Source organism: Bacillus sp. FJAT-27231, from assembly GCF_001183975.1.
In the GTDB taxonomy this organism is placed as follows: Bacteria; Bacillota; Bacilli; order Bacillales; family Domibacillaceae; genus Pseudobacillus; species Pseudobacillus wudalianchiensis.
The window spans coordinates 2,050,032-2,107,702 of sequence record NZ_LFZU01000001.1; the positions used below are offsets into that span (position 1 = coordinate 2,050,032).

The window sequence follows — 57,671 nt, forward strand, 5'->3', positions numbered from 1 at the left end:
AGCGTGAAACGCAAAGAAAAACGCCTGCCTAGACAGTGGCAGGCGTTTTTCTTATCTTTTTGCCCCAAAAACATATAGCGTTGTCAAGGAGTTCCCTATACGCTGCATCCACAGCTCTCCATCTCACCGGATCTCAAAACCTTGACGCTTAAAATTTTGCTTGTCCCGCATTCACAAGCCACTCTCAAATGTGGAAGAACCTCTCCTTCCTCTGTGGCTGCCGAATAAGAAAATTCTATAACTGTCCATTTTCCAAATTTTTTTCCTGGGAACACTCCTGTTTTTTCTGCCAACAATCCCACCGCCTTTTTAACGTTTGTTCTGTTTATCATAACAAACTAAGACAGGGTTCGTCACTACATTTAACAGAAAAATTAGAATATTTTAATATTTTTTCATGTCAATATAAGAAAATGGCGGTTCTTCACTTAAACATCCCTTATCGGCATTAGAATAAGTGAGGCCTTGAAATAAAAATGGATCAAAAATCCAGTGTTGATGTGCAAGATTTTTGATCCATTCATCAATCAGCTTAAAATGTAATCATGAAGGGTGCGTCTGCATGCAGGTTGCTTTGCCTAAAAAGAGTCAAAACGGCTTTAGACCAAGGCGCCTTTCACTATTTATCAATAATCGTTAGAAGTTCACGGATATTCGTACGTGGCCGAGCAGCAGGTACATGGTCAGGATAGCCAATCATCAATGTTGCTACTATTTTCTCACCAGGTGCTACACCAATTGCTTTCCTGAACACTGGGTCGTAAACCCAATCATTTGTACGCCAAATCATACCGATTCCTCTTTCCCATGCCGCAAGTTGAAAGTTTTGAATAAAAGAGCAAACAGCTCCATAATCTTCATCCCACCTTCTTTGACGGGGATCTTCAGGCATAATGACGACAAGATGTACGGGAATATCTCGAAAGTACTGTGCTTTTCTCTTTACTTTTTCAGAAATGTTGCCATCGACTTTTGGTTGTGATTGAATGTACGCTTCTATAAATTTTTCCTTCCCGGCATCTACGTATAATTGAAAACGCCACGGTTCCGTTAACTTGTGATTGGGCGCCCACTTGGCCACATTCAGCAACTCAATAATTACTTCAGGACTAATAGGCTCCTTTTTAAAAGATTTAATCGTTCTGCGATTTATAATATTTTCTTCGATAGCATTGATTCCTTCTTGATGGCTCATTTTGAAAAACCTCCTTACATCGATTCTGTAAAATTGTATGTAATCTATAGTTCGATATGAAAACTATTATCAATTACATCATCTTTTAGTATAACATGTTTGTAAGCAATACTTTAGGGAATGCAATTAATAGATTTTATTTTTGAATTTTGCACAATTTGAATTTTTCTTTTTTATGATTTAAGGCGTTCTCTTCTTGCTAAGTGGTTCGTATTTTCAATTATCTTGAAATGACAAGGTATCATGCTGTGAAATAAAAAAGAGAAGAAAAAGATGAACCCTTTTTCTTCCCTCTCATGATCTCACTATTTTACTGCCTCATCCACCACTCTACCAAGCACTTTTGACGATCATTGGTGAATGTCTCGTTTTCAATGCCCTTTACAGTTCAGCAAGTCCTTTAAACAGTTCAACCGCTGTTTCAATAATATCATCCCGGAAGTCATACTCGTACGTATGCACTTGCGGATATTCCTCGCCGTTTCCGATATAGCACATGGCCCCTTTTGTCAGCTTTAAGTAGTGTCCATAATCTTCCGATCCGCGGAAAGCTTCTTGCATTTCTATCACTTGCATACCTTTTTGCACGCAAACTTGGCGTATTTTATCAGAGCTTTCTTTATCGTTCACCGTTTCGGGAAAGACATCGTTATAAGAGAAGTTGACCTTTAAGCCGTATTTTTCTGCTTGAACTTGAGCAGCCTCTTCTAAATTTTTTTGAAGTTTATCCAGCTCTTCTTCGTACAGGGCACGAATCGTTAAAAGCAAATTTCCTTTGCTTGCTGAGATCCCAAAGGCTTTTTCGCCAATGTCTACCTGGACGACTGTGCAAAGGACTAACCCTTTGTTGTTTTCAGGAGAAATGAATTCGGGAATGGCATCAATCACCTTTGCGATGGCAAAAGCCGGATTTACTCCGTCTTCCGGCTGGCTCGCATGGGCAGGTGATCCTTCCATATGAATGGTCATTCCTTTAGAAGCACAATGAGCGGTCCCATCAATCACATTAACAGAATGGAGAGCCATGCCGCTCATGTTATGGTAGGCAAAAATTTCTTCAATATGATGTTCCTTGATAAAAGAAGCACACTCTGCCGCGCCATCTCCCGTTTCCTCAGCATGTTGAAAAAGGAAAAAGATATTTTTATCGGCGCCCTTTTGATCAACTTCTAATGCAAATCCTGCCAGGCTCGCAGCATGACCGTCATGGCCGCATTTATGAGAGACGCCTGGAACTTGAGAAGCATGTGGAATATCGAGTCTTTCCTCCATAGGCAGTGCATCAAAGTCTGCACGAAACGCTATATTTTTTTTTCCTTCTCCTGCGCGGTAAATCGCATAAAACCAAAGACCCTTATCCACAACTTCTAATTTTGTGTGCGTTTTAATAAAATCGATTAAATGCTGCTTTGTCCAAACCTCATGGTTAGAGAGTTCGGGATGCTGGTGTAATTCATGACGCAGTTGTTTTGCTAATTCTAAATTTCTTGTCTCCAATTTAAGTATCTCCTTTAAGCAGTTCTTGTTAGTTGGCAGCGTTCTGGTTCAGCCAGCTGATTGCACTATGCACAACGACAGCTACACCCAGTGGAATAACTCCTTCATCCAAGACCAGATTTGGATTATGAAGCGGATAATTTTCATCTCCTAAGCCATTGGCACCTGCCCACATAAACATCGTCGGAACGAGATTGCTAATGTAAGAAAAATCTTCTGTGCCGGCTAATGGCTCTTCATTTACTTCTAAATTGTCTGCTCCAACTACTTCTCGAACATATGGAGCCACTTGTTCACATAATTCTTCATTATTATATAGAGAAGGGGTTGAGATCGTTTCAAGTTCATACGTTCCGCGCAGCATGTTCACTGTAGCATCAACAATTTCCTGAACTCTTTTGAACAAATGATCTCTTACTTCAGGATTGAAAGAACGTAAAGTTGCATCTAAGTGGGCCGTGTCAGGAATGATATTGGCGACCGTGCCTCCTCCCATCTTTCCAATGACAAGAACCGCTCTTTCTTGTGGGTCGATTTCCTTCCCAACTAATGCATTTAATTGACTATAGATTGAATTCACAATCATCAACGGATCAATCGCCTTTTGCGGTTCAGAGCTATGACCACCCTTCCCTTGCACTTTCAAGAAAAAGCCATCTAATGAGGAAGCCGCAATTCCCGGTTTATAACCGAACTTTCCGACTTCCAATGATGGGTCAACATGCAGGGCAAGAGCTGCATCTACTTTCGGGTTTTCCAATAAACCATTGGCTACCATATCTTTTGCCCCTTGACCAATCTCCTCAGCCGGCTGGAACATGATTTTGACCGTTCCGTCAATCTCTTTTTCTTTTTCCTTTAATAGCTTGGCCGCTCCAAGCATAAACGTTGTATGGATATCATGGCCGCATGCATGCATATAGTCATTTGTTGATTTAAATGGCAGATCTGTATGTTCAGCCATCGGAAGCGCATCCATGTCCCCTCTTAATAAAATGGTTTTGCCCTTTCCATTTCCAATGGTTACAACCAAACCTGCTTTTCCGACTCTTTTCGGCTCAATTCCCATGCTTTTCAATGTTTCTTCAACGTACGCTACTGTATGAGGCAACTCAAAGCCGATTTCCGGATTTTGATGAAGATGTCTGCGGTGTTTAATCAGTTCTTCCTTTACTTCCTGTGCACGTAATAAAGTATTATTTATTATAGTGTCATTCATTTTGAATCCCCCTTATAGCTTTTTGAATCCCATCTATTAGATAGGATTCATTCAAAACATTACAATGCTTCTATACTTTTCGCTTCCTCTGCAGGATGAAACTTTGGTTTTGTTTTACTTGCTATAAAGAATAAAACAAACTGAATAATGGCAAGTCCAATTAATACATCTAGAAGTAATGTATACGAATGGTTAATATTGAAAATTGCTCCTGATGCTACTGGAGTAATGGCAGCACCGAGTGAGATAAAGACGGAGACAACCCCGTATTTAGCACCGTATTCTTTTTCTCCGTAAAGAGCTCCCGTAAGATAGGCAGGCACAACCGTAACAGCAGTTGAACCGATTCCGGAAAAAATAGTATAGAGAATAGCCGGAGCCACTACGTTTGCTTTCATTAAAAATATGAAACTGATCAAACTTGATGCCGAAATAAGCAATAACGTTGTAATCAATCCAAGTTTGTCAAACAATCGTCCTACTAATAATTTTCCGATAATAACCATCGCTGATCCTAAAGATAGAAGCAAGGCAGCTGTTTTAGCCGTTGTACCGATGCTTGCTAAATATGGAGCAAGGTTGATCAGCATTGTATTCACAACAATACCGCCAATTAAGATCGCTGCACACAGAGCCCAAAATGACACTGATTTAAATGTTTCTCCTTGAGTAGTGCCTGCTAATACTTTATTTTGCACAGTATCTAATGTTGGTGCTTCTCCTAATGGCGCTAACCCTTTATCAGCAGGGTGTAGTCTAATAACAAAGACTGCTAATGGGATTAAGATCACAGCGATTAAGATTCCGATAATAAGGTAAGCTGTTCTCCAGTCATACGCCGAAATAAGCCAGTTTACAACAGGGCTCATGATGACACCGCCGAAACCGCTTCCGGCAAGAGCAATCCCTAAACACAAACCGCGTTTTTCATTAAACCAATTTGTAATCAGAACGGATCCCGGTATCATGGCACCTCCGGACATACCAGCACCCATGAGGATGGCAAATAAATAGAAATGAATCAGTTTTGTTGAGAAGGAAAATCCGATAAAAGCAAGAGCTGAAATTGAAATAAATAACGTTAAATACACTCTTACATCCATTTTTTTCATTAGTTTACCGGCAAACGGTCCAGTAACCATAGCAGCTAAGGCCATGATGGTGAAATATAACATGAACTGAGAGGCACTAAATCCAAGTTCCTTTGTAACAGGCAGGATAAATAGTGAAACTAAGTTTGCAATTGGAGCATAAATAAATGTCATAATCAAGAAGGCAGCTGCAACAATCCACCATCCGTAAAAAATTCCGCCTTTTTTATTCATATAAAAATATCCATCCTTTGCTATGTTTTTTACATTCATATGAATTAGCACCTTATAAAACAGATTAAGTAATCAACGCTTAGTATCTCCAGTTATGAGCTAACCAAGCTATTCCCTTTGAATATTCCTCCCTCTATCAAATCAACTGAGTATTATTTTAGAAAACCAATTGAAAACGCTTCCCTTGGTTTTATTTTAACATGCAATTTCCGTGCCAAAAACATATTTTTTTAAAAAAAAGCTTATTTTTTATGAGAATTAGTAATAACCTTATTAAATCAAGAACTTTCCTACTATTTTTATTGCTTAAAAACACTTATAAAAAGAAGAGTCCACTTTAAATTCCAAATTATTCAAAAATAATGATAGAGAGTAAAATAATTTTTACTAAACAAGTAAAAATTATTTTACAATAGGAGAATGGAAAGAGTCGCTTTTGAAGGGGATTGATTTATTTAATGAAAGTTAATTTTAAAAGCAGTAAGTAAATGGGCTCAAAGGAACACTTATCCATAAGTCCTTTACTATCCAACAGGAGGGTCTAAGTCTATTCAGCTTTTATTATTCGCCCTCCCCTTTTCCATGATAAATTCGCTTACTTCGCTTCCTAAAAATTCCTGCTTCTAAAAAATCCGGAATAAAATGAATGTGAAACAGACAACCTACAAGTGAAGCTTCCATCAGCGGGCAGCCGATTCGCTGATGGTTAGTTATGACAAACGGTTATAAATGCGAGGAGGTAAACGAGATGAAGAAAAGAATTGCTGTAGAACAATCATTAACAAACGTTACTCAGGCTCTTCGGGAAAAAGGCTATGATGTAGTAGATTTAAAAACAGTTGAGGATTTGAAAAACTGTTCAGCTTGCGTTATCACAGGAATTGATTCTAACATCATGGGCATGCAGGATACATTTACAGAGGCGCCTGTCATTGAAGCAAACGGCCTATCCGCTGATGAAGTTTGCCGCGAGATAGAGGAAAGAGCACATTAAAACCTTCTTGAAAACCAAAATCGGGCCTAGCGCAAATCCCAAGCCCGGTTCTGGTTTTTATTTATGTACTAACATTCATAGGAAGAAGACCTTCTAAGCACGAGATCCCCTGCTAGGAATATATTAATTAAAAGTTAGATCCTTCAAGCAGGAGTGATGGATATGAATATACATATCGTTCGAAAGGGCGATAGTTTGTGGGCGATTGCACGGCAGTACCGAACGAGTGTCAATCAAATAATTTCTGCTAATCAGTTAGATCAACCGGATGTGCTTGTGGTTGGGCAAGCACTCGTTATTCCCTCCCCTATGATGACTCATACAGTTAGTCAAGGAGAAACACTTGGAGGTATTGCCTCAAGATACGGTGTTACCGTTCAAGCATTGGTTACCGAAAATCAGTTAATCGATGCCTCTAGAATTTATCCAGGCCAACTATTAACCGTACCCATTACCCGCCACACAGTGCAGGCAGGCGAAACATTAGCAGAAATCGCCAGACGCTACGGAACAACCGTTCAAGCTCTTGCCCGTATAAATGGCATAACCAATCCTCAATATATAGCTATCGGACAAATTATTCGCATACCAGAAAGAATCAAACCCATTAAAGAAGTAAACGCCTTTATTACACGAATGGATCAACGAGCAATCGAAGAAGTGCGAGGCTTAGGAAAATACCTCACATATCTTTCTCCTTTCACCTATTCAGTTAGAACGGACGGGTCGCTTACCCAGTTGCAGGAAAGTTCTTTGCTGGAAGCCGCCAGAGAACAAAGGATTACACCTCTTCTTGTTCTTACTAATTTTTCTGAGGGAAACTTTAGTTCTGATGCTGCCGCTGCTATACTCCGCAACCCGACGTTGCAGGACCAAGTAATTACTAACATACTTCGTGTTAGTAGAGAAAAAGGATATGCAGGGCTAAATATTGACTTTGAATATATTTATTCCGAAGACCGAGAAAATTATAATGCATTTTTACGGCGGATCGTTGCCCGTCTTCGTCCGCTTGGATTGTTAGTCTCTACTTCCCTAGCTCCCAAGGTTAGTGCAGAGCAAAAAGGCATTTTGTATGAGGCCCATGACTATGAAGCACATGGTAAAATTGTCGATTTCGTCGTGCTCATGACGTATGAATGGGGATGGGCTGGCGGTCGTCCTTTGGCCATCGCTCCCATTAATCAAGTAAGACGCGTTTTAGACTATGCCGTAACCGTGATCCCTCGTAATAAAATTATGATGGGGGCACCGCTTTACGGACGTGATTGGAACATACCATGGGTACAAGGAACAAGAGCGAGAACAGTTAGCCCGAGAAGAGCGATTCAATTAGCCGCTAAATACAGAACCGCTATCCAATACCAAGAAACATATCAGGCACCATTTTTCCGCTATACAGATGAAAATGGCCAGGAGCATGAAGTATGGTTTGAAGATGCGCGAAGTGCTCAGGCAAAGTTTGATACAGTAAAACAATATGGCCTGCGCGGGATCAGCTATTGGGTACTAGGAAGTCCATTTCCGGAAAATTGGCCTGTTCAGGATTGGAATTTTACAGCTAGAAAAAGGATTTAAGCTTCATCTTCTAGCGTCTAATAAACAAGCGCCAGCCTTTCATAATGCTTAAGGCTGACGCTTATCTCACTATGTGTTCCTCTTACATTAAACCAGTAATATTGCCTTCTGCATCAATATCCATATTTAATGCTGCCGGCTGTTTAGGGAGGCCTGGCATTGTCATAATATCCCCGGTCAAACAGACGAGGAATCCTGCCCCTAATTTAGGGATAATCTCTCTAACTGTAATAGCAAAACCTTCTGGCCGGCCTGTTAGTTTCGGTTCGTCTGTAAAGGAGTATTGAGTTTTCGCCATACATATAGGCAATGTATCCCAGCCGTTCTGCTCAATATCCACTAATTGCTTGAGTGCTTTATCGGTAAGCTGTACATCTTCCCCGCCATACACTTCTCTTACAATCGTTCTAATTTTATTGACTACTTTATCTTTGACATCGTACAGGGGAGCGAATTGATTCGGCTTGTTTAGCTGCTTTATCACAAGTTCAGCAAGTTCAAGCCCGCCTTGCCCGCCTTTTTCCCATACTTCTGTTACAGCCGCTGCCACACCGTGCGCTTGACACCAGTGAAGAATTTCGTTAATTTCTTCCAGCGTGTCAGAGATAAAACGATTTACCGCAATAACCGGTTCTATTCCGAAACGGCGAATCGTATCAATGTGCTTTTCTAAATTTGGTATTCCTGCTCGTACTGCGCTCTTATTTTCTTCTTTTAAATGCTGCTTTGGAACACCTCCATGCATTTTAAGCGCTCGTACTGTCGCTACAATGACAACGGCATCCGGTGAAAAATGACCTTGTCGCGCTTTAATGTGCATAAATTTTTCAGCACCCAAATCTGCGCCAAATCCGGCTTCTGTCACAACGATATCAGCAAGCTGGCGTGCTGTATTGGTCGCCATAATAGAATTACAGCCATGAGCAATATTAGCAAAAGGGCCGCCGTGGATAAGAGCTGGTGTGCCTTCGATCGTTTGGACAAGATTCGGCTTCAACGCCTCTTTGAGCAGGACCGTTAACGCCCCTTCTACTCCTAAATCCCGCACTGTCACCGGCTCTTTTCCGTATGTATAGCCGATGACAATTCGTCCTAGCCGCTCTTTTAAGTCTCTTAAATTGGCTGACAAACAAAGAACCGCCATGATTTCAGAGGCAACCGTAATATCAAAACCATCTTCACGCGGTATGCCGTGAGCGGGCCCTCCTAATCCGATTGTAATGTTGCGTAAGGCACGATCATTCAGATCAAGTACCCGTTTCCATGTAATTCTGCGAGGATCGATTTGCAGCTGGTTCCCTTGATGGAGGTGATTGTCGATCAAGGCGCTAAGGGCATTGTTCGCCGCTGTGATGGCATGGAGATCCCCGTTAAAATGAAGATTAATTTCTTCCATCGGCAGCACTTGTGCGTAACCGCCGCCGGTTGCCCCGCCTTTCATGCCCATTACAGGTCCGAGAGAAGGCTCACGCAATGCCACCATCGTCTTTTCTCCCCTTTGAGATAAAGCGTCAGCTAGTCCAACCGTTACGGTTGATTTGCCTTCTCCTGCTGGCGTCGGACTAATCGCCGTTACTAACACCACTTTTCCATCTGCTAGCTTTTTAGGCAGTGCAGACACATCGATCTTAGCTTTATACTTTCCGTATTGTTCAACTGCCTCTTCAGGGATGCCTGCAGTCTCGGCAATTTCCTTGATTGGACGCATTTGAGCTTTCTTTGCTATTTCTAAATCTGTTAACGGGGTTTGAATATTTGTCACATTTTTCCCTGCTTTCTTTTTCATTTATTATAGTCTGAAAAAATAAAAAAAGAACAGAAGTTTACTTGGTGGAAGCTCGATATAAAAAAGCAGCTGCTTGGGTACGAGTGACTTGTTGATCAGGCCCAAATGTGCCGTTTAAATTACCGAGTGCAATCCCGTTTGCCGCGAGAGCATCAATCGATTTAGCAGCCCAATGATCTTTTCTCACATCACTAAATGGCTTTGCCGGCTGTCCCTTTAAGTGAAAGGCTGTTGCCACTATACTTGCCATTTGGGCTCTAGTCAGAAGTTCATTCGGGCGGAATGTACCATCTTTGTAGCCTGTCATAATTCCTTTTTCATGTAAAAAACGAATATAAGGAAGAAATTCATTTTGTGCAGTTACGTCTTGGAACGCGGTTTGATTAGTTTCTTTATTTTTATTAAACTCCAATATCTGGGCGAGTATTTTAGCTGCTTGACCTCTAGTGATCGGTTGATTAGGACGGAATGTGCCATCTACATAACCGCTGATGTACCCTTTGTTAACCATAAAGTTAATTTCTTTATATGCCCAAAAATCAGCCTTTACGTCCGAGAAGGATAAAGAAGGCTGTCCATCTTTCACCCAATTGGCGATATCATGAATGAACTCTTCAGGTACATTAGCCGGGATATTGTATTCCGAGAAATTTGGTTCTCCTTTGTAGTTGACGAGCAAATGAATCAAATCAGGATATGTTTTATAACAAACATTATCTCGCTTTGCTAGGGCATTCTGCCAGTTCGTTAATTCCGAAGGTGGCACTTGCAGGTCCTTCTGGCCTTGCATAATAAAAAGGGGAACGTTTTGGCGGGCCGCTAATTCTGTTGGGATATAATCTCGAAGTTCAAACCACCAATACGGATCGCCTAATTGGAACTCTTTTGGAAGATGATCTTTTGAATAAGCCGGGTTGTTAATTAAAGCAATTTGCTGTTCCCAAAAGGCAAGGTTTGCTTTGAGTGCTTCAAGCTCTTGAGGAGATACTTGTTGTTTTTCCGCTCTTTTTAATGTTTCACGCTGTTGCCAAAGCATCAAATCCTGAAATTTGCGGCTTGGTCCTGCAACGATAATTCCTCCTTTGATCTGATGATGAAGATCAGCTTCTAAAATCCGCGGCAGAGCGTATCCTCCCTGGCTGTGGCCAAGTACGTAAATTTGCTTGCTAATCTCTGGAAGACCATGTAACAGCTGAACCGCCCGCACGGCATCGTCTACAGTTTCCTCTTGGATGCTCAGCTTCGGTCTCATACCTATTTTAATGTGGTGTTCTCTCGTCACTTTTTCATAGCGTAAGACAGCAATCCCTTTGTTGGCTAATCCTACTGCTAAATCACGAAAAGCTTTCGTTGAATTAAGTGATTCATCTTGATCATTCGTCCCTGAACCGTGGACGAGGACGATCGCCGGGAACGGCCCCTTGCCTGTTGGAACTGTCAGTGTGCCAGGGAGTGCAAATTCTCCTTTTCCAATCGTGACAGCACGTTCCTTATAGTTTTCCGCTTTTTCATAAGCTGGCTTTTGATACTGACTTGGAGGCGTATAAAAAAAAGGAATATAAAAATCATCAATATTCCCTGCTTTGTCAAAGTGAATAGTTACATCCATTGGAAACGCGGAACCCTCGTAGGTCATAGCAACGCTCGTATGTACACTGTTGACGGTTGTTTTTATCGTTAGCTGTTTTCCTAACTTTCCAAAGGGAGCTATTTTGGCCTTCCAAATAGCAGGAAGCTGTTCTTGTGAAACATACTTTTTTAAATTGTCATTAAGTAAGGAGTAAGCTTCTTCCCACTTCTCTTCTATCACAGCAGACATAAATAAATGTGCTTTCTCTTCAACCGCTACTTCCATATTTTTCTTTGCTATTTCCTGTGCCTGAACTTGAATGTTAACAGGCGCTGGCATAAAAGCTCCGGCTGTGCCAATAGTTGCAGCTAGCAAAATTGGAGCCACTCGTTTCCCCCTTCTTTTCTCCCCCATCTTATTTCCTCCATTCTCCTAATACAGTAAATTAATTTCAATTTAATAGTAATATAGAATGGTCCAACTGACAATTAATTAACGTAACGGAAAAACAGGGTTTATGTCAAAATACTAGCTTAAATTAAAAGGAGTGCCTATAATGGCACTCCTTTGAGGTTGTTGACAAACGCTTTCCTGTCTACAATTTAAAAAGAGTGCCTACATAGGCACTCTTTTTTTTACGCTTTTGCTACATATCCCAAACCATAGTTAACAATGTTCCAAATATAGTAACAAGAGCAATAATTAATCCGTAATAAATGTTTGTATAAATGGCTCCTTTATCCTTCGTTTCACCAGCATGCATAAATACAACGAGCTGAAGACCTGCTTGTACGAATGCTGTGATAAGAAGAATCGTCATTCCGGTAGCAAAAGACATGTCTAAGAAATAAACCAAGAGAGCCACTGCAGTCAATACCAATGAAAATACAAAGCCCATTACTTGTTTTGCCGGGAATAATTCTCTCATATTACATCATTCCTTTCATGTAGATGAAGCTGAAGATGAAGATCCAGACTACATCTAGGAAGTGCCAGTAAAGAGAGAAGATGAAAGATTTATTAGCTGTTTCTGGTGTCAACCCGCGCTTTCTAACTTGCAGGATGATAAATAATCCCCAGAAGAAACCGACTGTAACGTGCGCTCCATGTGTTCCCAATGTTGTTAATAGCATAGAGGTAAATGCACTAGTTTGTATAGCTGCCCCTTCATGTACATAAACGACAAAATCGTAAATTTCGACTCCTAAGAATCCTAGACCTAAAATTAACGTTACCGCGAAAAATGTTAACATCGCTTTTTTATTGCCAAGACGCATTGCGTGAATGCCAAGGCCGATAGTAAAACTACTTGCTAAAAGCAAGAATGTCTCAATCAATACTGGAGTGATTTCAAAAATCTCTGCTCCAGTAGGGCCGTTGCCTGTACGATTTGCCAATGTAAAGTAACCGGCGAAAAGCGTGGCAAATAGCATGATTTCGGCACCTAGGAAAATCCAAAAGCCTAAAATTTTTAACCGATTTTCTTCTGTACTATATTCGAGAGGAAGCGAGTGATCTATTTTCATTGATTAAGCACCTCGCAATTTTTCTTCAGTTTCTTCAATTTCTTTAACTGAAATGTGATGTCCGTGATCTTTTTCAAATGAACGGTGAGTCATGCAAGCAAAAATACCGATTGTTGCAAGGATTAACGGAATCCATAGAGAGAATACAAATGAGAATCCCCATACAAAGAAGATCGAGCTCATGATAAATGGCACTCCGCTATTATTTGGCATATGAATTTCTTTGTATTCGCCTTTGAATAACTCATGTCCGTTTTTCTTAGCATCCCATAATGGTTCCTCTGAGTTCACTTGCGGCTCAACCGCAAAGTTATAGGATGGAACTGGAGTATGAGTTGCCCATTCAAGTGTACGTGCATCCCAAGGATCGGCACTGATGTCTCTTGAAGCGTAACGCGTACTGTAGTAAACATTATAAACAAGTAATACAAAGCCTGCTGCAAGTCCTAGTGCACCAACAAAGGAGATCATATTTAATAGCCCAAAGCCAGTTGCTTCTGAATAAGTGTACATACGGCGTGCTTGTCCGTCCAAGCCAGTGAAGAACATTGGCATAAACGCAACAAGAGTACTAATAGCAATAATCCACGCTGTCAATTTTCCAATTCGCTCGTTCAGCATGAAACCGAACATTTTTGGCCAATAGTAAGTGAGGCCTGCAAGCATCGCAAAGACAACACCAGGAATAATAACCATATGGAAGTGAGCCACTAAGAACATTGTATTATGATACTGATAGTCCGCAGCTGACATTCCAAGCATTACCCCAGTCACCCCGCCAATTGTGAAAAGCGGAATGAAAAGCATTGAATAAAGCATCGGAGTCGTAATAACGATTTTCCCTTTCCAAAGTGTAAGCAGCCAGTTGAAGATTTTCACACCAGTTGGAACGGCAATCGCCATCGTTGTAATCGAGAAAATACTGTTGGCTAGTGCTCCCTGACCCATTGTAAAGAAGTGGTGAACCCAAACTAAAAATGAAAGAAGGGAGATAATAACCATTGACCAAACCATTGATTTGTAGCCGTATAGATTACGGCGGGCAAAGGTTGAAATAACCTGACTATAAATACCGAAAGCTGGCAGAATCAAGATGTATACTTCAGGATGTCCCCATACCCAGAAGAAGTTCGCCCAAAGCATATCCATCCCGCCGTTTTCAGTTGTAAAGAATTGTGTTCCGAATAGACGGTCCATTGTTCCCATTGCAAGCAACACGGTTAATACAGGGAAAGCAAAGATAATAATCGCATTCGTAATAAGAGAAGACCATGTAAACATTGGCATTTTCATTAATGTCATGCCAGGTGCTCTCATTTTAAGAATGGTCGTCATAAAGTTAATCCCTGTCATCAATGTCCCGATACCAGCAATCTGGATCGCGATCATATAGTAGTTCGTTCCGACAGATTCACTAAATTCATTGCCTGCCAGAGGGAAATAAGAAGTCCAGCCTGCATCAGGAGAACCCCCGACAACGAAAGAGATGTTAAATAACATCGCCCCCATAAAGAATAACCAGAAGCTTAAAGCGTTCAAACGCGGAAACGCTACGTCACGAGCACCAATCTGTAATGGTACAACAAAGTTCATAAAACCGATAATGAATGGCATTGCCATAAAGAGGATCATTACAACCCCATGTGTTGTGAATATTTCATTATAGTGCTGGGCATCCAGCAGCTTGCTTTCAGGAGTAGCAAGCTGGGCGCGCATCATGATCGCATCGACGCCGCCGCGGAATAACATTAACAAAGCAGAAAGCAGATACATAATACCGATCCGTTTATGGTCTACTGTTGTTAACCATTCACGCCATAAATATCCCCATTTTTTGAAATACGTTAAGCCGGCAACGATCGCAACGCTTGTAAGAACAATGGCAACCATTGAGGCATAAATCGCAGGACTTGCATGCGGTATGGCAAATCGATCAAAGAAATCCATACTTTTGTGACTCCTTTCAGGAATAAATTGCTTATCGTATAAGGCTTGTTTAATTGATTGAATGATTACTAATCTTAATGTTGCATGCTTTCATGTTCAGAATGCATACCATCCATGCTGTCATGCTCTGAATGTTCATTGGACTTCTCAGACTCATCAGATGATCCATGGTGATGACCCTCTGGAGCTGGTGAAAAATCTAAGTGAGTTCCAGTGTAAGTAGATTTTCCAAGGTGTCCTGGCTCTAGTAAATCATTAAATTTCTCTTCAGTAAGAGGCTTAGCTGTTTTCTTAACTTCTTTTACCCAATCATCAAATTCATCTTGAGGCATTGCTGTAACATCAAATGTATTTTCAGCAAATCCTTTACCGCTAAAGTTTGCATTTCGGCCCATGTATTCCCCAGGTTCGTCAGCCGCTAAGTGCAGCGTGGTCACCATATCACTCATGGCATATTTTTGTCCTCCAAGCTGCGGAATCCAGAAGCTAGTGATTGGTCCGTAAGAATAAAGTTTAAATTCAAGCGGCCGGTCTGTAGGTATATACAGGTAGTTAACTGTCTCGATTCCTTCCTCCGGATAACTGAAATGCCACTTCCAGTTAGAGGATGAAGCATAAACTACTAATGGCTCTTTATCTCCATATCCTTCAGGACGTGCCTCCACTTTATAGTTACTTTGAACAGATACAAAGGAAAGGTAAGCAACAATTAAAATTGGAATCCCCACACAAATCGCTTCGACAATCGCATTTCCTTCGATATGTGGTGGTTCATAATCCTTCGGTTGTTTGGAAGCACGATATTTGGTTAGCATAAATGCTAATAGCGCGAAAACAGCAATGACAATAAAGGACATAATTCCAATGGATAACATAATGTCTTTGGCTTGTGTCGCAGCTTGAGGTCCTTTAGGGTCGAGGACCAATAATCGATTATCGCAACCGGCAAGCACAGTAGCAATAACAAAAAGTACAGATAAAACAGGCCATTTGAATTTCATAACGTAACCCCTTTCTCCAAGTTTCAAAGAACCGTAGAACTACAAATTGTGAACATATTGTTAACTATTTCACAAAAGTTATTAGTGAGTTCAACATACGTTTCTCTATTTCTTATATCAATTTTTATCTTAGTACCATTGATATAAAAATACAATTGATATTACGCAATGTCACAAACTGTTCATTGTTATCATGGAATAAAAGGGAGTTTAAGGTTATTTTGTAATAGGTTGTGAAAAAAAGCAGAATATTGGCAGTAAAGTAAAGGATAAGAGAATAAAATATTTTGAAATAGCAAACAACAAAAGGGGATGCCTTACTATTAAAGAGAATACGCGGAGAATCCTTTTTATATTGTATTTTATTAAAGTTTTTTGGTAAAGAAGAGGATACTAAAAGGTATCCGATCAATAAAGCAGTCACAAATTTTTCAAACTTTTCTATCGTGCTCTCTGTATACTTGTTTTTAAAGCTGGCAAGACTATCTACTTTCCCCCTGCAAGCGTGAAATGTAGCTTGACAGGTTGAAGCAAGGACCACTTCCTTGCTCTTTAAACTTTCCGTTTTCTAATATTAATGGTAAGTGTTAACGAAATCATTGCTACGATTTTGCCAAATTCTTCAATGAAAAGCGGTACGCCAGTTGGCGTACCGCTTTTATGTGCAAGAGAGACGAATGGTTTGTACAGCCTGTACTTAATCTTCGACAAACACCTCATTTGTATGATGTGATTATTGAAAATCCCGTTTCTGGGTTAGTACGATCTGTGCCCAAAGCCATCACCCCATTGGAGTTTTCGTTCCTTGCCTTATTATAATAACCGGTATTTGCAGAAATATACCTTAAAACATTTATATTTGTTCAATCGGTTCCCTATCCATTTATTCACTTTATAGAAACGTTCTATTGAGACAAACTAAAAACAGCACAGCGAGCTCTGTGCAATACGCACTTCGGAGGGATGATCATGGGAAAAAGTAACAAGTCGAAACGTTTTGTTCAACAAGGCAAAGATTCTGTTGCGCAGCACGCTGAGCGTTTCCCGTACCGAATGACTTACTCTGAAGCAGAAGAAAAGCGCTTCTCAACTGAGAACACAGCAGATAATCCCGATGTGACACTTGGAGGCGTATGATGGGAAGAAATCCTTCAAAAACAAAAATGCAGCAATCCGGACAGCCCAAGCCGCTTAGTGGGTCTCACAAGGTAAAAAACAAGAATCACTCTAGGCAAAATCAAAACAGCGGACATGACATGTAACCGTTCGTTGTTTTGAATGATTTTAAGCAATGAAAGTGCCTCCATGCCGCTATTATCTTGATAGCAAGGTATGGAGGTATTTTTTCTTCTATTTATTTGAACCATCCTTTTTCTCTAGACTGAGAAATGGCTTCAATCCGATTTTTCACATGAAGCTTATCAAAGATTGTGGAAATGTAATTTCTGACTGTCCCGTTTTTGATTTGAAGCTCATCGGCAATTTCTTTTGTGTTTTTCCCTTTAGCTACGAGTGCGAGCACTTCTTTTTCCCGCTCTGTTAAAGGATTTTCCTCCCCATAAAAATCATCCATTAATTCAGGTGCGTAAATCCGCCTTCCAGCCATAATGCTGCGAATAGAATTAGCCAATTCTTCACTGGGGCTGTCTTTTAGCAAATAGCCACTTACTTTCGCTTTTAAGGCCCGCTGAAAATAACCGGTACGGGCAAAGGTTGTCAATATGATGACTTTGCAGCCGAGCCCTTTTAATTCTTCAGCTGCCTCCAATCCGCTTTTTCCCGGCATTTCAATGTCCATAACGCATATATCTGGCTTCAATTGTTGAACGAGAGCAATCGCTTCTTCGCCATTTGCTGCCTTGCCCACTACTTCAATATCCTCCTCAAGGCTAAGAAGAGAGCCCAATGCCCCAAGAAGCATCCTCTGGTCCTCTGCAATGACAATTCGAATCATGTTCATCTCTCCTTCTCCCTTTGTTTTACATCATTTGGTACGGTAATAATGAGGGTGGTGCCATGATCTGAATGAATATCTAAATAGCCATTAACAAATTCCAGTCGCTCTTTCATCCCTAAAAGACCATTTCCCGTTTCAAATGCTTGATCAACTGCAAGCCCCTCTCCGTTGTCTTTTACAGTGATGCGGATATCTTTTTCGGTTTGCTCCATTTTCACTTCACATTTGGTGGCATGACTATGTTTCACTACATTTGTGACGGCTTCCTTTAAACTCATACTTAAGATATTCTCCAAAAACAAGGAAACATTTGCCAACCTCGGGTCTTCCTCACCAACAAACTCAATTTGCGCCGCCTGGAGGATTTGCTTTACAAGGACAATTTCATCCTTCAAGCGAATGCCGCGCATAGAAGAAACCATCTTTCTCACTTCGTTTAAGGCCGTTCGGGCTGTTTGCTGTACATCCTTCAATTCATTTCTCGCCTGCTCCGGATCTTTCGCAATCAGCCTTCCTGCTAAATCGCTCTTCAACCCAATTAAAGATAGTCGCTGTCCTAATGTGTCATGAAGGTCGCGCGCAATTCTTTGGCGCTCTTCCATTTTGACAAGCTCAGAAATACGGTCATTTGCATCTTTTAACTGTTCCTCTAACTGCTCTTGTTTTTTTCGATTATAAATATTAAATGGCAGCAAGATGACGCTGATCCAAACGATGATAATAAAGGGAAGCTGCTTAATGAACAGCTGACTTTGAAGAACGAGATGGTAGTTAAAAGAAACAATCGTGCCAATTAAGTGGATGATATAAAGGGTAATAAATGCAATGCGATTTTTTATGTTGCCGTTGTAATAAGCGATATAAAAAGCAAAATAAACAAACTGGAACAAGATCGTCATCGTAATGGATATACCGATCAGAATACACGTCCATAAGTAGACTGGCCACTTTTTAGACAGAAAGGCCAAGCGGTAAGCAATGAAAAACAAAATAGTAAGCGTAATGCCGATCACGATTCCAATCGTAGAAGAATACTGGAAAATAAAATAAAAAGGCAATAAACTAAGTACGCTCCATATATAAGGAGAAATGCCGGAACCTTTTTGAAAGGTCTTGTACCTTCTTTGCATAATCAAAACCTCATTTTTATGGTAAAAGTAAATCTGTCTTTTTTAGTATAAAGGAATTCAAATAGCTCGTGAATCCTTTCCCTGTTGAAAAACCATGCTTTCACCCAATCTGATTTTTTCAGACAATGAGTGAAAACATGGTTTTCTTCCTCTTTTTTAGTTAAATTTGCAAGGCTCTTTTTTCTTTACTGCGAGCAGCTAATTCCTTTGCTGTCCGGAACGTAACAAACCTTTCACTCTGCTCATCCCATAAACGGAATTTAAGGGAGCTTAAGCTGGTTGCTAATGTGATCGTCGGTACATTTTGCAAAGGAGGCGTATGATTATGAGCTGCTTCTAACTGATAATTAGGCACGCGCGGGCTTAAATGGTGAACATGGTGAAAGCCGATATTCCCAGTTAACCATTGTAAAGGCTTCGGCAGCTTGTAAAAAGAGCTGCCTTCCACAGCTGCTTTCACGTAATTCCATTGTTCATCCTCTTTGAAATAAGAGTCTTCAAATGTATGCTGTACGTAAAAGAGCCAAACGCCGGCTGAACCTGCAATGAGAAAAATTGGTCCTTCTACTAACAGAAAAGCTTCCCAACCGACCGCCCAAATGAGCAGAGAAACAATCGCTGCAATTGCGATATTTGTGAAATACGTATTCAACCGTTCGTTCCAACGGGCTTCTCTGCGATTAAAACGGTTTTCAATCAAGAAAACATATGTTGGCCCTAAGATAAACATGACAAATGGATTGCGATACAACCGATAACCTAATCGCTGCCAGAAAGACGCTTCCATATATTCATCCACCGTCATAACCCAAATATCTCCTGTCCCGCGTTTATCCAGATTACCGCTTGTCGCATGGTGAACGGAATGATTATGCTGCCATTGGTTATACGGGAAGAAAGTTAAAATCCCTGTAATCGTTCCAACAATTTTATTGGCTTTTCTGCTTTTAAAGAAAGAGTAGTGACAACAATCATGGAAAATAATAAAGACCCTTGTCATGAATCCCGCACCGACTACGGCTAAAGCGAGTGTCAGTAAATACGAAACAGACAAGCTTTCATAGGCAAGATACCAGACGAGACAAAAAGGAACAATTGTATTGAGCATTTGTCTGATGCTGGCTGCCGTATTTGCTTTTTCATAAGGAGCTACTTGTTTGCGCAGCCATTTTGAATTTTCTTTGTTCATTTAGTCTTTCCCTTTCCTCTTCATACATTTTATTAACTCTATTATAAGAAAGAATGAAAAAGTTCGGCAGTAGCACGCGTCATATGCGATATATGACAACTGTCATACTTTAAATCATCGTATCGATAAAAAACCAAATAATCATGATAAATTGAATAAGGAATTTAGCAATTGTACCGCTTAGGAAACCAACAAAAGTGGCGAATCCAACCGTCATGGCTTTCTTAGCATCTTTTTGGATAAAAAGCTCTGTTACGAAAACGGCCGCAAACGGAACGAGCAAAATGCCGAATGGCGGAAAAACAAATGAGCCCACAATGACGGCAAGACCCGCTATTCTTTCCCCCCATTCGGACCCTCCATACCTTTTAACAAAATAACTATTCGCCAGAATATCCGCTGTGATAATTAAAACGGTAAACATCCCCATTGCCAGCCAAAAGATGACGGATAACTCCTCGTGATTAATGCCAAAATGATAAAGTAAAAATCCACCCCATAGCAATAAGATGGAAGGGATAATAGGGAAAATCAAGCCAGCAAAGCTAGCAATAAATAAAACAACAATGCCAATCCAGGCAATGGCCTCCATCATACTCACCTCTCCTTTCCTTCATGAATATATTGCGTAAGTTCCTTGTAAATCGCTATAATTTCGTCGATCTTCATCCTCACGAGGCCGCTAGAAGAAGGGGCGACGAAGTCAAGCACTCCCGGCACGATTGACTCAGCCTGCATCCCCCAAGAAACCTTTTTCTTTCCGCTGTATTGCTGGTACACTCCTTTGCCGACAAAACAGACAATCCGTGGTTTATAAAGGGAAATTTTCTTCTTTAATCTTTCTCTTCCTTCACTATATTCTTCTTTCGTTATTTCTTCGGCATTTCGTGTTGGCCGTGCTACTATGTTTGTCAGGCCATATCCTATATCTAATAAAGAAGCATCTTCTTCGGAAGAGTATTTCCTTTCCGTTAACCCGGCTCTATGTAGAATCGTCCAAAAGCGATTATGAGGATTGGCAAAATGGTGGCCAGTTTCACCGGAACGAAGGCTTGGATTAAATCCAACAAATAAAATGTCAAGGTCCTCTCGCAAATGATCTCTTATCGGTTCCAATTTCTCACTTCCTTTATATCAAAATGTTTGATGTTTATTGAATGGTTTATTTACCCGTTTAGTATACGTAAAAGCAAGAAAATGGTTTCAAATAAGAAAAACCGGACGCTTATACGCCCGGCTCTCTCTATCCACGCAGCAACGGCATTGTGCAGCACCGGAATGATCCTCCCGACTTAATAATTTCGGTGATGTCTACTTCAATGACAGTGTACCCTCTCTTAGTAAGCTGCTCATTCACTTCTTTATTGATCGGTAAGCTGAATACTTTTTTGCCGCCAATGGAAAGCACATTTGTCCCAAGGGAAAACTGTTCCTCTTCTGACACTTCAATAAGACGGAACCTCTCCCCTAATAATTTTCTTTCCCGATCGTTAAGCGCTTTTGGAAAGATTAACGCTTCATTTGGGGATAAAATATTAAATACACAATCTAAATGTAAATATTTTTCATTGAAAGGGATTGGAATAATTTCATAATCAGGCAGTTGCGTTTGGAGCTCCTTAACGGTTTTTTCATCCGTTCGGCTGCTGATGCCTATATAAATGGTGTGGCCATTAACGATCACATCGCCGCCTTCAATCGTTCCTTCTGTTAATTGGCAATAAGAACTATGTTCCTGATCGAGCCAATTTTTCAGTATTTCCTCTTCACCCCGACGGATGCCGCTTGCCATACCAGCGATAAATACCTGATCACCGATAGTAAATCCAATATCTCGTGTAAATACTTGCTCAGGATATGCTGGGTGTGGCGGCAGCTCCATTACTTCAATGCCATGCTGCTGAAGAAGACGGGAAAACTGCCGGTGCTGCTTTAATGCGCGCTTTACCTGAATATTTTCTTCTTTAAATTGTTCTTGAGTTTCATTAATAATTTCTTTAATCGCCATATATTGCGGCTGGCAGAGCAATACCTTGCGCAGCCGCTCATATTCACTGCGGCAAGAAGCGACAGGCTGGCTTTGTCTTGAAGCTAATGTCATGATCTTCCTCCTGAGAACCTAGTTTATATGTTCTGTATTCCCTGAAAGGGATAGAGACTAAACCAGTGCTCTCTTAAAGAACAATGACGGTTTATTAACTAAACTTTTTCTTTCGGCCATATTTCTTTTTTTGTTTGGAAACATGGCAGTCATCGCAAATTTGGTATCGAAAATGAGAAGGCAGCTTTTTTCCGCACATTCTGCAAGTTTTGCCTTTACCCGTTTCCCCTGATTGTAAATGTTTATGAACTTCATCGCTTATCATTTGGCGCAGCCGCTCCCAATAGATCGCTTCTGTTTGCCGGCCGAGCCGGTATAAAAATAAAAGATGTAAACCAATGGCTTTATAGGAGAGCTCTAAATCTTCAAGATTCCCTCTTTTTACAATAGGTTCAGGAAGATCCATCCCATTAACGAGTGCTTGCATTGTTGCTACCCATTGTTTTGTCATGCCGGGTTCCTTTGTAGAAAATGGGAGATGCAAAAAGCCATATAGGTCAATCATTGGCATCCGCGCTTCAATTTCACTGCCTTGGATAATTTCGTATAGATAGCGCTCTTGAGAAAGAGCGGCTTTCTTTGTTCCTTTTGGACTCTTGAACCGGTGCCACAATTCGAAAAATATACCGAGGTCGCGATAATAGCGCTGAAAACGTTCGAAAACAGCCGCTGTCGGGGCAATAGCAAATGTTCGGACCGGCTCGTCTTCTTTTTCAAGCAAATAAGTCATCTTTTTAACGTCAGAAGTGAAAGCGACCTTTCCGACAGGGTAAATCCCTTTTCTTCCGGCACGTCCGGCAATCTGCTTCACTTCCTGCGATGTGAGCAGCCTTCTTCGTGTGCCATCAAATTTTTCATTTTTTAAAAAGACAATACGCTGGATAGGTAAATTTAACCCCATTCCAATGGCGTCCGTTGACACAATAACAGACGTTTTCCCTTCAATAAACTGCTGCATCTGCTTTTTTCTCGTTTCCGGCGGCATGCTGCCGTAGATCATGCTGACGGAAAAACGATTTCTCCTTAGCTTGGCTGCTGTTTCCAATACTTCTTTTCTCGAAAAACAAACGAGTGCATCCCCTTTAGCTGTATCGGTTAATTTAAAAGGTGCTGGTTCTACCTTCAGTGGAATGTCACGGCTGTATTCATGGAGCTCGTATTCATTATCACCGAGAAGCTGAATGAGCATGTTTTTCATATTTCGGCTGGCGATAATATGCACTTCAGCGGCACGGGCACCAGTAATGGCTTTGTACCAGGAGAAACCACGGTCTTTATCAGCAATCATTTGTGCTTCATCAATGACGACAACATCGTATAGGTCTTTTTCATGAAACATTTCTACCGTACAGGAAGCGTGACGGGCGTTTGGCTGCACCTTCTCTTCTTCACCTGTTTTTAAGGAGCACATGATCCCTTCTTTGTTTAATTTTTCATATACTTCAAGTGCCAAAAGACGGAGTGGCGCAAGATAAAGGCCACTTTCGGCTTTTTTCATTCTTTGAAGTGCCCGGTGGGTTTTACCAGTGTTCGTTTCACCGATATGAAGAATGTAATGCACGTTTCTTTCGGAGGGAGGATGATAAGCTTGCCCAAAAATTTCTTCAATTTGTCTTTCTTCTTCCTCTTGTCTGCGTTTGATTTCTGCGAGTCTTTTTTCTTTCTTTTGTTCTCTTTCTGCCCGTTGCTGATCATACAGCTCTTGCTGTACAGCTTCATCATGTGGCATGGACGCAATGACCAGAAGGTGGTCTACTAATTCCTCATTCAATTCTTCAAAGAATTCCCAAACCATTCCTGAAAGAAGGTGATCGACTAAGTCGTAGAGACTATCAGCCGCAAGGAATTCTCCATATGCCTGTTGATACTGTTCTTTCAAGCGTTCAGGAAGACTAGATAAAATTTCCTCTAACGCTAAATCAAATACGTATTCTGCCGCATGCTGTTCATATAGCGAATGGTAGGTTTCATACTCAAATTCCCAATTCCAGGACTTCTCAATGCCCCCTGTTAGTTCTGTGAAAAAATCTCCAGCTGTTTCATAGTCCGTTGGATCGAATGTCCCGTCTTCGATTAGCTGTTCCTCAAGAGCAGCAGGATCGATCGGATAAAATCTTGTTTGTTCCTGAAGATCTTTTTCTAGACGGACTGCCATAGCTTGTCTAAACGACAAGTACAATAACTCTTTCTTTTCTCCTAGAAGCTTCTCTGTTTCTGTCTCGATTAAATCATGAACGGCTTGCTTTTCTTTCTCCTGGCGTTTTTGATCCTGCTCAGCTAGAAAGCAAGAGCGGGCTTTTTCATAGAGGTCCCGCCACGAATCAGCAGAAAGGGCTCCATATTTTTCATTCAGCCATTGCATTGTATCAAATGGTCCATAGCTTCTAATTTCATTACGAAATAGTTGATTAATCAGTTTTTTCGCTACATCTTTCGTCACGAAGCCTTTTTCCCTTAAAAACGTCCGCTTTGCCTTGCTCGTTAGTTCATTGGAAGCCTTGTTTAGCCACACGTTTAACCAAATTTGTTGAATGTATAACTCTCGTTCCTTTACATACTCTTTAAACAAGGGCATGTGTTCTTTGTTTCCGAGATAAGCAAAAAGATCATCGTGAACTTTTTGCTTTGTATGAGAGATGGCGTCTGAATAGATATCGGAAAAATTATTCATCATCGTTTCCTTTCATGTTGTTTATTTGTTGAAGAACAAGGAGCAATAATAAAGAGGAGAAGCTCGTTCTTGTTGGCAAATCTCGAACATTGGGGTATAATCTAGGAGAAAACACATATTTTAAAGAGACCGTTTCGATGCTGGGCACATCGAAACGGCTATGCAATAGCAGGTCCCTTCTAGGGGATCAGCATCTAACATGCTAAAACCGCCGGAGCTGGGTAAACTCAAGGGCGGTTTTAGTCTTTTTTATGGAATGACAAAATCGACACGACTAAGCCTGCAAAAGCGACTGCAAACATGAGTGTTTCAAACGTTGTCATACGGCATCACCTCCCTCCTTTTTCATTGGAGGAGTGTGCCGACCACCCTTGAGAAGCCTATTCTATTGCTTGTTTCATTATACCATAACGATAAACAGAACACACGTTCCTCGGTTGTATTTTTTTAAAATTTATAAATAATTTTCCAGGTTTACAGATGAAGGTGAAAGAGGTACTCCTTCAGTTTATTATGAAGCGTATGTACATAAATTAACCATCACACTATAAATCAACAAAGAGCTCTAGCTATTCGAGTGGCTAGAGCTCTTTACGGTGGAGTTCGACTTTGTGGCGGTCACTACTCTTTTTTTCCGTCACTCAATTGGTCCAGCATGCTGACAGTATCAATCAAGTGGTTATTAAAGATTTGGCGCGCGATCCTTAATAAATCAATGATCATTGTATCCCTTAAGGAATACACGACACGATTTCCATCTTTCGTACCATATACGATGTTTTTGCTGCGCAGTACACTTAGCTGCTGAGAGACAGCGGAGCCTTCAGAACCGATCGCTGTCTGAATTTCATTAACATTCTTATCTCCTTCCGCCAACAGTTCTAAAATACGGATGCGCAGCGGATGAGAAAGAGCTTTAAAAAAATCTGCTTTAAATTGTTGTAAATCTACATTCATTTCTTTTCACCATTCTTTTATGCTAAAAGTCCTTTGTCAGTTTTTTTCTCCTTTTTTGTGCCAGCAGAAAGCTCTGTGCACTCATAGAAAGCATATTGCTTACAGCCAAGGCACTTGTTCTTGTCCAACTTAGTTAAAGCAAAATCGATCGCTTCGCCTGTGTGAGAAAAAATATGATTTGCCCCGATCATATCAAACAATTTTGTCCGTTTCATGACATCTATTAGCTGGGACTGCATACCTGAAATTAAAACGAGACCGCCATGTTTATGAAAATCTTTCACGATACTTGCTAAAATAGCTTCTCCAGTTGTATCCATATATGGAACTTTGCTCAACCTCAATATTAACACATTTGGGCGGTAGTGTATGGCCCCCATGATTGAATGCTCAAATAACTGAGCGGCTCCGAAGAAAAGCGGGCCTTCTACAGTGAAAAGACTGATTTGTGGGCAGTCGTGTCCTTCTTCCGCAATAACCGGACGCACCTTTTTATCAGTTGGATCAGGCAAAACCTGATCAATTTTAAGAGAGGTACTCATCCGTCTTACAAAAAGGATAAGCGACATGAGTAAACCCACTTCTACAGCAATCGTTAAGTTGGCGAAGATAGTGAGAACAAAAGTAGTGAACAGAATAAAGGAATCACTTGTTTTGGTTAGTAGGACGCGTGAAAATTCCTTGCGCTCACTCATATTCCAAGCAACGACCATTAAAATAGGTGCCATGCTTGCTAAAGGAATAGCAGAAGCATATGGAGCTAAAAGTACGAGTACGAACAAAACGGCCAAGCCATGGATGACCCCCGACATAGGAGAGACGGCGCCGTTTTTAATGTTTGTCGCTGTCCTAGCGATGGCTCCAGTCGCTGCAATTCCTCCAAATAAAGGGGTAATGATGTTGGCCACTCCCTGTCCCATCAATTCTCGGTTGCTATTATGTTTCGTTCCAGTCATTCCATCTGCTACCACCGCCGATAACAATGATTCAATCGCTCCAAGAACAGCAATTGTAAACGCAGGTCCAAGTAACAAGTGGATTTTTTCCAGCGTAAACTGGGGCAGATGAAAACGAGGCAGCGAGTTCGGTATTTCCCCAAAAGTAGAAGCAATCGTGGCTACCTGCCCAGGAAAAAAATAAGCAGCTATTATACTTGAAACGAGAAGACCAATTAATGGACTTGGAATTTTAGGTAAAAATTTAGGTGTGACAATGATAAAAAAGAAACAAATAAGAGCCGTTGTTACACTGTATAAATTGATCGTGTCTAAATGAAGGAAGATTTCTTTCATATTAGAAAGAAAGTCCTCATGCTGTTTAATATGGCTAAGCCCTAAAAAGTTAGCCATCTGTCCAGTAAAAATAATAACCGCGATTCCTGAAGTAAAGCCAATAATAACCGGGCGGGGAATAAATTTGATTAATGATCCTAATTTAAGCGCCCCCATTAAGAGCAGCAGAACACCCGCCATAAATCCAGCAATCAGCAGATTTTCATATCCGTAAGCCATCACGATTCCGAGCAGAACAGGAACAAAAGCCCCTGTCGGACCGCCAATTTGATATTTCGAGCCTCCAAATATAGAAATGAGAATGCCAGCAATGATCGTTGTGTAAATGCCGTATTCAGGCTTTACGCCAGAAGCAATCGCAAAGGCCATCCCGAGCGGCAGTGCGATGACTCCCACAATGATGCCTGCTAACAGGTCCTTTCGGAAATGATGACTGGAATAGTTGCTAAAAAAGCGTAACAACGGACTCAACGTAACCCCTTCTTTTCTTTTAATATTAGTATATTCGAATATTTGAATATACTAATATTATATAATGAATAAGCAAATTTACAATAAGAAAAACGTCCATCCTGTTAGATAAACGTTCGCTCTGTTACTCTAATAGACAGTTTGTTCAGCAGCACTCCAGAAATCAACGTGTTACGATAGAATAACAAAATCCATTTTGAAAAAGGTTAATCAAAGTGGACTTTTCTTTAAACAGCTTTATGGTTAATCTTTATAAAAGCAGGCTTATATGCGGTTTTTCACTCTCTTTTCCATTAGCTCTCCTATTTGTTTCGAATTTGAATTTCCTTCTTTTTGTAATTGATCCATGATATTCATATAATCTGTTTCATTTCGGTTCTGATTTAATTTATAGGCAGCCTGAATGTCTTCCGCCTTAATCCTAAATTCAACTATCCCTTTTAGTATTTGTGCCCTTAAAAAATTTTGGAACGTATGTAGTCATCCACCTTTTACAAAATTTATATGAGTGTTTTGATCATAATAAAGTCTATTTGTTCCTCATCTCCCATATAAAAAGAGTGGGCTCCTGTTTGAACAAATCCCATTTTCTCATAAAAAGCAATAGCATTTTCATTTTTCTCCCATACACCTAGCCAGATTTTCTTTTTGTTATATTCCCTCGCCATTTCCATAGCTTTGTTCAGCAAAAATTTACCAAGCCCATGTTTTTGAAATTTGTTCTTTATATAAATCCTTTCGATTTCAAGTGATTCATCCCCCATCTCTTCAGACTGGGCATCATTGATATTGACTTTTAAATATCCAGCGACTTCATTATCCGAATAAACAAAAAAGAATTGTGAAGAGATAGTAGATAACTCTTTTTTTAATTGTGTTAAGTTAAAGGCCCTTTCCAAATAGGCATTCATATTTTCAGGTGAGTTCTGATGCTTAAATGTCTCATTAAATGTTTCATAACTAATTTCTTGCAACTCGTATAAATCTTCACCGGTACACTTTTTTATCTTTATCGTCATTTACATCTGCCGCTCCTTTAGATCATTAATACTTTCTCTTGTTGCCCTTTTTTACAAATTCCCAGTCTTTTTCTATATTTTTTCTTACTCTCTGAAGAAGATTGAAAATGGTTTCTACTTCTGTTTCAGAAAATCCTGCTAATGCGACGCTATCGGTATAGTCATGTTCTCTTTTTATAAAAGGATAAACATGTTTCCCTTTCTCTGTTGGAAAGAGCTTTTTTATTTTTTTGTTCTGTTGATCTTCTTTCTTTTCAATAAAGCCATTGAGCTCAAGTTTTTTTATAGCACGAGCGGCCGTTGTTCGATCTACTTTTATCATCTCAGCTAACTTTTCTTGAATGATTCCGGGGTTTTCATATATTCGCACAAGATACAAATACTGCCCTTTTGTAAGGTCATATTCTTTAAACTCTATATTGCTTATCGAATCTAACGCCCTTGCTATCATTCCAATCTCACGAAGAATTTCCTTCATCATTAACTCCTTATTTTATATTTTATTGCAAATGCTATAAAAATAACATATACTAAATTTAACGTAATTTTGCTGTATATGCAACAAAAGTCACAATAAAGAGGGGAAGTAAAGTGAGGTATATTTTTTATGTGTTAGGTATTTTCATATTAACGCTCGGTATTGCCTTCACTATACAATCAGACCTTGGAACTTCACCTTTTGATGCGCTTTTAGTAGGGCTATCCATACACGTAGGGCTTACTGTAGGAAGTTGGGAAATCATTATCGCTTTACTATTGATCTGTTGTAATTCATTCTTACAAAAACAAAGACCAGAGGTTTTGGGATTGTTAACAGCCGTTATAACAGGGATCGGTATTGATATGTGGCTTTTCTTATTGCACGGTGTGATCACACCTGAATTATGGTACAGCAAAATGATTTGTTTTGGCATGGGCTTAATTGTGATCGGGCTAGGAACTGCAACCTATTTACATACAAATTTTGCCCCAATCCCAATTGATCGATTAACATTAATCATCCAAGAATTAACTAGAACGAATATCTTTTTTTCGAGAACCTTCATTTACCTTTTATTCTTGATCATAGCTGTGATTTTACATGGACCCATCGGCGTTGGAACTTTATTAACCGTTTGTTTAGGGGGGCTCATACTTAATTACTTTATGCCAGTTACTGAAAAGGCATTGGCCCGCCTGTTAACACCCTCTAGTATTTCACCAAATTGTAATAACGATAAAAAGCATTCTACATAGAATGCTTTTTACTTATCTTGTTCAACTCATGCTGCCTCATAATTAAAGAGAAAACTCTGCAAAATGCAGGGTTTTTAATCAAACTTTATTGAAAATGATTTTTTATTTAAATAATCAATCTGTGTTTAATAGACTATGCCCGCTCAAGCACCATAGCAATTCCTTGTCCCCCGCCAATGCAGAGAGAAGCAAGGCCATATTTCGCTTTGCGCTTTTCTAATTCAAGAGCAAGTGAGTACGTAATGCGTGTACCGCTTGCCCCGACCGGATGGCCGAGCGCTACCGCTCCCCCATTGACGTTCACTTTTTGCGGATCAAGGTCCAACTGCTTTATTACCGCAAGTGATTGTGCGGCGAATGCTTCGTTTAGTTCGATTATCTCAATATCATTCCATGTTAAATTTGCTTTCTTGAGTGCAGCTTCGCTTGCTGGTACAGGCCCAATTCCCATGATATTCGGGTCTACTCCAGCAACTGCCCATGAAACAATCCTGGCAAGCGGCTTTATGTTCGGGCGGCTCGCTAAAAATGATTCTGAAGCAAGAGTTACTGCAGCTGCTCCATCATTAATTCCACTTGAGCTGCCGGCCGTTACAGTTCCGTCTTTTGCAAAAGCTGGTTTCAGCTTACCGAGACTTTCAAGGTCGACGTCCTTTCGGATGTGTTCATCTTCTGAAATGGTAATCGTTCTGTTCTTTTTATCGGTAAGAAGAACAGGAATAATTTCTTCGATGAATCGGCCTGAAGCTTGTGCTTTTGCTGCTTTTTTATGTGATTCGAGAGCAAATTCATCCTGCTCCTTACGGCTGATTTCATATTTCTTGACTAGATTTTCTGCGGTAATGCCCATGCCACAGCCGATATATTGATCGGTAAGGGTCGACCACAGCATGTCATCTACTGGCGGCGGACCGGACGGCGAGCCAAAGCGAGTGTGGCGCAGTACATGAGGTGCCTGACTCATATTTTCTGTTCCGCCTGCAAGTGCAGTGTTAGCATCGCCTAAAAGAATCGTTTGAGCCGCTGATACGATTGCCTGCAAGCCCGAACCGCACAGCCTGTTCACTGTCAGTGCCGGTGTTTGTTCAGGCACTCCGCTTTTTAAGCTAATATGGCGTGCTAAATAAGAAGCGGCTTTCGTTGTATGAATCACATTGCCAAACACGACATCCTCGATTTCTTCTGATGATAAGGAACTCTTTTCGATCGCAGCTTTTGCGGCTGTTACCCCGAGGTCAATATCTGATACTCCTTTTAATTCCCCGCCAAAGGCTCCAAATGGTGTTCTCGCGCCTTCAATTAAATAAACAGACTGCATGCTTTATCCCCCCATCCTCGATTTCCTCTCTACTATAGCACATTATGAATGACTATTCACTTTTTGTTAGGGAATCACTAAGCTGAAAAATTACTCATTCATAGAAAAAGATTGAAACTAATCGTGGAGTTCAGCGTATTTCTTTTAAACAATGAATCTTTACGTTCAGAAGGAGCTTTAGCATGATTCATATACATAAGGAATCTGATACTGCCGTGATTGTCGTACATGAAATCTATGGTATAAATCAGCATATGAAGAGCATCTGCAACTTATTAGCAGACAGAGGAATAGATATTATCTGCCCCAATTTATTAGGACGGGAGATTCCTTTTCCTTATTCTGAGGAGGCATTGGCTTATCAATATTTCATCGAGAAGGTTGGATTTACAAAAGCCGCTGCTATAGTGAAGGATGTATTGTTAGAGACGAAGGAGAAATATAAAAAAGTATTTGTCCTCGGATTTAGTGTAGGAGCAACAGTCGCATGGCTTTGCAGCACCGAAAAACTAGCGGATGGGATTGTAGGATATTATGGCTCCCGTATTAGAGACTACTTAGACATGGCACCACAGTGCCCTGTCCTCTTGTTTTTTCCACAAGAAGAACCGTCATTTGATGTAGGTCCATTGCTATTAAAGTTACATAAAAAGAATGTTACAACTCATAAATTTACCGGGAAGCACGGATTTAGCGATCCTTTCTCTCAAAATTATCATGTAGAATCGGCACAAGCGGCATTTCATGAGTTACTAAAGTTCATTGAATAACTATATCATTAATTGTGCCTTAAAAACAGCTGCATGGCATACCCTCCTTCTCCTCGAATAGGAATAACAAATAGAAGGTCTCCTTTTGACAAGTGTGCCATGCTTTATCCTTTCTCCAATAACGAGGCTATAAATAAAAAATAGATAAATGATCTACCTTGTTTTTCTTTATATCTTAGAGAATTACAGTTAATGAAGGTACGAAGGTCACTTTAACCACTCAATCTGCAACGAAGGTATATAAGACTCCTAAGGATTATGCCTGCCAGGAGACAGAATTTCCTTAAAGAAAGGCAGCTATCTAGAATTTCTTCCAGATCCGCTAATTGCTTATGAAAACGCTCGGTATCAGCAGAAGAATATTGTTCGAATGGAGTCTGGAGCTACTTTTCTTTATACAGACATTCTTACTGCAGGCTGGTCTCCAAGTGGAGAAAGATTCACATATGATACTGTGCAGCTAATAAATGAAGTTTATTTAGACGGCGAACTTGCTGTATTTGATCATATTAAGCTGACACCAGCTAGGCAAAACATGACAGGGCTAGGCTTTCTGGAAGGTTTTACACATCTTGGTTCTATGATTGTTGTTAGTGAAAAAACGAATAGCATCCTCCTGGACAAATTGTACGAATTAATCTGTTCTATTGGCTCAAACCATATAAAGTTTGGCCTTTCAAAACTACCTGTGGACGGCTTCAGCATACGAGTTTTAGCTAACTCTACCCAGATGATTGAACGAGTATTTGCAGAGTGCCATCGCTTGATCAGTCAGGAATGGTTTGATACAATCCCAAGCTCGTTAAGAAAGTATTAATTAATCAAAATCCGGCAGCATTAAAAGCTGGCGGATTCTTTTTTTTGAAAAAAGGATCATTTTTCTTCAAAAAAAGATTACTTTACCTAGATTAGGGAAACGATTTAATTAGACTACATTTTTAGGGGGTTTAGGTAATGACTGCGGAAAATAAAGATGAACCAGTACTTGAAGATTTTGAGGTAGAAACGGTATTTCCGGACCGTGTTCATGAAAGATACTCCTTTACATTTAAAATTGAAGAAGATGAGTTTAAGGGTTATTTCCATGAGGATACCATTCAATGGATGCACCCTCAGCCACAACAAATGGTTAGTAAAGAAGAAATGGATGCGATCGAATCCACTATATACGAATTAATGAGACAGCATGGTATTTCCAGCCGAGCGGAGGATTTAGAGGTCAAGCCTGCCTTTGAAGATCAGGTGCATGAACGCCACCAGTTCACGTTGCAAGTGCAAGGAGAGAAATTTAAGGGGTTTGTTCACGAAGGTGAAATCCAATGGTTCCATCCTCACCCCCAACAAAAGCTTGAAGATAAACATGTTGAGGCAATCGAGAACGAAATTCATGAAAAAGTAGCCGATCATATAAAAGAAAAAGAAGACCGCTGATAATAGGGCCTTCTTTCAGACTGATTTAATCAATTCTTTTTTGAAAAGACGCAAAAACTCCACCGGATAGCAGATCCTGGGTGGAGTTTTTGTTTTATTGAATATATCGGCGGGCACCGGCGTATTCTTCACCATAGCCTGATGTTTCAATTGCATCGATCCGTACGTGTGTAGAGCTGTTAGGTGAGTGAATCATCTTTCCATCACCGATATAAACGGCTACGTGATGGACTTTCCCTTTTCCTTGATCGTAAGCAAAGAACAGAAGATCTCCTGCCTGCAGATTCTTCCTTTCGACCGCTGTGCCATGCTTTGCCTGGACAGAAGAGTCTCTCGGAATAACAATTCCATTTGCGTGATACAGAGTATACGTAAACCCTGAACAATCAAAACCAAACCCAGACATGCCTGCCCATAAATAAGGAAGTCCGAGAAATTTTTTGCCAGTATTCACAATATCCTGTCCAGTTGGAGCTGGGATAGCTTTTTCACTTTTATAAATAGCCGCATCCTTCTTTTTTAGCCATTTCATTCCATCCGCTGGTGTTACGACAAGCACTTCATGTGTAAGTTCTTTTATAACAGGCAGACGTGTGTTAAAACTGATTTCCATAAACTTTTTGGAGAATTGTTTATTCTCGTACAACCAGGCTGTTGGCGATGTAACAAGAGCAAACGGCTGGTTTAACTTATTTTCAAAGTTTTTCCCTTTTACAAGCTGGGCTTTCGGCATCCAGCCCGGGTAGCCCTGTTCATTACGGGGCGTCGGTTGATTATGCACAGCGACTTTTACCCAATTCCCTCTTTGCTCAAACACCGTTACTTTCGAGCCGTACAAAGCTTGTGTTTCCAGCTTTCCAACGAGGCCGAGCTTGTCTTCGTACGTCATGTTCGTTGTCCATTTTCTTAAATCAACAGGATTTGCAGCGGAAGGCTTGTCTACCTCTCTCACTAAATCAGGTGCTGTCCATAAGGTTGCTGCGGATACATCAACATAATGAGTATTATTGGCCTTCCCTCTTGCTTCTGCCGGACTCATTGATAAAAAGAATAAAGCTCCGATGGTTAATATGATGGCATACCACTTTTTTAACATACCTACCATTCATCCTTTCTTTTATTTATTTAAAAGGAAAGGTTTTCCTTCCTTTTAATTCCTAGACCTGCTTCATTTCCGAGTTTGATTAGATCTTCTTCGTAAGAAATGCCTTCAAAATTCTCTTGTTTGATCCATAGCGGTGCATCTAAATCAATTTTGGTGATATTCGGATGAGCGGCAGCCAAATGGATAGCAGCTGACACACTTACGATAGATTCCATCATACTGCCAATCATACATTCTACTTCTGCTGCCTCCGCCATATCGGCTATTTGCAGCGCCCGGCGGATTCCGCCTGTTTTCATTAATTTAATATTTAAATAGTCTACCGCTTGTTCTGACAATAGCTTCATCGCGTCAATCGGAGAAAATAAACTTTCATCTGCCATAATCGGCGTGCGAACACTGCGCTTTATTTCCTTTAATCCGGCAATGTTATAAGCTTTCACCGGCTGTTCGACTAATTCAATATTTAGCTTTCGATCCTCGAGCTCGCGAATGATCTGAATAGCTTGGCTAACCGACCAGCCTTGATTCGCATCGATCCGGAGCACGATTTTGTCACCAACTGCCTCACGGATGGCACTAATTCTTTCTACATCCTTTTCCCAGTCTTTCCCCGCTTTGATTTTCAAAATAGAAAAACCATCCTCGATAATTTTTAAGGCATCGCTCACCATTTCCTCTTTATCACCAATGCTGACGGTCATATCGTTGCGAAGCTGGTTCGTTTGGCCGCCGAGCAGCTCAAACAAGGGAATTTTCCAGTAACGGCAGGCTGCATCATAAACAGCTATTTCAACAGCCGCTTTTGCACTCGTATTGCCAACGCACGATTGCTGGATAAGCTGTGAAAGCAGATTTAACTGTGTAATTTTTTGTCCGATGAGCTGCGGGGCAATGACATGCTCAATCACCCCTGCGATTCCTTCTGTTGAATCTCCTGTAATGGCAACGGTCGGAGCAGCTGCTCCCATTCCAATCACGCCATTTTCCAATTCAAGCATCACAAAAATATTGTCAATGTCTTGTGCTGTACGTAACGCTGTTTTAAAAGGTTTAACTAATGGAAGTTTCTCTATGGAAACCTTGAGTTTATTAATATACATGATGACATCCCTTCCTTAAAGCGCAGATAAAATGTAAGAAGTGAAAATACCATAATAGGTGCCAAGCAGACTGCCAAGGACGGCCATCAGGATACCTACCGGGATAAGCGTTCTGTTAAAGGAACCCGCTAAAATAGGAGCAGAGGCGACACCGCCAATATTAGCAAGTGAGGCTACACCCATTGTAAATAAGTCTAATTTGAAGACTTTCGCCAGAATCACCATAATCAAACCGTGGAAGAACATGATCATGAAACCGGAAATAATATAAATCGGCGCTTGAAACAGCTGGGAAAAATCAGCATGAGAAGCGATTAAGCCGATGACGATATAAAGCATGACTTTTGAAATTTCCATTGATCCTGGCAGCTTCCCTACTTTTGTCATCGCTAAGATCAAGCCAATAGCGGATGCAATAATAATGGTCCAAGTTGTAGCATTAACCGCAGCTCCAAGCTCAGGAAGGCTGGCGCCTATTTTTGTGGCGGATGCGGAAACGAATAAACTGAGTGCAAGAAAGCCAATCAATTCAACAAAGCCGATTGGCTGCTTGTCTCCATTTTCCTCTGCTTCAAGCTGGGCAGTAATTTGATCAATATAAGAGGTATCCGCTTTCGTCCACTTGTTGAATTTCATCGCTAACGGTACAAGCCAGAATAAAAACATGACCCAAACAGAATAATTGACTGTATCCATAATCAAGGCGTATCCAAAAATGTTTTCCGGTACATTCAAGATTCCTTGAAGAATAACCATATTGGCCGATCCGCCCGTCCAGCTGGCGCTAAGGGCAGCAAAGGCTTTCCAAGTTCCTTCCGCGTATAGCCCTTGAAGGAGAGCATAAGTAATGGTGAATCCAGCGATAATGCTGAAAGATGCCGCGAAAAAGGTTAAGAGCATTTTGGGGCCTAAACGGGCAATCTTTCTTAAATCACAATGAAGCAGCATTAACATCAGCATCGCTGGCAAAAGTAAGCCGCGTATCGTTCCGTAAGCGGTTTCAACTGATTCACTGGCAGAGAAAAATCCAAACGTTTTCATTAAGGCGGCTCCAATATAAATCAGAACAATTCCTGGTACGTACTTAAAGAACTTCCCGCCAATCGTTTTTTCTGCAATGGCAATCACTGCTGTAAAGGCGAGCAAAAAACAAACAAACATCACACCATCTTGAATCATCTACAATTCCTCCTTTAAAAAATAAAAAATCCAGCTGCCAAAGGATCGATCTCCTTTAACAGCTGGATTTCAAATGCGTAAACAAATGAAGCAGCTAACCGTTAATAATTTGGTTATATTTAATGTGAGCATTTTTAAATGCCACAATTAAAGCCTTTTGCGAAGCGCCAAAATATCGGCTTTCAATATCGGAAATAATCTCTTCTACTTCCATCATCGACCGGCCATTAAAAATGGATTGAACAAATTTAGAGGTTAATGAAATGGTTGAAGAACACTCAGCCTCTAAGATTCTATGACTGTTTCGATCAATGACAAGTCCGATGAAATAGGAATTGAATTGCTGCATAATCGGATTGTTAGAAGCGGTTTTGCTATCCCCAATCACGTAAATCGTATCTTTATGAAACACGGATGTTCCTCCTGCCATTCGGGTATTACGCGGGGCATTTACATATTTTAGATGCAAATGTTCGTCGTAATAAGCATGGTACATTTATCTTAATATATTCATTTGTCATTTGCAATATTAAAAATATTAAGTTTTATATTTTATGAATAAACTACTCTCTCTCGGTGGCGAATAACTTTTTTTCCTTCCATTTTCCAAAATAAAAATAACCAAAAGCGAACAGACTGCTAATAACAAAGCTAATTCCCATGCCTAGCGCCACTCCACGCTCTCCTATCCAGCCCGCAAAAATTTCCGTCAACGGATATCTCAGCACCCAAAAAGAAATCAGGTTTAACACCAATACTTGAAACATCGCCCCTGCTGCCCGTACAATCCCATTTAATACAAAATTCAGGCCTAGAAAAGGATAGAAAAAGGCGACCATTTTTATATATTCCCTTCCAAAAGCGACCGCTTCTTTGTCTGTAATAAATAAGCGTATGCTCCAGTTAGCGAACAAAAAGATGAACAAAGCCGCTGTCAGCATAATGGCTAAATTAAGGAAGGTGGCATATAACGCTATTTGATTCACCCGTTTCCACTGGTGAACCGCGATATTTTGGCCAGCCATGCTATTGACTGCTGTGCTGAGAGCCTGAGCAGGCAAAATTAACAGACTGTCCAGGCGCTGGGCAGCACCAAAACCAGCCACTGCATGCCCGCCAAATGAAGTAACAACACTCATAATAGCCGCCATTCCTGCAGAAATGACCATCATTTGCAAGCCAGCGGGGATTCCTTGTTTTAAAATAAGCGATACTTCTTCTTTCGTTGGAAGAAAAGGAACCGTAAAGGGAATGAACTTAAACCGGATACTGATAAATAAACCATATAGAAAAGCCACGCCTTGAGCCACAATGGTGGCGTAGGCCGCTCCGTCAATGCCCATGTTGAACACATGGATAAACACCGGATCGAGAATCGTATTTAAAATAACAGCGGTTAGAACGAAACGAATCGGTGTTTTGCTGTTGCCGAGAGCACGAAAAACAGTGCCGATAAAGTTATAACCAAATAGAAAAAGAATGCCTATAAAATTTATTTGTAAATAACTGACGGCTTCAGGAATCATGGAGGCTGGTGTATCAAGCAGCTGCAATATATCTTTTGCGAAGAAAAAGCCTGCAACACCTAAGCCTGCTGATAAGGCAGTTAAAATGACGGTAAAAGCATTGACATACCTTTTTAAATGTTCAGGGTCATCTTTTCCTTTTAGCTGCGATAGGATCGTCAAGGTCGCATTGTTAATGCCAATGATAAAGGATAATACCGTAAAAATAACCGTACTAGAAACAGCTACCGCCCCCAGTGCATTAGCACCGAGCAAATTTCCTACCCATAAGCTATCGATGAACTGGTAGGATACCTGTAATAGATTAGTCAGCAAGATAGGGGTGGAAAAAGTAAGCAGCTGCCTCCAAATGCTTCCGCTTGTAAAATCATGCTGCTTCATTCTCATGCTCCTTTCCCCTCTATCATAATGAAAAAGAAAAGAAGAGGCGATGAAAATGCTTATACGAGTCATACTTAAGGATGCACTTCTACGTACATGTGTGAAGCTAGGCAAAATAAAAAGCGGCACTGAAGAAAACTCTTTTCAGAACTGTTTTACTTTTATTAAGAAAAATATCCGCTTTGCAGCTCATAAAGCAGCTTTTTATAATGAGCTGCCTCTGCTTTTTCAGTGAGTGCCGCAAGTCGTCCTTCCACTTGTTCTTTTATTTGCGATCTTGCGTCCTTCTTTGTTTGTTTTAGGAGTTCTTCATAAAACGGAAGAAAAGCGGCTTCTACCCGTTCTTCCTCGTTGCGAATATATTGATGAACAGGCGTGATGAGCTCTTTTTCAATTTCATCCCGGATTCGTTTGTTTCCGCCTTCTGCAAAAAATTGCAGTGAACTTTTATATTCCTTCAACAACGAAGAGAATAAGCCGGAATGGATATCATACAGACCTGCTTCAAAAAATAACTCCGGAGCCTCCCCTACACTTGTTTCTTTTAAATAAATCGCTGGCAAGATTGGTTTTAATTCTTTTTCTAAAGACTTTGACATTCGTTCCATGCTTTTTTGCATAAAGGTTTGCAACCGAAAGGCCGCTGTCCTCATTTCCTGCGTCATTTCTCTAGCAACGAAGCGAATGACTTCATTGGTCATTCGGTGCAATGCCGTCAAAGTATCATCAAAAGCATCGAATGCTGTCGGGCTGAAGATCACCTTGAATTCATCATTATAGCGATAAAACAGGCGCTGCTTCGCATAGAATAATAACTCCTTGATCTCTTGCTGAAAAGCTTCAAGCTCCGCTGAAAAGGACCGGTTGTCTAGGTAAGAGAGTGTCTCGGTCAATTGTTGAGAGAGCTCTTTTCGGTGCTCACGCTTCGCTGTTTCGTCCGCTTCAGCGAGCCGTATCCGTCTTTTTAACTCAATCACAGCTTGTTCAACGTCCACTTCTGCCTGCTGCAAAACAGCTATAGCAAGGGCTTGTTTCGTAAAAGGATAAAAGTGGTGTTCAAACAAAGAAAAGCCTGACAGATCAAGCGCTGCCTCAGCCGCCAGCTGTTCACCTGCTGCTAAACGAAGAAGGGCGTTATACCGCTTCTGTTCCTCTTCCGTTAATGAATGAGCCGCTTTTCCTTTAGCTAACAGAGCAAGGTGACTGGATACCGGATAAATCCGAGCCTGCCGGATTCCGCATTTTATTAAGTTCTCCTCTACATGTTGAAGTACATCGAGTAAGTCCCTTTTCGCTGTAGCAAGATCAGCGGCATTCACGATGAAAAACAGATTATCTTTGCCGGTAAAATCTTTGACTCGGCCAAGCTGGGTTAGAAAGGCTTGATCCGCCCGTGAAAAAGCATGGTTATAATAAGTGACAAATACAATAGAATCGGCACTTGTTATATAGTTAAACGCCATTTCCGTATGACGGGCATTCATGGAGCCTGCCCCCGGTGTATCGACAAGCACCATACCTTGTTCAGTTAGCCGGGACGAATAATATAAGGTGATCCGTTCTATAAAACAAGCTTTCTCTTCTACGCTCACGAATTCAGTGTAATCTTCCGCTGTTTTTCTTGCTGATTGTCCAAGCTGGGACTTGATTTTGGGATAACCCGAAAGAGCAGCGCGTAAAAATGAAAATTGCTCCAGCGGCAACGCTTCAAGCGGGCTAAACCTTTCTTCTTCTGGCTCGCCTCTTTTCTCTTTTTCTTGTGATGACTCCTTGCTTTTCATGAACTCTTCATGCTCCTGTAGAAGAGAATGAAGAGCTTCTAGGCTATTGACGGTTTTTCCGCTTAATTCTAACGCTTGATTAATATCTTTTAGCAATTGTTCTTCTGTTTTAAACAATAATGTCACTGTTCCATGAGGATGGTCCTGATCTGGTACACGAATTTCATTAATTGCAGCAGTAGTCGGGTTCGGTGATACAGGCAGAACCCGCTTTCCTAACAAGGCATTGGCGAAAGAGGACTTGCCGGCACTAAAAGCTCCGAACAACGCAATTGTATACTCATTTTTCTCTAACCGTTCAATCCGTGCCTTTAGCTGCCCTATTCTTTGCTCCATATGACCCGCTTGCGCTAGCAAGCTTGCTTTTCTCTTTATTTCCTTCACCTGCTTTTCTAAATCAACAGGGGTAAAGGCCAATTCTTCTAATCGCCTGCTCCATTCTCTCGCTGCCTCACCAATATCAATGAATCGCTTTCGTCTTTGTTCTGCCAGCTGGCCTGTTTTTTTAAATGCCTGAAAAGGTCTTTTTTCCACTTTCTCTGTTCCCCGTACGGCAAGCATGGCAAAAATACTTTCATAGAGCTGGGCTTCTTGCGCTTTTATCTGTTCTCGCTTTTTCCAAGCATCGATTTTCTGCTGAATCTCTTCATATTCCTGTGCTAGTAAAGCTCTTTTTCTCCGATTATTTTCTTTTGCCTGCGTCTCCAATGGTTCAACGAGGACAGCAAATGCTTGCCGATATAAACTCTTCATTTCACGGCTAATGTCTTTGGCATAGTTTAGTACGTAGTCGTCTGTTAGCATGGCTCCACTTTTCACCAGCTTTACGAGCAGCTCCGGAGAAAAATGGACTTGGCATTGGCGAATGCCTTCTCGCAGCTCCTCTGTGAGCACATCAAAGGATTGCAGCAATTTAATCAGTTCTTCTTTTAAGGGGATATCAATGTAGGACAGTCTGTTTTCATTCAATGCCTGAAATAGCTGCTGCAGCCGCGCTTCCCTTTCTTTTTTCGTTTTCTTGCGGGAAAAGAAGCCGCGCACCTGAAAGGACAGCTCACGGGATTCTAAAAACTGACGTACAAAGATCCGGGCATAGTAATCCATTAGCTTAGCATTATGAAAGACACCTGTGAGAATCTGATCAAACAGTGGAATAAAGAGGTGATCCCGTTTTTCGATCGCTTCTTTACGATCTGTAAATTTGAAAAGTTCTTCCTGAAGCTGTTGAGAAGAAGCTGTCCCAACGAGCAGCTCATCATACTCATCTAGCTTTCTTCTCTTCTTTTCCTGCTGTTTTTGAAAAAAATCCATGGCTATGATGATCGCTTCTTGAAGAACATGGGCAGTAATTTGCTGGTAGCGATCTGCAATTTTGCTGGATAAAAAGGTTTTTAACTCGTTTATTTGGTTATACGGATGACTCTCATCCTGCAAGGAAGTGAAATAAAGTCCATTGTATGTGAGATGATGCTCAGTGAACGAATGATGAATACGGCTTGAAAACTCTTCAAAAGATAATTCACTAGCGACATGCTTATCAATTTGATTAATGATAATATAATTATCTTTTCCTCTTTCTGAAAGCTGACGGTTAAATTCAAAATTGACCGGAGACTGCACATGATTATAATCCATCATATAAAAAACAAGATCAGCTAAATGAAGCTTGGACAAAGCACTGACTCGGTGAGCATCATCTGTCGAATCAATTCCCGGTGTATCAAAAACAGTCACTCCTTCCGGAAGTTGCCCAGTGCGATGTGATATTTCGACTTCCTCTACTATATTTCCGTTCACACAATACGCTTGGATGTCCTCGATGTTGTAAGGATAAGGAAAGTTTTTGAGCGTCCCATCTTTAAACAAAATGTTCGCACAGGGCTCACCCTCTTTCACTTTTACGATATTGGCGCTCGTCGGAATAGGGCTCGAAGGCAGCAAGCTTTCCCCCATTAATTCATTGATCATCGAAGATTTTCCAGCTGAGAAATGACCATAAAAGGCAATGACATACTCGCGATTTTCCAGCTTTTCCATCAATTCAGCGCACAATTGCGCTCTTTCCTGATCCTCATACTTCAACAACAAAGCATGAAGCTGTTCTAGCTTCGGAAGCAGCAAGGCGCGAGTAGGCTTTTGATTGGCTAGCCATTTCTTCAATTTTTCCGTCAGCATACGATCCCGCTCCCATTTTTAAAATATTTTTATTTCATTGTATCGAAATGTCTTCGACATTTCAGCTGTGGGCCTCTTTTACACAAAAAAAACAGAAGCCGTATGGATCGACCCATCCATACGGCTTCTGCTTTTTCTATTTATTAATAACTAGCCGAACTGCTTTCAATAGAAGCAGATTGCTTATAAAAACGCGGTGCTGTCTTTTTCAAGAAGAGTAATACAGCTGATGTAATCAACATTTCCGGAAGTAAATAGGAAAGGTTATACAAGAAAGAATAAACAGCAACCGGCGTGCCTTTAGGTGCATAACTGCCGAACCAAATGACTCCGGAAAGGAAATGGCAGACAAGGCGAAGTGATGTACCTAATAATAGGCCAGCGAAAATTCGGCCTGTCGTAACCGGCTTATGAAAAACAACAAATGCTCCTAATCCAAGCACCGCATAGGCAAGTGGATAATCGAGGACTAGCTGTACCGGATGGACAACATAGCCGCCTGTCAGTAAGCTGATTAACCCCACTAACAGACCTGCTAAGAAGCCTGCTTGCCAGCCTCGGCGAAACGCCATAACGAATATCGGTACCATTACAAGCGAAATAGAGCCTCCAAACGCCCATAGAGCACCGAACTCCACGTAGCTTAATATGAACGATAATCCCGCCATAACAGCGATTTCGATCATTGTCACTAGTTTATTTCTCTCCATAAAAAATCCCCCTTTTCTTATCCAAAGGGGTGAACTGATACAAAAGATATTCCGCATTTGCGAATGTTTCCCGTATCTGTCACACGTTCCCTACGCTGGTACTAACCAGATCAGGTTCTTAGAGTTGAGGATCACTCCTCTCTCAGTCTAACGACACCCCTAGTGGACTTGTATATTCTTACTATAGCATAAGTGTAAAGAAAATGAAACAGGGGGATTGTTCGCCAATTTAAAGTGATAAAGTGCTTTCCGTTTTTCAGCGAGGAGTGATGGGTCAGCATCACCTATTTTAATAAATGTGTATATCTGCTTTTTATCTTTCATATACGTAAGTGAATATTGGAGTTTTCGCTTTATTAGGGCTTGTTCAAAAAAGAATAAAAGCAGGTGCGTCTATGAATCATGTTGTGAAACGTGGAGAAACAGTTTCATCAATTGCTGGTGATTATCGGCTTTCTGTCTCTCAGCTGATCGCTGCTAACCCTGGGGTCAATCTGTATCAGCTTTCTCCTGGGCAGCAAATCCGGATTCCAGGTCTTCCGTCACCTAGTTCTCTCCCCTACTCTATCAGTATTTCGCTATCCCAGCGCAAATTGACGTTGTTTCGCCGTGGGAATGTTCAAAAAACCTATCCGGTAGGTGTAGGCAAAATGCTGACTCGAACACCGACCGGAGACTTTGTCATTATTAATAAAGCTCCCAATCCAGGCGGTCCATTCGGAACGATGTGGATGAGTTTATCAAAACAATCTTATGGCATCCATGGAACGAATAATCCTTCCTCCATCGGCAAGTTTGTTTCAAAAGGCTGCATCCGCATGTACAATCGCGACGTAGAAGAATTAGCAAGCATTGTCCCAATTGGCACTCCTGTTCATATTCGTCCTTAAGCTACTGAAATTCCTCTGTCTCAGGTTTGAAAATAGGCGAAGGAGGGCATAACGAAACAGTAAAGGAGGAATCACTGATGACAGAGGAAAACCATGCTATTCATAAAGATGGAGAGTTACAGCCCCATAAAGTAGACGATACGCTTGAGCGAATTAGTCCTGAAAGAATGGACAGCATTCTTGAGAATTTTAACTCTTTTAAATCCTATTTGAAAAAAAGAATTGAACTTGCTGAAAAAATCGGCTTGAATGAAGAGCAGCTTGCGGTGGCTACCGAGAAAATTGCTGACTACTTAGCAGAACATGCTGAGCCAAAAAATAGAGAAGAAAAACTGCTCCAGGAGCTATGGAATGTAGGCACGCAGGATGAACGTCATCATTTAGCCCATATGCTCGTTAAATTCGTGGATCAGGAATAAAAAAAATACGTCTGCCAAAAGGCAGACGTATTATTATTTTGTTGCAGCATATTGTTCTACTTCTACTGTCCAGTTAAATGGATCTTGTTCTTTTCCATTTTGGATACCAGTAATTGTGCTATAAAGCTTTTTAGCGATCGGACCTGTAGCTCCTTCATTAATGACCATCTTTTCATCATTCCAGAGCAATTCTCCGATTGGAGAAATAACGGCTGCTGTTCCTGTACCAAAGGCTTCTTCTAATTGGCCGGACTTATACGCTTCACGAATTTCTTCCATCGCCAAACGGCGTTCTGTTACTGGCAGATCCCAAGATTTTAGAAGCTCGATGACAGAGTTTCTCGTGACTCCCTCTAAAATGCTGCCGTTTAAAGCAGGCGTTATAATTTCTCCATTTATTTTAAAGAAGACATTCATGCTGCCTACTTCTTCAATGTATTTCTTCTCTAAGCCATCCAGCCATAGAACTTGAGTATATCCTTTGCCGTCAGCTATTTCCTGCGCCTTTAAACTAGAAGCATAGTTTCCAGCTGTCTTGGCTTCTCCTGTTCCACCAGCAACCGCACGGACAAACTCGCTTTCTACTAATATTTTCACTGGATGAATGCCCTCTTTATAGTAAGCTCCTACCGGTGATAAAATAATCATAAATTTATAACGGCTTGATGGTGCCACTCCAAGGAAAGGCTCTGTAGAAATAATAAATGGACGAATATAAAGAGAGGTCCCTTCTGCGTTCGGAATCCAATCTCTTTCCACTGAAATCAATTGTTTTAAAGCTTCTAGAGCAAACTCTTCATCCACTGGAGGAATACATAGGCGTTCATTTGAACGGTTTAAACGCTCAAAGTTTTTCTGTGGGCGGAATAATAACACTCGATTATCTTCTGTAAGGTATGCTTTTAATCCTTCAAACACCGTCTGGCCATAATGAAAGATCATGCAGGCCGGATCTAGTGAAATCGGCTGGTAAGGAACAATGCGCGGATCGTGCCAGCCCTGCCCTTCAGTATAATCCATAATAAACATATGATCCGTGAAAATTTTTCCAAAGCCTAGCTCTTCAGATTTTGGCTTCGATTTTCTTTCAGGACTTAAGTTGAGTTGGATAGTTTGTTCTTTCATTTCGCACTGTCTCCTTGCTGTATATGAATTTGGGAAAAGATAAAGATAATAAATAACTATATACATACCATTTTACAATTTTTTAGAATCTTTTCACAATAGTTTAGTGCAAAATTATTGTAAAACATTTTCAATTTTTTGTCCAATTGCACTTTTTCAGTCTAAAAGGCCTTCCCTCTCTAAAAATTCCTTTGCTACGGCTGCTGCTTTTTGATCTTTTACATTGACTTCATAATTCATTTTCCTCATTTGTTCATCTGTCACTTTGCCTGCAAGCTTATTTAATATTCGCTCGAGCTCCGGATGCTTTTCCAGCGTTTCCGTCCTTAATAGCGGTGCCCCCTGATACGGTGGGAATAAACCGAGATCATCTTCTAATACCGTTAAATGAAATTGTTGCAATTCACTGTCTGTCGAATAAGCATCTACTAAGTTAATATCACCCGATTTCACCGCTTGGTAGCGAAGCTTTGGTTCCATCGTCTGAACAGATGGGAAGTAAAGATGATACTTTTTTTGAATACCTCGGTACCCATCTTCCCGATCAGAAAATTCCAGTGTAAATCCAGCTTTCATCTGCCGTTCGACTTTCTTAAGATCAGATATCGTTTTTAAATCAAAGCTTTCAGCTGTTTGCTCTGGTACCGCTAATGCGTATGTATTATTATAAGCCATTGGCCGAAGCAGCATCAGATCATATTTTTTGAGCAAACCCTTTTCAGCTTGCTGATAGACCGCTTTACGATCTGTACTTTTCGCTTCTTCTTTTAAAAATTCAGCGATAACCGTACCTGTAAACTCTGGATAAAGATCAATCTCTTTGGCCCGAAGAGCATTAAAAACAAATGAGGTTTTGCCAAGACCCGGTTTCAGCTCCGCTTGTAAATCCGTGTCTTGTTCAATGAGCAGCTTGTACATGTTCATTAATATTTCAGGCTCGCTGCCGAGTTTTCCAGCAATGACAATTGTCTCCTGCTTTGTTTTCAGCAGCGACGGCGCAATTAGGAGAGCACAAGCAGCAATAACAGCAATCCCCGCCATCGTCAATGAGCGTTTAAAGGAAGCTTTTTCGGCTGCCTTTAATATGACATCAAAAAAGATAGCGAGCAGTGCAGCAGGGATCGCTCCCAAAACAATTAAAGAAGCATTGTTACGATCAATGCCGAGCAGAATAATGTCACCAAGCCCGCCTGCTCCAATTAAAGCAGCAAGAGTGGCTGTTCCGACAATTAGCACCATTGCTGTCCGAATTCCTGCCATAATGACTGGCATGGCGAGCGGCAATTCTACTTTGATTAATTGCTGATAGCTTTTCATTCCCATGGCTCTGGCCGCTTCAGAAAGTGAAGGATCAACTCCGACAATCCCTGTATATGTATTGCGAAGAATAGGCAGCAAGGCATAGATGACTAATGCAATAATGGCTGGCAGCCGCCCGATTCCAAATATTGGAATCATCAATCCAAGCAGAGCGAGAGATGGGATCGTTTGAAGAACAGCGGTGACGCCAATGATGCTTTCGGCTGCTTTTTTATGTCTCGTTAAATAAATGCCAAGCGGAATCGCAATGAGAACAGCAAAAAATAAGGAGATGAAAGAAATCTGCACATGCTCGAGCAGAGAACGCCAGACATCCCCTTTTCTCTCAGTCAATACATTTATGAAATTATTCATACATCCTTCTCTCCTTTAACACGCCAGATAAATAAGCGAGGGCGGATTGTCTCGTAAGCACTCCAATGATCTGCCCCTCTTTTTCTACTTCAATTTGCTCATCATCCATCAGCTGTTCAATCGCTTCTTCCAATGGCAAATCCGCACTGATTATCCGGCCTCCTGATTTCTTGTCAGCAATCGGGAGGCTTTCAAGAGCTTGTGCGGCCGTGATGATTCCCTGTGTTAAAGGCCGGGCTGATCCGATAAACTGTTGAACGAATTCGTTGGCTGGATGGGTAAAAATAGTCTTCGGCGTATCGATTTGGACAATTTGCCCTGCCTTCATTAAACAAATGCGGTCACCAAGCTTAAAGGCTTCCTGCATATCATGTGTCACAAATACAATAGTTTTGTTAATTCGTTTTTGCAATGTAAGGATATCGTTCTGCATTTTTTCTCTGCTGACGGGGTCTAAGGCACTGAATGGCTCATCCATTAGTAAAATGTCTGGGTCGGCAGCTAAAGCGCGGGCAACCCCTATACGCTGCTGCTGTCCGCCCGACAACTCTGAAGGCTTTCTCCCTCTGTACGTGCTTGGATGAAGGCCAACCATCGTTAAAAGTTCATCTATCCGCTCTTTTGTCTGCGCTCGGCTCCACTTTTTTAATTCAGGAACAACAGCAATGTTTTCTTCAACTGTCATATGTGGAAAAAGAGCGATTTGCTGGAGAACATAACCGATATTCCAGCGTAATTCATGGATATTATAATCACGTATGTTTTTATCTCTAATCGTAATCGTTCCATCTGTGGCATCAATTAACCGATTAATCATTTTCAATGTAGTCGTTTTTCCACAGCCGCTGGGGCCAGCAAGAATCAGAAATTCTCCTTCGCGTATGTATAAGTCAATGGACTGAACAGCAGCCGTCCCGTCAGGATATTTTTTGGATACGTTATTAAATTGAATCATATGCATGCCTCTTTCCTTTTTTCTCCCTCATCTTTTCCCTAAACATCTACTTTAACAAACTTTTCTTCTAAGAAAAATAAAATGCCCATCTAGATCAAACAGATGGGCAAGTATTAGAAGGAAACCAACTTAATTAGTTTATGGTGAAGCAATTCCTTCATTTGGCAGTCGCTAAAAAAGATTGATCCATTACTTAGAAATGGTCAATGGCTGCCGGGAAGCCTAATTTCCACTTTCGTCCCGCTTCCTTCTTCGCTTTCGAAAAAGATTTTCCCATTATGATGCTCAATGATTTTGAAGCTAACCATTAATCCTAATCCTGTTCCCTTTTCTTTATTAGAGTAAAAGGGCTCACATAAATGGGGGATGCGATCTTGAGAAATGCCAATCCCATTGTCCATCACCTCAATGCAAACAGATCCATCTATTGCCTGTTTTGTTGTGATGGTCACTCTCCCTCCGTTTGGCATCGCTTCAATGGCGTTTTTAATCAAATTTAAAATAACTTGCTTCATTTGCTTTTCTTCCACACGGACGAGAGGCAATTCTTTTGCCAGTTCTGAAACTAGCTCTACGCCGTAAAGCAGCGCCTCCGGTCCCATAAAGGCAATCGTATCTCGTAAAATATGATTAATATCCTTCTCAATAAAAACCATTTCCTGATTTGGTTTCGCCAGCATTAAGAATTCCTGCATAATCGATTCAATTCTTTCCAGCTCAGACAGGATAATTTCGCTGTATTTATGATGTGTTTCCTGCCCCCATAACTGGGTAAAACCTTTTATAGCTGTCAGCGGATTTCGCACTTCATGGGCAATGCCCGCGGCTAATTGGCCAACAGCACTTAGCTTATCCCGCTTATTTAATAAAATTTCTTTTTCTTTTAAGCTTGTAATGTCCTGAGTAATCACAATTACACGGTTTTTAAAACGGTTATCGATAATTTTGCGCGAACGAAGCCAGATGATGGACCCATTTTTATGAATCACCTGGTATTCAATTTCTGCCCCTTCACCGTATATCTCTTCAATGGCAAACTTTCTAAACCGTTCCTGGTCTTCCGGGTGGATAACCGCTCGAAATGAGCTTATATCCTCATAAATATCCTCTTTAGGATGACCAAGTATTTTCTCATAAGAAGGGCTAATGTAATGAAGTTTCTTTGTAAAACGGTCATACACACAAAAAATGTCATTGATGTTTTCTGATATAATCAGAAACCTTTTTTCATTTTCCTTTAATTCTTCGACTTGACGATCTAATAAAAGAGCGGTTTCAATTTTTTTCGTTATGTTTCTTGTTACATAAATAGCGGCAGTAAGTTGTCCGCTTTCATCATGCACGGGTGATGCAGAAACTTCAACATGAAGAAGAGCACCCTTTTTATTTTGGCGAATGGTCTTGTAGTGTTGAATTCTTTTCCCGTCCTGGAGCTGCTGCTGTAAAAAATTAAATTCTACTTCAAGATGCAAAGGGACAATCGGCAAAAGCTTCCCTTTTATTCCCTGTAATGTCCAGCCGTATTCTTGTTCGAAGGCATCGTTCACCGTGATGACTTTTCCCTCCGAATCTAAAACGTACAGAGGGTCGCAAACAGCCTGTAAAAAAGCGTCACGCCAGCTGTTACATTTAGTTGCTGCTGTATCAGTTGTGATCAATCTTTTTTCATTCGTTTTCACTCTATCCTCTCCCTCTTTCTACTATGTATAAAAATTTCCTTTTTTTCACTAAAAATCTTTCAACAAAAGGTGAGTTTTTATGACAAATGCTTGTCGGAGAAAGAAAAGAGTGCTTTTCACACAATTTCGAGGGAATACACTATAATAAAGACAAACATGTCGTAAAGAAGAGGTGCCGCTATGGAAATGAATCGACTAATGGAACAATTTCAAGGCCGGACACCGGCTATTTTAGGTAGTGAAAATTTCGCAAAGTTTGCTGTTCTTCTACCTCTTGTTGAAAAAGAAGGAGACATTCACGTCTTATTTGAAGTGCGTTCATATGAAATGAGACGGCAGCCGGGAGAAGTTTGCTTTCCGGGCGGAAAGTGTGATCCAGAGGATAAAGATGAACGTTTTACGGCTATACGTGAAACATCAGAAGAGCTTGGGATCTCCCCTTCAGCTGTTCACAGCACTTTTCCACTCGATTTCATGCTATCGCCTTTTGGGACAATCATCTTTCCTTTCGTAGGAGTACTGCCGGCAGATCAGCTAAAACCTAATCCAGATGAGGTAGCAGAAGTTTTTACAGTACCGCTTGATTATTTATTAACCGCCGTACCAGACCGTCATTCTATCCACTTTAAAGTCGAACCGGAAGAAGGCTTTCCTTTTAATTTAATTATCGGCGGCGAGGATTATAACTGGCAGGCTCGTTCTATGGATGAGTACTTTTATTTTTATGAAGACCGAATTATTTGGGGGTTAACGGCTCGCATACTTAAACATTTCATTGAACTTGTCAAAGAGTCAGGCATTGCTTCATCGCCCTCCCTGCCTCTTGACAAATCAAGAAAATAATAGATAATTATGAATAATCATAAATACTGAAACGATCGAGGGATTAGTAAACAAGTGAAATGCGTTAGAGAGTGGAACCCACCGGCTGAAAGGTTCCTCGCAGGAAGCTGTTGAACCTGCCCTTATTATGTATCGCTTATGACAACATAGGCCGTTCCCCGCGTTACGGGTTTAAAGTGGGTGCTTTCATGCACCAATAAAGGTGGTACCGCGGAACAGCATGCCCTCCGTCCTTTTGTTAGGAGGAGGGGCATGCTGTTTTTTATATAGACGAAAAGGATGATGGATGGTGAAGAAATCACGGGTTGTTGTGAAAATTGGCAGCAGTTCCCTAACTGACGAGCAAGGTAATATCGTCGAAGAAAAAGTACAGGATCATGTATCCGCTATTGCGAGACTTCGTGAAAATGGTCATGAAGTGATCGTCGTTTCCTCCGGGGCCATTGCGGCCGGCTTCCGGTCACTCGGGTATGCGGCCCGTCCGAAAACAGTGGCAGCCAAGCAAGCAGCAGCGGCAGTCGGGCAAAGTCTGCTTATTCAGAAGTATATTTCCCTGCTGGCCCCTTTTAACCTTGTTGCTGCGCAAATGCTTTTAACGAAAGAAGATTTTTACAGCCGCGGGCGTTTTCATAACTTTTACACTTCGATGTCGGAATTGTTAAGAGCGGGCGCTATTCCGATCATTAACGAAAACGATTCGATCTCGATCGAGGAGCTCACTTATGGTGATAACGATATGCTGTCGGCTCTTGTGAGCGGCTTTACCCAAGCAAACGCGCTCATTATCCTGACTGATATTGACGGCTTGTATGATAGTAATCCCGTTAAAAATCCTGCGGCAAAACGGTTTCATTTTATCCCTGAAGTCACAGATGAATTACTGTCTTATGCCGGTGACAGCGGCACTTCTATCGGAACCGGCGGCATGAGGTCAAAGCTGTTGGCAGCAAAAAAAGCATTATCACTCGGCGTGCCGGTATTTGTCGGCAACGGTGCCGGCCAGGAAAAATTAATGGATATTCTGGCGGGCAAAGGCTCCGGCACCTATATTGGCTCTCCTTTTAAAAGCCATATGCAAATGAAAAAACAGTGGCTCGCTCACCATGCAAAGCCGAACGGCGTTATTATTGTCGATGAAGGAGCTGAACAGGCTATTTTATCAAGGGGAAAAAGCTTGCTTCCAGTCGGTGTTTTGGCAGTGGAAGGCTTATTTCACGCGATGGACGTTGTCACGGTCTTAAATGAAAAAAGAGAAGTTCTTGGCAAAGGGCAAGTCTTTTATTCTTCTGCTGATTTAGAGAAAGTAAAAGGCCAGGCCGGTGCACAAGCAAAAATGCATTCAATCAATGAGCGAGCGGAAGTCATTCACCGCGATAATTGGGTGACAACAAAAGTCATGATTTGATGAGAGAATGGAGTGGAGAGAATGGGAGAATTACTTGAAAAAGCGAAGCTGTTAAAGGCAGCTTCTTACCAGATGGGAATGCTAACGGAGACCGAGAAAAACGAGGCACTTGAGCAAATTGCAGAGGCGTTGCTTTCAAATATAGATTTTATTTTACAGGAGAATTCTCAGGACATGGAAGCAGGAACGGCCGCCGGGTTTGCCCCGCCTTTATTAGATCGTCTCAAATTAACAGAAGATCGGATCCGGCAGATGGCGGATGGTGTTCGGCAGTTAATTCACCTAAAAGATCCAGTTGGTGAAGTAACAGAAAAATGGACGCTGGAGAATGGATTGAATATCCAAACGGTAAGAGTTCCCCTCGGCGTGATCGGCATGGTGTATGAGGCGCGTCCGAATGTCACAGTTGATGCGGCTGCTTTATGTCTAAAAGCGGGCAATGCTGTGCTGCTTCGCGGCAGTTCCTCTGCTGCCCGTTCTAATCTAGCTTTGGCAAAAGTGATGAAGGCTGCTTTACAGGCATCTCCTGTTCCAGAAGAGGCCCTGCAGCTGCTTGAAGATACGAGCCGAGAAACAGCGTCTGACATGTTCCGGTTAAACGAATATTTAGATGTGCTCATTCCTCGCGGCGGAGCTGGCTTGATCCAAACAGTCATTAAGCAGGCAACGGTTCCTGTTTTAGAAACAGGTGTCGGCAATTGTCATGTCTATATTGATGAAAGCGCAGAAAAAGAGATGGCTATGGCGATTGCAGAAAATGCCAAGCTCCACCGCCCTTCTGTCTGCAATGCAGCCGAGTCCTTATTAATTCATAAAGATTGGCCGTATCACAAAGAGCTATTGCAGTCGCTTTATGAAAAAGGAGTCGAGCTTCGCGGCTCGGATGACCTCGTCAAGGAATTTTCATTTATCAAGCAAGCCTCTGAAGAAGATTGGTCTACAGAGTTCCTAGCTCCCATTTTGGCTGTCAAAACAGTAGCAGGCATTCAAGAGGCAATCGCCCACATTCAAACGTACGGGACAAAACACTCGGAAGCGATCGTTTCGGAAAGCAAGGAGCGTGTACAGACGTTCTTCCGTGCTATTGACGCCGCTGTTCTTTACCATAATGCGTCTACTCGTTTTACAGACGGAGAACAATTCGGATACGGAGCGGAAATCGGCATTAGCACGCAAAAGCTTCATGCCCGTGGACCGATGGGATTACGCGCTTTGACAACGGTAAAATCGCTCGTCGAAGGAACGGGACAAATTAGAAACTAAGCATACGAACCGGCAGCTTCTGAATTTAAGCTGCCGGTTATTTACCGTCCCATTATAGAAAAGCCATCTGAATATACTTACTTTTTTTTAATCTAAACCCTTGTCTGACAAGCGCCTCCCACATAAAGCGATCTAGTGAATAAGGACTCTTTTCCTGCAGCGTGGCCGCCATTTCCTGGTCTAGGGAAAAAGTGTATAAGTGGTCTTCAATTATAAAAGACGCATAGATGACTTCATCGTGTTCATTCCAATCAAATAGTAAGATAGCTTCTTGTCCCCAATCGTTTAATTGTACTTCCATACAATTCACTACATGATAAAAATAACTTTCGTTGTCCATCATCTTCGATAAATAGCCTCTCAGCATTGCGGAAGTATTCATCCAACTCCTCCATTCATTGCATTCGCATAGGTTATATAAACTTCCTATTCCCGTTAGGAAGCATTTTAATCAAAAAGCGACTATTTTCTTTGGCACACAAAAACGGATAAAAAGAGCACGAAGCTCCCTTTATCCGTTTGAATGATTCTTATTTTAATTCTTGAATGATCAACTGTTCGCCTTCTTTTTTATAAGTAAACGAAAACTCTGTGCCTTCTTCCATTTGGTCAAACTTTTTCATCATGTCACTATTAGGATCCACTTGGAAAGCTTGCGGCTGTCCGTCTACTTCAATTTCTACTGTATGCGGGTCCGCAACGCCATTAAAAGTTCCGTGTGTTTCAATGGCTGCTGCTGTGTCACTGTTTGTTTTCGCTGGTGCTTGTGCTTTCAGTTCTTGAAGGATTAGCTGCTCGCCCTCTTTTTTGTAAGTAAATGTGACTTCTGTCCCTTCTTCCATTTGATCAAACTTTTTCATCATGTCACTATCAGGAGCAACCTGGAAGGATTGGGGCTGTCCGTTTACTTCAATTTCTACTGTATGCGGGTCCGCTACACCATTAAAGATTCCTTTTGCCTCAGTGACAGCAGCTGGCTGTTGTGTGTTTGAATCCGGCTTTTTCTCAGTATTAGGTGTTGTTTCTTTGTTTGTTTCAGGAGCTTGAGTCGTATCTTTATCTGCTGGCTCCTGAGTTGTTCCTTCATTTCCCTGCTGTACTTCCGTATCCTGTCCTGATTGTTCAGCTGTTTCCTTTTCAGGCTTGTCTGTTGTCTGTTCTTTCGTTTCTGATTCAGAGCATGCTCCTAATATTCCTCCTGCAAGCACCACGGCTCCCAAGATCATAGACCATTTTTTCATCTCGCTCTCTCCTTTCACTTCCTTGTCTTTCAGCCTACATTGTAACATACATGGAATTTTTCGCTAACTATTTACATAACAAATTAGGAAAAATAGGGCTCAAGAATGAAAGATTTTCAAATTTTGAGAGTATCGCTCTATGTTTGTTTCCAATCTCTTATGCTGATCCTTCCGCTCATTTTCCCTGTTCATTTATTCATAAAATAACAGTATAATAATTCGTTGTATAAAGAAATGAGGGTTAAACATGAAACAAACGATTTCACCTGTATTCGATCCATGGGAAGCGTATCTTGATGTGCAGCAAACTGGACAGCTGCAATTGTCTAATGTTGAATTCACGACAACGACGCTTTGTAATATGAGATGCGCACACTGTGCGGTCGGCTATACATTGCAAACGAAAGATCCTGAAGCGCTGCCTTTTGATCTGTTAAAAAAACGGCTCGATGAAGTACCTGCTTTACGGGCCTTAAGCATTACCGGCGGTGAGCCGATGCTGTCAAAGTCTTCTGTGCGCGAATATGTGCTGCCGCTATTGAAATATGCTCATGAGCGGGGGGTTTACACTCAGTTAAACTCTAATTTGACGCTAGAGCTGTCCCGTTACGAAGAAATTGCCCCCTATTTGGACGTTCTCCATATTTCGCATAACTGGGGCACAGTAGAAGAGTTTGTAGAAGTAGGATTTGCCAATATGGGGCGCAAACCTTCATTCCAGCAGCGTGAGGCTTTGTTCCAACGAATGATAGACAACAGTCGTGCATTATCGCGGATGGGCGTAATGGTATCGGCCGAAACGATGTTAAATAAAAGCACGCTCCCTTACCTTGAAAAAATCCATCGGCAAATCGTAGAAGAAATGGAATGTGCCCGGCATGAGGTTCACCCTATGTATCCCAGCGATTTCGCAAGCTCCCTTGAATCGCTTTCTCTTGATGAAATTAGGGAAGCTATCCACCGATTGCTCGATGCTCGTGATCCAAGCGTATGGATGTTATTTGGGACTCTTCCTTTTTACGCTTGTCAGCCAGATGAACAGACGCACCAGCTGCTAAAACGACTGCGCACAGAGAAGAACGTGACAGTGCGCAATGATCCAGACGGCCGCTCTCGTCTAAACGTTAATATTTTTAATGGAGAAATTATCGTGACAGACTTTGGAGACGCTCCGCCTTTAGGCAATATCCAAACGACTGCTTTACAGGAAGCTTATGAAACGTGGAATCAATCACGCCTCGCTTCTGAGCTTAATTGCCATTGTCCGGGGGTCCAATGTCTCGGCCCTAATATCCTGGTGAAAAATGCTTATTATCCGAACGTTGATTTTATGAATAAAACCGCTGTTCTTGCTAAATAAATGTTGATTTATCATAAAGCTTGATTGAAAATCACTCTAAACTCTTGATTTCAATGCATATAAAAAGCCAACGTTTTGAATAAAATTCGATCAAACGTTGGCTTTTCTTTAATTTCAAGAACTGTTTTTTTAAAGAGGTTGATTATTTTGATCCTTCTTATCCCACTATACGAACCCTTCATTAGTTCAATAAAGGAAAAATCACTTTAATGACAGCTCTATATTCTGCAACTATCACACCTTTAGTTTGATAAGGATTCATTCAGTCTAGTTTATTCAACAGAAGTGCAGATTTCAATGTAATGTCCATCCGGATCTGCTACATATGCAGCTGTTAGTCCCCACGGTTTTGTAACAGGTTCTCTTATGATTGTTACACTTTGTCCGCGAAGCTTGTCGATTGCAGATGGCACCTTTTCAACAACAAATCCGATTTCAAAAGTTTGGGTTGGAACAGATGCTTCAGGTGCAATAAGTCATCGTTTGGTTCAAATAATTCATTAAAAAGGATGGAGGTTTGCTTATATACAAGTTGAAATAGCTCAAGATTGAGTTCATTATTTCCTTTGTATTAATAGATATCCCCACCAAGTGAAGAATGAATGTCAATGACCCATTGATAATAGATGCTTTGATGAACAAGTTATCCTTTATACTTTTTTAGTCTTCTCATTAGTGAAGACTGGCTAATGCCTAATGCTTTAGCTGCTTTCCTAGTAGTTTTATGATGATTATACGCTTGTAAGATGACTTCTTTTTCAACCTTGTCCAAGATGTCCTGTAGTGATTCTTCACTAAGATTAAGAGCTAAAAGCGGGTCAATATTTTGCTTCGTGTTTTGCTTATACTTTTCTGGGAGATCGGCTGAAAGAATTTCATCTTGTTTTGCTAAAATCACAAGCTGCTCTACTAAGTTTTCTAATTCTCTTATATTTCCGGGCCATTGATAATTTTGCAGAATTCCAATCACCTCATTTGAGAAAAACCGGGCTCTTTTATGTAAGCCGTTAAACCGCGTTAAATAAAAATGCAAGAGAGGGAAAATATCTTCTTTTCTTTCTCTAAGAGGAATGATGGCAACAGGTAAAATGTTAAGGCGGTAAAATAAATCACTACGAAAGGTTCCTTCAGCTACCATTTCCTCTAAATCAAGGTTTGTCGCTGCAATGATTCGAATGTTTGCCTTTTGGGTTTGAGCAGCTCCTATTGGACGGTATGTTTTATCTTGCAATAGCTGTAAGAGCTTAGATTGCAAAGGAAGCGAAAGCTCGCTAATTTCATCAAGGAACAGCGTGCCGGTTTCAGCAATTTTTACAAGTCCTGCCTTTCCCTGCGTATTTGCCCCTGTAAATGCTCCTTTTTGATAACCAAAAAGTTCAGATTCAATCAATGTTTCTGGAATAGCAGCACAATTCACATAAATAAACGGCCCATTATGCCTTTCGCTTAATTGATGAATTTTTTGGGCGGCTACATTTTTTCCCACCCCTGTTTCTCCCGTGATTAAAACAGTTGTTTCAACACTCGCGACTGTTTCAATAATTTGAGACAGCCGAATGGATGCCGGGCTTTGTTCAATAAAAGGATGCTCCTGTTGAGTGAACAATTGGTGCAAATTTAGTTTTCTAAACTCTTGAATGTAACGGTTAAGAAGGGCATTAATCTCTTCAAACTCAA

General features: G+C 41.1%; 52 protein-coding genes, 2 pseudogenes and 1 riboswitch (1 of these 55 only partly in view). Of the genes and pseudogenes, 14 read left to right on the plus strand and 40 right to left on the minus strand.

The window, feature by feature from the left end; translation table 11 throughout:
• Positions 1–95: 95 nt before the first annotated feature.
• The 5 genes from AC623_RS09570 to AC623_RS09590 all read right to left on the minus strand — a co-directional run bounded on the left by AC623_RS09570 (position 96) and on the right by AC623_RS09590 (position 5,275).
• Complete coding sequence (locus AC623_RS09570) at positions 96–293, minus strand: hypothetical protein (RefSeq protein WP_049662219.1); 198 nt, start codon at positions 291–293, stop codon at positions 96–98.
• Positions 294–619: 326 nt separating this feature from the next.
• Positions 620–1,195 (minus strand): nitroreductase family protein, encoded by a 576-nt coding sequence (locus AC623_RS09575; protein WP_049662220.1) that lies wholly within the window; start codon positions 1,193–1,195, stop codon positions 620–622.
• 381 nt (positions 1,196–1,576) lie between these two features.
• Positions 1,577–2,692, minus strand: coding sequence for a M20 metallopeptidase family protein (locus AC623_RS09580; RefSeq protein WP_049662221.1), 1,116 nt, complete (start codon positions 2,690–2,692; stop codon positions 1,577–1,579).
• A 28-nt stretch (positions 2,693–2,720) separates the two neighbouring features.
• Positions 2,721–3,911 carry a M20 metallopeptidase family protein gene (locus AC623_RS09585; RefSeq protein WP_049662222.1) on the minus strand — a complete coding sequence of 397 codons (1,191 nt, stop codon included), beginning with the start codon at positions 3,909–3,911 and terminating at the stop codon, positions 2,721–2,723.
• 59 nt (positions 3,912–3,970) lie between these two features.
• The gene (locus AC623_RS09590; protein ID WP_049662223.1) at positions 3,971–5,275 is read right to left on the minus strand and encodes an MFS transporter; all 1,305 of its coding nucleotides are present in this window, start codon (positions 5,273–5,275) and stop codon (positions 3,971–3,973) included.
• A 709-nt stretch (positions 5,276–5,984) separates the two neighbouring features.
• Between AC623_RS09590 and AC623_RS09595 the strand changes: the two genes are divergently transcribed.
• Together AC623_RS09595 and AC623_RS09600 are read left to right on the plus strand one after the other, a co-directional pair.
• Positions 5,985–6,230: a YkuS family protein gene (locus AC623_RS09595; RefSeq protein WP_049662224.1), complete on the plus strand. Its 246-nt coding sequence runs from the start codon at positions 5,985–5,987 to the stop codon at positions 6,228–6,230.
• Positions 6,231–6,392: 162 nt separating this feature from the next.
• Positions 6,393–7,808 carry a LysM peptidoglycan-binding domain-containing protein gene (locus tag AC623_RS09600; RefSeq protein ID WP_049662225.1) on the plus strand — a complete coding sequence of 472 codons (1,416 nt, stop codon included), beginning with the start codon at positions 6,393–6,395 and terminating at the stop codon, positions 7,806–7,808.
• Positions 7,809–7,890: 82 nt separating this feature from the next.
• Here AC623_RS09600 and AC623_RS09605 read toward each other — a convergent pair whose 3' ends face one another.
• The 7 genes from AC623_RS09605 to AC623_RS21450 all read right to left on the minus strand — a co-directional run bounded on the left by AC623_RS09605 (position 7,891) and on the right by AC623_RS21450 (position 16,349).
• Positions 7,891–9,516, minus strand: coding sequence for a formate--tetrahydrofolate ligase (locus tag AC623_RS09605; RefSeq protein ID WP_231603610.1), 1,626 nt, complete (start codon positions 9,514–9,516; stop codon positions 7,891–7,893).
• 115 nt (positions 9,517–9,631) lie between these two features.
• Positions 9,632–11,551 carry an S-layer homology domain-containing protein gene (locus AC623_RS09610; RefSeq protein WP_231603443.1) on the minus strand — a complete coding sequence of 640 codons (1,920 nt, stop codon included), beginning with the start codon at positions 11,549–11,551 and terminating at the stop codon, positions 9,632–9,634.
• Between the two features lie 259 nt (positions 11,552–11,810).
• Complete coding sequence (qoxD, locus tag AC623_RS09615; RefSeq protein ID WP_049662228.1) at positions 11,811–12,092, minus strand: cytochrome aa3 quinol oxidase subunit IV; 282 nt, start codon at positions 12,090–12,092, stop codon at positions 11,811–11,813.
• 1 nt (position 12,093) lies between these two features.
• Entirely contained in the window at positions 12,094–12,690 is a 597-nt protein-coding gene (qoxC, locus tag AC623_RS09620; protein WP_049662229.1) for a cytochrome aa3 quinol oxidase subunit III, read from the minus strand.
• 3 nt (positions 12,691–12,693) lie between these two features.
• Positions 12,694–14,637 (minus strand): cytochrome aa3 quinol oxidase subunit I, encoded by a 1,944-nt coding sequence (gene qoxB, locus AC623_RS09625; protein ID WP_049662230.1) that lies wholly within the window; start codon positions 14,635–14,637, stop codon positions 12,694–12,696.
• Between the two features lie 74 nt (positions 14,638–14,711).
• Complete coding sequence (gene qoxA / locus AC623_RS09630; RefSeq protein WP_049662231.1) at positions 14,712–15,638, minus strand: cytochrome aa3 quinol oxidase subunit II; 927 nt, start codon at positions 15,636–15,638, stop codon at positions 14,712–14,714.
• A gap of 552 nt (positions 15,639–16,190) precedes the next feature.
• A complete protein-coding gene (locus AC623_RS21450; protein ID WP_156187020.1) occupies positions 16,191–16,349 on the minus strand; it encodes a hypothetical protein in 159 nt (52 codons plus the stop codon).
• 258 nt (positions 16,350–16,607) lie between these two features.
• Here AC623_RS21450 and AC623_RS21745 point away from each other — a divergent pair, with 258 nt between their 5' ends.
• The gene (locus tag AC623_RS21745; RefSeq protein WP_176713698.1) at positions 16,608–16,775 is read left to right on the plus strand and encodes a hypothetical protein; all 168 of its coding nucleotides are present in this window, start codon (positions 16,608–16,610) and stop codon (positions 16,773–16,775) included.
• Complete coding sequence (locus tag AC623_RS09640) at positions 16,775–16,900, plus strand: small acid-soluble spore protein P (RefSeq protein ID WP_049662233.1); 126 nt, start codon at positions 16,775–16,777, stop codon at positions 16,898–16,900. The genes AC623_RS21745 and AC623_RS09640 overlap by 1 nt, the downstream gene beginning before the upstream one ends.
• A gap of 92 nt (positions 16,901–16,992) precedes the next feature.
• Here AC623_RS09640 and AC623_RS09645 read toward each other — a convergent pair whose 3' ends face one another.
• The 12 genes and pseudogenes from AC623_RS09645 to AC623_RS09695 all read right to left on the minus strand — a co-directional run bounded on the left by AC623_RS09645 (position 16,993) and on the right by AC623_RS09695 (position 28,903).
• A complete protein-coding gene (locus AC623_RS09645) occupies positions 16,993–17,592 on the minus strand; it encodes a response regulator transcription factor (RefSeq protein WP_049662234.1) in 600 nt (199 codons plus the stop codon).
• A gap of 2 nt (positions 17,593–17,594) precedes the next feature.
• Positions 17,595–18,725 carry a sensor histidine kinase gene (locus AC623_RS09650; RefSeq protein WP_049662235.1) on the minus strand — a complete coding sequence of 377 codons (1,131 nt, stop codon included), beginning with the start codon at positions 18,723–18,725 and terminating at the stop codon, positions 17,595–17,597.
• A 160-nt stretch (positions 18,726–18,885) separates the two neighbouring features.
• Positions 18,886–19,914 (minus strand): fatty acid desaturase, encoded by a 1,029-nt coding sequence (locus AC623_RS09655; protein ID WP_049662236.1) that lies wholly within the window; start codon positions 19,912–19,914, stop codon positions 18,886–18,888.
• Between the two features lie 109 nt (positions 19,915–20,023).
• A complete protein-coding gene (locus tag AC623_RS09660) occupies positions 20,024–20,509 on the minus strand; it encodes a DUF456 domain-containing protein (RefSeq protein ID WP_331456992.1) in 486 nt (161 codons plus the stop codon).
• 2 nt (positions 20,510–20,511) lie between these two features.
• The gene (gene mug, locus AC623_RS09665; protein WP_049662237.1) at positions 20,512–21,030 is read right to left on the minus strand and encodes a G/U mismatch-specific DNA glycosylase; all 519 of its coding nucleotides are present in this window, start codon (positions 21,028–21,030) and stop codon (positions 20,512–20,514) included.
• Between the two features lie 127 nt (positions 21,031–21,157).
• The gene (locus AC623_RS09670; RefSeq protein ID WP_049662238.1) at positions 21,158–22,015 is read right to left on the minus strand and encodes a dimethylarginine dimethylaminohydrolase family protein; all 858 of its coding nucleotides are present in this window, start codon (positions 22,013–22,015) and stop codon (positions 21,158–21,160) included.
• Between the two features lie 94 nt (positions 22,016–22,109).
• Positions 22,110–24,686, minus strand: a complete 2,577-nt coding sequence (locus AC623_RS09675; RefSeq protein WP_049662239.1) for a helicase-related protein — start codon at positions 24,684–24,686, stop codon at positions 22,110–22,112.
• A 621-nt stretch (positions 24,687–25,307) separates the two neighbouring features.
• Positions 25,308–25,643: an ArsR/SmtB family transcription factor gene (locus tag AC623_RS09680; protein WP_049662240.1), complete on the minus strand. Its 336-nt coding sequence runs from the start codon at positions 25,641–25,643 to the stop codon at positions 25,308–25,310.
• Between the two features lie 17 nt (positions 25,644–25,660).
• The gene (locus tag AC623_RS09685) at positions 25,661–27,406 is read right to left on the minus strand and encodes a SulP family inorganic anion transporter (protein WP_231603445.1); all 1,746 of its coding nucleotides are present in this window, start codon (positions 27,404–27,406) and stop codon (positions 25,661–25,663) included.
• Between the two features lie 264 nt (positions 27,407–27,670).
• Positions 27,671–27,850, minus strand: a pseudogene (locus AC623_RS21935) (FMN-binding negative transcriptional regulator); the annotation flags it as partial.
• A 56-nt stretch (positions 27,851–27,906) separates the two neighbouring features.
• Positions 27,907–28,425, minus strand: a complete 519-nt coding sequence (locus tag AC623_RS09690) for a GNAT family N-acetyltransferase (protein ID WP_049662241.1) — start codon at positions 28,423–28,425, stop codon at positions 27,907–27,909.
• A gap of 25 nt (positions 28,426–28,450) precedes the next feature.
• Positions 28,451–28,903 (minus strand): MarR family winged helix-turn-helix transcriptional regulator, encoded by a 453-nt coding sequence (locus AC623_RS09695; RefSeq protein WP_049662242.1) that lies wholly within the window; start codon positions 28,901–28,903, stop codon positions 28,451–28,453.
• A gap of 113 nt (positions 28,904–29,016) precedes the next feature.
• Here AC623_RS09695 and AC623_RS09700 point away from each other — a divergent pair, with 113 nt between their 5' ends.
• A complete protein-coding gene (locus tag AC623_RS09700; protein ID WP_049662243.1) occupies positions 29,017–29,661 on the plus strand; it encodes a YczE/YyaS/YitT family protein in 645 nt (214 codons plus the stop codon).
• Between the two features lie 133 nt (positions 29,662–29,794).
• Here AC623_RS09700 and AC623_RS09705 read toward each other — a convergent pair whose 3' ends face one another.
• On the minus strand, positions 29,795–30,979 hold the full coding sequence (locus tag AC623_RS09705; RefSeq protein ID WP_049662244.1) for an acetyl-CoA C-acetyltransferase: 1,185 nt from the start codon (positions 30,977–30,979) through the stop codon (positions 29,795–29,797).
• A gap of 182 nt (positions 30,980–31,161) precedes the next feature.
• Here AC623_RS09705 and AC623_RS09710 point away from each other — a divergent pair, with 182 nt between their 5' ends.
• The 3 genes and pseudogenes from AC623_RS09710 (at position 31,162) to AC623_RS09720 (ending at position 33,180) form a co-directional block, all read left to right on the plus strand.
• Complete coding sequence (locus AC623_RS09710) at positions 31,162–31,749, plus strand: dienelactone hydrolase family protein (protein WP_049662245.1); 588 nt, start codon at positions 31,162–31,164, stop codon at positions 31,747–31,749.
• A 182-nt stretch (positions 31,750–31,931) separates the two neighbouring features.
• Positions 31,932–32,566: pseudogene (locus AC623_RS09715) on the plus strand (urease accessory protein UreD).
• A 137-nt stretch (positions 32,567–32,703) separates the two neighbouring features.
• Positions 32,704–33,180 (plus strand): hypothetical protein, encoded by a 477-nt coding sequence (locus tag AC623_RS09720; RefSeq protein WP_049662246.1) that lies wholly within the window; start codon positions 32,704–32,706, stop codon positions 33,178–33,180.
• 94 nt (positions 33,181–33,274) lie between these two features.
• Here the strand turns inward: AC623_RS09720 and AC623_RS09725 are convergent, their stop codons facing one another.
• From AC623_RS09725 to thiT, 7 genes are all read right to left on the minus strand, one after another.
• Positions 33,275–34,276, minus strand: a complete 1,002-nt coding sequence (locus tag AC623_RS09725; protein ID WP_049662247.1) for a C40 family peptidase — start codon at positions 34,274–34,276, stop codon at positions 33,275–33,277.
• A 29-nt stretch (positions 34,277–34,305) separates the two neighbouring features.
• Positions 34,306–35,388 (minus strand): dipeptide epimerase, encoded by a 1,083-nt coding sequence (locus tag AC623_RS09730; protein WP_049662248.1) that lies wholly within the window; start codon positions 35,386–35,388, stop codon positions 34,306–34,308.
• Positions 35,389–35,403: 15 nt separating this feature from the next.
• On the minus strand, positions 35,404–36,567 hold the full coding sequence (locus AC623_RS09735) for a DUF819 family protein (RefSeq protein ID WP_049662249.1): 1,164 nt from the start codon (positions 36,565–36,567) through the stop codon (positions 35,404–35,406).
• 94 nt (positions 36,568–36,661) lie between these two features.
• Complete coding sequence (locus tag AC623_RS09740; protein WP_049662250.1) at positions 36,662–36,979, minus strand: DUF3870 domain-containing protein; 318 nt, start codon at positions 36,977–36,979, stop codon at positions 36,662–36,664.
• A 151-nt stretch (positions 36,980–37,130) separates the two neighbouring features.
• The gene (locus tag AC623_RS09745; RefSeq protein WP_049666473.1) at positions 37,131–38,474 is read right to left on the minus strand and encodes an MATE family efflux transporter; all 1,344 of its coding nucleotides are present in this window, start codon (positions 38,472–38,474) and stop codon (positions 37,131–37,133) included.
• A 164-nt stretch (positions 38,475–38,638) separates the two neighbouring features.
• A complete protein-coding gene (locus AC623_RS09750) occupies positions 38,639–42,430 on the minus strand; it encodes a dynamin family protein (RefSeq protein WP_049662251.1) in 3,792 nt (1,263 codons plus the stop codon).
• A 143-nt stretch (positions 42,431–42,573) separates the two neighbouring features.
• Positions 42,574–43,140, minus strand: coding sequence for an energy-coupled thiamine transporter ThiT (thiT, locus tag AC623_RS09755; protein ID WP_049662252.1), 567 nt, complete (start codon positions 43,138–43,140; stop codon positions 42,574–42,576).
• A gap of 69 nt (positions 43,141–43,209) precedes the next feature.
• A riboswitch (TPP riboswitch) is annotated at positions 43,210–43,311 on the minus strand.
• 224 nt (positions 43,312–43,535) lie between these two features.
• On the opposite strand from thiT, the gene AC623_RS09760 reads away from it, so the two are divergent.
• A complete protein-coding gene (locus tag AC623_RS09760; RefSeq protein WP_049662253.1) occupies positions 43,536–44,030 on the plus strand; it encodes a L,D-transpeptidase family protein in 495 nt (164 codons plus the stop codon).
• A gap of 77 nt (positions 44,031–44,107) precedes the next feature.
• Complete coding sequence (locus AC623_RS09765; protein WP_049662254.1) at positions 44,108–44,449, plus strand: DUF3243 domain-containing protein; 342 nt, start codon at positions 44,108–44,110, stop codon at positions 44,447–44,449.
• Positions 44,450–44,482: 33 nt separating this feature from the next.
• Here AC623_RS09765 and AC623_RS09770 read toward each other — a convergent pair whose 3' ends face one another.
• From AC623_RS09770 to AC623_RS09785, 4 genes are all read right to left on the minus strand, one after another.
• Positions 44,483–45,574, minus strand: a complete 1,092-nt coding sequence (locus AC623_RS09770; protein WP_049662255.1) for a branched-chain amino acid aminotransferase — start codon at positions 45,572–45,574, stop codon at positions 44,483–44,485.
• A 156-nt stretch (positions 45,575–45,730) separates the two neighbouring features.
• Positions 45,731–47,248 (minus strand): ABC transporter permease/substrate-binding protein, encoded by a 1,518-nt coding sequence (locus AC623_RS09775; RefSeq protein WP_049662256.1) that lies wholly within the window; start codon positions 47,246–47,248, stop codon positions 45,731–45,733.
• Positions 47,241–48,203 carry an ABC transporter ATP-binding protein gene (locus tag AC623_RS09780; RefSeq protein WP_049662257.1) on the minus strand — a complete coding sequence of 321 codons (963 nt, stop codon included), beginning with the start codon at positions 48,201–48,203 and terminating at the stop codon, positions 47,241–47,243. Before AC623_RS09780 ends, AC623_RS09775 begins: the two co-directional genes overlap by 8 nt.
• A 203-nt stretch (positions 48,204–48,406) precedes the next feature.
• Entirely contained in the window at positions 48,407–49,882 is a 1,476-nt protein-coding gene (locus AC623_RS09785) for a PAS domain S-box protein (protein ID WP_049662258.1), read from the minus strand.
• Positions 49,883–50,062: 180 nt separating this feature from the next.
• Between AC623_RS09785 and AC623_RS09790 the strand changes: the two genes are divergently transcribed.
• The 3 genes from AC623_RS09790 (at position 50,063) to AC623_RS09800 (ending at position 53,393) form a co-directional block, all read left to right on the plus strand.
• Positions 50,063–50,725 carry an NUDIX hydrolase gene (locus AC623_RS09790; protein WP_049662259.1) on the plus strand — a complete coding sequence of 221 codons (663 nt, stop codon included), beginning with the start codon at positions 50,063–50,065 and terminating at the stop codon, positions 50,723–50,725.
• 289 nt (positions 50,726–51,014) lie between these two features.
• Entirely contained in the window at positions 51,015–52,130 is a 1,116-nt protein-coding gene (gene proB, locus AC623_RS09795) for a glutamate 5-kinase (protein WP_049666476.1), read from the plus strand.
• A gap of 21 nt (positions 52,131–52,151) precedes the next feature.
• Positions 52,152–53,393: a glutamate-5-semialdehyde dehydrogenase gene (locus AC623_RS09800; protein WP_049662260.1), complete on the plus strand. Its 1,242-nt coding sequence runs from the start codon at positions 52,152–52,154 to the stop codon at positions 53,391–53,393.
• Between the two features lie 52 nt (positions 53,394–53,445).
• Here the strand turns inward: AC623_RS09800 and AC623_RS09805 are convergent, their stop codons facing one another.
• Entirely contained in the window at positions 53,446–53,775 is a 330-nt protein-coding gene (locus tag AC623_RS09805) for a hypothetical protein (RefSeq protein WP_049662261.1), read from the minus strand.
• A 148-nt stretch (positions 53,776–53,923) separates the two neighbouring features.
• Positions 53,924–54,634, minus strand: coding sequence for a hypothetical protein (locus AC623_RS09810; protein WP_049662262.1), 711 nt, complete (start codon positions 54,632–54,634; stop codon positions 53,924–53,926).
• 247 nt (positions 54,635–54,881) lie between these two features.
• Between AC623_RS09810 and yfkAB the strand changes: the two genes are divergently transcribed.
• Entirely contained in the window at positions 54,882–55,994 is a 1,113-nt protein-coding gene (gene yfkAB / locus AC623_RS09815; RefSeq protein WP_049662263.1) for a radical SAM/CxCxxxxC motif protein YfkAB, read from the plus strand.
• A 272-nt stretch (positions 55,995–56,266) separates the two neighbouring features.
• Here the strand turns inward: yfkAB and AC623_RS21050 are convergent, their stop codons facing one another.
• Positions 56,267–56,467 carry a VOC family protein gene (locus AC623_RS21050; protein WP_156187123.1) on the minus strand — a complete coding sequence of 67 codons (201 nt, stop codon included), beginning with the start codon at positions 56,465–56,467 and terminating at the stop codon, positions 56,267–56,269.
• 170 nt (positions 56,468–56,637) lie between these two features.
• Positions 56,638–57,671, minus strand: partial view of a sigma-54 interaction domain-containing protein gene (locus AC623_RS09820; RefSeq protein ID WP_049662264.1) — the 3' portion only. Its footprint extends 370 nt past the window's final position; 1,034 of the gene's 1,404 nt are visible here — the last part of the coding sequence; its start codon lies off the right edge, out of view; the stop codon is at positions 56,638–56,640.

What these genes read in the sequence shown, in the direction of transcription:
- AC623_RS09575 (WP_049662220.1), bottom strand. Translation starts at nt 1,195, where the DNA reads ATGAGCCATCAAGAAGGAATCAATGCTATCGAAGAAAATATTATAAAT.
- AC623_RS09585 (WP_049662222.1), bottom strand. Translation starts at nt 3,911, where the DNA reads ATGAATGACACTATAATAAATAATACTTTATTACGTGCACAGGAAGTA.
- AC623_RS09590 (WP_049662223.1), bottom strand. Translation starts at nt 5,275, where the DNA reads ATGAATGTAAAAAACATAGCAAAGGATGGATATTTTTATATGAATAAA.
- AC623_RS09595 (WP_049662224.1), top strand. Translation starts at nt 5,985, where the DNA reads ATGAAGAAAAGAATTGCTGTAGAACAATCATTAACAAACGTTACTCAG.
- AC623_RS09600 (WP_049662225.1), top strand. Translation starts at nt 6,393, where the DNA reads ATGAATATACATATCGTTCGAAAGGGCGATAGTTTGTGGGCGATTGCA.
- AC623_RS09605 (WP_231603610.1), bottom strand. Translation starts at nt 9,516, where the DNA reads ATGCGTCCAATCAAGGAAATTGCCGAGACTGCAGGCATCCCTGAAGAG.
- qoxD (WP_049662228.1), bottom strand. Translation starts at nt 12,092, where the DNA reads ATGAGAGAATTATTCCCGGCAAAACAAGTAATGGGCTTTGTATTTTCA.
- qoxC (WP_049662229.1), bottom strand. Translation starts at nt 12,690, where the DNA reads ATGAAAATAGATCACTCGCTTCCTCTCGAATATAGTACAGAAGAAAAT.
- qoxB (WP_049662230.1), bottom strand. Translation starts at nt 14,637, where the DNA reads ATGGATTTCTTTGATCGATTTGCCATACCGCATGCAAGTCCTGCGATT.
- qoxA (WP_049662231.1), bottom strand. Translation starts at nt 15,638, where the DNA reads ATGAAATTCAAATGGCCTGTTTTATCTGTACTTTTTGTTATTGCTACT.
- AC623_RS21745 (WP_176713698.1), top strand. Translation starts at nt 16,608, where the DNA reads ATGGGAAAAAGTAACAAGTCGAAACGTTTTGTTCAACAAGGCAAAGAT.
- AC623_RS09640 (WP_049662233.1), top strand. Translation starts at nt 16,775, where the DNA reads ATGGGAAGAAATCCTTCAAAAACAAAAATGCAGCAATCCGGACAGCCC.
- AC623_RS09645 (WP_049662234.1), bottom strand. Translation starts at nt 17,592, where the DNA reads ATGATTCGAATTGTCATTGCAGAGGACCAGAGGATGCTTCTTGGGGCA.
- AC623_RS09650 (WP_049662235.1), bottom strand. Translation starts at nt 18,725, where the DNA reads ATGCAAAGAAGGTACAAGACCTTTCAAAAAGGTTCCGGCATTTCTCCT.
- AC623_RS09655 (WP_049662236.1), bottom strand. Translation starts at nt 19,914, where the DNA reads ATGAACAAAGAAAATTCAAAATGGCTGCGCAAACAAGTAGCTCCTTAT.
- AC623_RS09660 (WP_331456992.1), bottom strand. Translation starts at nt 20,509, where the DNA reads ATGATGGAGGCCATTGCCTGGATTGGCATTGTTGTTTTATTTATTGCT.
- AC623_RS09670 (WP_049662238.1), bottom strand. Translation starts at nt 22,015, where the DNA reads ATGACATTAGCTTCAAGACAAAGCCAGCCTGTCGCTTCTTGCCGCAGT.
- AC623_RS09675 (WP_049662239.1), bottom strand. Translation starts at nt 24,686, where the DNA reads ATGAATAATTTTTCCGATATCTATTCAGACGCCATCTCTCATACAAAG.
- AC623_RS09680 (WP_049662240.1), bottom strand. Translation starts at nt 25,643, where the DNA reads ATGAATGTAGATTTACAACAATTTAAAGCAGATTTTTTTAAAGCTCTT.
- AC623_RS09690 (WP_049662241.1), bottom strand. Translation starts at nt 28,425, where the DNA reads ATGACGATAAAGATAAAAAAGTGTACCGGTGAAGATTTATACGAGTTG.
- AC623_RS09695 (WP_049662242.1), bottom strand. Translation starts at nt 28,903, where the DNA reads ATGAAGGAAATTCTTCGTGAGATTGGAATGATAGCAAGGGCGTTAGAT.
- AC623_RS09705 (WP_049662244.1), bottom strand. Translation starts at nt 30,979, where the DNA reads ATGCAGTCTGTTTATTTAATTGAAGGCGCGAGAACACCATTTGGAGCC.
- AC623_RS09710 (WP_049662245.1), top strand. Translation starts at nt 31,162, where the DNA reads ATGATTCATATACATAAGGAATCTGATACTGCCGTGATTGTCGTACAT.
- AC623_RS09720 (WP_049662246.1), top strand. Translation starts at nt 32,704, where the DNA reads ATGACTGCGGAAAATAAAGATGAACCAGTACTTGAAGATTTTGAGGTA.
- AC623_RS09725 (WP_049662247.1), bottom strand. Translation starts at nt 34,276, where the DNA reads ATGTTAAAAAAGTGGTATGCCATCATATTAACCATCGGAGCTTTATTC.
- AC623_RS09730 (WP_049662248.1), bottom strand. Translation starts at nt 35,388, where the DNA reads ATGTATATTAATAAACTCAAGGTTTCCATAGAGAAACTTCCATTAGTT.
- AC623_RS09735 (WP_049662249.1), bottom strand. Translation starts at nt 36,567, where the DNA reads ATGATTCAAGATGGTGTGATGTTTGTTTGTTTTTTGCTCGCCTTTACA.
- AC623_RS09745 (WP_049666473.1), bottom strand. Translation starts at nt 38,474, where the DNA reads ATGAAGCAGCATGATTTTACAAGCGGAAGCATTTGGAGGCAGCTGCTT.
- AC623_RS09750 (WP_049662251.1), bottom strand. Translation starts at nt 42,430, where the DNA reads ATGCTGACGGAAAAATTGAAGAAATGGCTAGCCAATCAAAAGCCTACT.
- thiT (WP_049662252.1), bottom strand. Translation starts at nt 43,140, where the DNA reads ATGGAGAGAAATAAACTAGTGACAATGATCGAAATCGCTGTTATGGCG.
- AC623_RS09760 (WP_049662253.1), top strand. Translation starts at nt 43,536, where the DNA reads ATGAATCATGTTGTGAAACGTGGAGAAACAGTTTCATCAATTGCTGGT.
- AC623_RS09765 (WP_049662254.1), top strand. Translation starts at nt 44,108, where the DNA reads ATGACAGAGGAAAACCATGCTATTCATAAAGATGGAGAGTTACAGCCC.
- AC623_RS09770 (WP_049662255.1), bottom strand. Translation starts at nt 45,574, where the DNA reads ATGAAAGAACAAACTATCCAACTCAACTTAAGTCCTGAAAGAAAATCG.
- AC623_RS09775 (WP_049662256.1), bottom strand. Translation starts at nt 47,248, where the DNA reads ATGAATAATTTCATAAATGTATTGACTGAGAGAAAAGGGGATGTCTGG.
- AC623_RS09780 (WP_049662257.1), bottom strand. Translation starts at nt 48,203, where the DNA reads ATGATTCAATTTAATAACGTATCCAAAAAATATCCTGACGGGACGGCT.
- AC623_RS09790 (WP_049662259.1), top strand. Translation starts at nt 50,063, where the DNA reads ATGGAAATGAATCGACTAATGGAACAATTTCAAGGCCGGACACCGGCT.
- AC623_RS09800 (WP_049662260.1), top strand. Translation starts at nt 52,152, where the DNA reads ATGGGAGAATTACTTGAAAAAGCGAAGCTGTTAAAGGCAGCTTCTTAC.
- AC623_RS09805 (WP_049662261.1), bottom strand. Translation starts at nt 53,775, where the DNA reads ATGAATACTTCCGCAATGCTGAGAGGCTATTTATCGAAGATGATGGAC.
- AC623_RS09810 (WP_049662262.1), bottom strand. Translation starts at nt 54,634, where the DNA reads ATGAAAAAATGGTCTATGATCTTGGGAGCCGTGGTGCTTGCAGGAGGA.
- yfkAB (WP_049662263.1), top strand. Translation starts at nt 54,882, where the DNA reads ATGAAACAAACGATTTCACCTGTATTCGATCCATGGGAAGCGTATCTT.